Source organism: Isoptericola croceus, assembly GCF_029382255.1.
GTDB lineage: Bacteria > Actinomycetota > Actinomycetes > Actinomycetales > Cellulomonadaceae > Isoptericola > Isoptericola croceus.
Genome location: NZ_JARLLG010000011.1, coordinates 1 through 55,787, shown reverse-complemented (window position 1 = coordinate 55,787; position 55,787 = coordinate 1). Strand labels below are relative to the sequence as shown.

The following is a 55,787-nucleotide window of genomic DNA, read 5'->3' as shown; positions in this document are numbered from 1 at the left end:
TTCGGGGTGCTGGTCGACACGCTCGTGGTGCGCAGCCTGCTGGTCCCCGCGCTGGTCCACGACATCGGCGACCGGGTGTGGTGGCCGGCACGGCTGGCGCGGCACACGGCGCGCTGAGCGGCTGCGAGGCCCGGCGTCGGGCACGATGGACCCATGGTGGCTCACGAGGACACGACCGGACCGGCGGACGACGGCGCGACGGACGACGGGGCGGCGGTCCACCCACCGCTGCGCCTGGCGATCGTCGGGTACGGGGGAGCGGGGCGGGAGATCCACGCCCGGCTCGCCGCCGAGGCCGGTCACACCGTCACGGCCGTCCTGACCCGCGACTCCGGCCGGCGCAACCAGGCGGCCGGCGACTGGCCCGCCGCGCGACTCGTCGGTGACCTCGGGGAGCTCATCGAGCTGCGCGCGCGCTACGACGTCGTCGTCCTGGCCAGCCCCACGGCGCTGCACGCCGAGCAGGCGGCGGAGCTCGCCCGCGCGGGGGTCCCGTTCGTGCTCGACAAGCCGATCGGCGTCGACGCCCACGAGGCCCGCGCCGTCGTCGCCGAAGCGGCTGCGACGGGCACGCCGTTCACCGTCTTCCAGAACCGCCGCTGGGACCCGGAGCAGCGCACGCTCGCCGCGCTGCTGGAGCGGGGCGAGCTCGGCGACGTCCACACCTTCGAGCGGCACTGGGAGCGGTGGCGCCCCGTGCCCCGCAAGCGGTGGAAGGAGAACGACACCGCCGGTGGCGGGCTGCTGCTGGACCTCGGCCCGCACCTGGTGGACTCCGCCACGCAGCTCTTCGGACGCGTCACCAGCGTGTGGGCGCAGACCCGGGCCCTGACCACCCCGACCGAGGACGACGTGTTCTTGGTGCTGGCGCACGAGCCCGGCGGTGGCCGCGCCGCCAGCCCGCACGCCGTCGTCTCGCGCCTGTGGGCTGGTTCCGTGGTCGGAGCGCCCGGCCCGCGCACACGCGTGCTCGGCACCGGCGGCGCCTACCTCGTCACGACGTTCGAGCAGGACGCCTCCCCGCTCGAACGGTTCGACGACGACGCCCCGGCAGGCTCCCACGGCTGGCTCACCCGAGGGCGGGACCGCGAGCCGGTGCCCACCGGCCCCGGCACGCACGCCGACTTCTACCGGGCGCTCGCACCCTGGCTGGCAGGCGACGCCCCTGCGCCCGTCGACCCGGCCGACGCCGTGCGCACCGCGGAGGTGCTGGACGCTGCCCGTACCTCAGCGCGGGAGGGACGTCAGATCTCGCTCTGACCTGAACCCTGTGGACAACCGCAGCGGAGCAGCGGCCGTTCGGTGTTCGATGGGCTGGTGCAGACCGACGACGCCCTGACCGTCCCCGTCGACGCCACCGACCGGGCCGCACTCCTGGAGCGCCTGAGCCGCCTCGCCGAGATCGACCACCCCTGCCTCGAACCCGTCGGGCCCGCCGTGCCGAGCCCGGACGGCGCGCTGGTCGTGCCGCGCGGGACGGGCACGGCGACCGACCTGCCGACCGTGCTCGCCGTGCGGGGCCGGTGCGAGGCGTCGGAGGCTGCCGGCATCGCCGTGGCCGTCGCCCGGGGCCTGGCGGCGCTGCACAGCAGCGGCCTCGTGCACGGCCCGCTGGAGGCTGCCGACGTCGTCGTCGCCCTGGACGGCACGCCGCGCCTGCGCCCTCGGCTCGCGCTCCCCGTCGGGGAGGGGGTCCCCGCGGAGGCCGACGACGTCCACGGTCTCGCGCGGCTCGTCGACTCGCTGGTGGGGTCTCCCGACGCGGACGCGACCGTGGCCCTGCGAGCCGCCCTGGCCGCGGCGCTGGCCGCAGATCCGCGCGTGCGGCCCGAGGCAGGAACCCTGGCGGCGCGTGTCGACGAGGCCGTGACCCCCGAGCCCGTGCGGCTGCCGGAACCCGCCATGCTCGCCGCCGCCGCACTGGGTCACCGCCGCGCGCCCGACCGGCACGAGGAGCGCACCGAGGCAGTCCGGCACCGCAGGGCACGGCGGGCCGGGTCGGGCGGGGCCCCACAGACCTCCCGACGCGGCGGTCGCGCGCACCGGCGACGGGCGGCCGCTCGCCGGCCGGGCCCGTCCGCCCTCGTGCGTACCGGTCTCGGAGCCGCCGCAGTCCTGGCCGGTGTCGGCCTCGCCACGGCGGTCGTGCTGCAGGTCCCGGGGCCGGACCGGCAGGCACTGCTTGCCGTGGAGGCCTCGGCCACACCGGCGCCGGCCGAACCCGTCGTCGCGGCCTCCGCCGACCCCGTCGCCGAGCGTGACGACCCGGCGGGCGCGGCGGCCGAGCTCACGCGCCGTCGGGTGGAGCTCCTGGCCCAGCCGCAGGCGCAGGCGCTGGAGGAGGTCGTGCTCGCCGGGTCGCCCGCGCACGCGGCGGCGGCGGAGCGGCTCGAGCAGGCGGTGGCCTCGGGGACCCGGGTGCAGGGGGTGGAGGTGACGGTCCTCGAGACCCGGACCGAGCAGTCGAGCACCGGCACCGCCGAGGTGGCTGTCGAGTACGTCGTCGGGGCGCACGAGCAGACGGTGGACGGTCTGACCACACAGGTCCCGGCGAGCGGGCCGCAGACGGCGACCCTGCTGCTGGCCTGGACCGAGGACGGCTGGCGGGTCACCGACGTGGCGTGACGCACCGAGGGCGGGTGCCGCGCGACGAAGTCCTGGTGGACCTCGTCCCGCGGGCACCCGCCCTCGGTGGTGGTGCGGCTCGCGTCAGAGACCGACCTCGGACTCGAACGCGGCCTCTTCGATACGGTTCTTGATCGCCGTGAGGAAGCGGGCGGCGTCCGCGCCGTCGACCAGGCGGTGGTCGTACGAGAGGAAGATGTGCGCGAACTGACGGATCGCGATGCTCTCCTCACCGTCCGGCCCCGTCACGACGGCGGGCCGCTTGGTGATCGTGCCGGTGCCCAGGATCGCGACCTGGCCGACCGGGACGATCGGGGTGTCGATGAGCGCCCCGCCGGAACCGGTGTTCGTGATGGTGAACGTGGCACCGCTCAAGTCGTCCGGGCCTACCTTGTTGTCCCGCGTGCGGGCCGCGAGGTCGCCGATCTGGCGGGCGATGCCGGCCAGGTTCAGGTCACCCGCGTTCTTGATCACCGGCACGATGAGGCCGCGCTCGGTGTCGACGGCCAGGCCGACGTTCTCCGAGCTGTGGTACGTGATCTCGCCCTTGTCGGTGTCGATCGAGGCGTTGATCTTCGGGAACGCCTTGAGCGCCTCGACCGCGGCGAGCGTGTAGAAGGGCAGGAACGTCAGGTTCGCGCCTTCACGCGCCTTGAAGCCGGCCTTGGCCTTCGCACGGAGCGTGGCGACCCTGGTGACGTCGACCTCCACCACCGTGGTGAGCTGGGCCTGCGTCTGCGTGGCCTCGAGCATGCGCTCCGCGACGACCTTGCGCAGCCGCGACATCTTCTCGGTCGTGCCGCGCAGCGGGGAGACCTCAGGGACGGTCGGCTTCTTCGGGGCCGGTGCAGGGGAGCCCGATGCGGCCGGGGCGGGCGCAGGAGCCGCAGCCTTTTCGGCAGCGGCCAGCACGTCCTCCTTGCGGACACGACCGCCGACACCGGTGCCCTCGATCGACGAGACGTCCACGCCCTTCTCCGCGGCGAGCTTGCGCACCAGCGGCGTCAGGTACGAGCCCTTGCCGGCGGCAGGTGCTGCCGGGGACTCGGAGGACTTCGCCGGCGCGGGCGCCGGAGATGCGGCCGGGGCGGGCTCCGGCGTCGCGGCGGCCGGCGCAGGCGCCGGGGACGCGGCCGGAGCGGAGTCCGCGGCCTTCGCCGGGGCGGGCTCGGGGGCGCCGACCGGCTCGGGCGCCTTGGCGGGCTCCGGCTCGGACTTCTCGGCGGGGGCGGCGCCGGAGCCGACGAGCGCGAGCACCGCGCCGACCTCGACCGTCTCGTCCTCGTCCACGACGATCTTCTGGAGCGTCCCGGCCACGGGGGAGGGGATCTCGGTGTCGACCTTGTCGGTGGAGACCTCGAGCAGGGGCTCGTCGACCTCGACGGAGTCCCCGACCTCCTTGAGCCACCGCGTGACGGTGCCCTCGGTGACGGACTCGCCCAGCGCGGGGAGGGTCACCTCGGTGCCCTCGCCACCACCGGACTGCGGGGCGTCGTCGGCAGGCTTCTCGGGGGACGCCTCGGCGGCGGGCTCCGGCTCGGCGGGCTTCTCGGCCTCGGGCTCGGGCTCGGCGGGCTTCTCGGCCTCGGGCTCGGGAGCAGACTCGGCCGGCGCGGCGGAGCCGCCACTACCCGAGCCGTCGCCGATGACGGCGAGCGTGGCACCGACCTCGACCGTCTCGTCCTCCTCGGCGAGGATCTGCTCCAGGACCCCTGCGACGGGGGAGGGGATCTCGGTGTCGACCTTGTCGGTGGAGACCTCGAGCAAGGGCTCGTCGACCTCCACGGTGTCACCGACGGACTTCAGCCAGCGGGTGACGGTGCCTTCGGTGACGGACTCGCCGAGTGCCGGCAGCTGCACGTTCTCAGACATGACCTGTGGAGTCTCCTTCGATCAGTGGGTCAGGCGACGTGCCGAGGCCGGTCGACCGGTGTTCCGGTCGAAACCTCTCCGGTTGCCGCGTTCCTGGGTCACTGGGCCTCATCTTGTCACTACCTGGGGTTCGTCCCCAATCGGGGTCGCCCCGTGAGAACTGTGACGCTCGGTACATCTGGCACGGGACGGGAGGTTTTGTGTCGTTCGGCACCCTGGATGTCGCCTCGGTGGTGACCGTGCTCACCCTCAGCGAGCGGAGGTAGTCTCGCGACATGTCGTTGAGGTCTGCGATGAACCGCCTTCTCGGGCGTTCCGCACCGTCGTCCAGTGCAGCACCGTCCGGAGGAGGGCGTTCCGCTGCCGTGGGCCACCTCCAGGAGTTCGTCGGTTCCCGGGTGGGGGTGGAGGCCTACGTCGAGCCGCCCAACGCCCAGACCCCTGCCACGGTGCTTCTCGTGGCGACCACGGGGGAGTGGACCCGCCGCCGCGTGCCGGACGAGCGCACCGGCTTCGACGTCGCCCGGTCGCTCGGGGTACCCGTCTACAACGTGCGCTTCACGGGCTACCCGCAGCGGATGCGGGACTGGAACTCGGCGCAGCGCGCCCAGCGCAAGCGCGGCTGAACCTCGGTGGCCGGGCGCCGCCGTCCGGCACGGGAGACCCGTGCCGGACGGCGGAGCGGGATCAGGCAGCGCCCGCGCGGCCCTCCAGGAAACCGAGGAGCGTCCGCACACCGACTCCGGTACCGCCGACGGGCGTGTAGCCGAACGGAGCCTTCTCGTTGTACGAGGGGCCCGCGATGTCGAGGTGCGCCCACGGGGTGTCCCCGACGAACTCGGCCAGGAAGTGGCCGGCGAACAGCATGCCGCCGGCACGGTCCGAGGCGGCGTTGACCATGTCGGCGACGGGCGACTTCAGCCCGGCCTTCAGCTCGGCGGGCAGCGGCATCGGCCAGAACGGCTCGCCGGTCGCGTCGGCGGCAGCCTTGACCTCGTCGCGCACGTCGTCGGAACCCATCACGGCGGAGGTCCGGTTGCCGAGCGCCACCACCTGCGCTCCCGTCAGGGTGGCGATGTCCAGGACGGCGTCGTGCCCGTCCTCCACCGCGGACACGAGCCCGTCGGCCATGACGAGGCGGCCCTCGGCGTCCGTGTTCGTGATCTCGACCGTCTTGCCGCCACGCATCGTGACGACGTCCGACGGGCGCTGCGCGGTGGAGCTGGGCATGTTCTCGGCGAGGCACAGGTAGCCGGTCACCGCGACGGGCAGGCCCAGGCGGGCGGCCGCGACGACCGTGTGCAGCACGGCGGCGGCCCCGGCCATGTCCGACTTCATGGTCAGCATGCCGGCCGGAGGCTTGAGGGAGATGCCGCCGGTGTCGAAGGTGATCCCCTTGCCGACGATCGCGACCCTGCTGGTCGCCTTCGGCGGCGCATAGGTCAGCTTGACCAGGCGGGGTCCGCGCGACGAGCCCTGACCGACGCCGGCGATCCCGCCGTAGCCGCCGGCGACGAGCTGCTTGTCGTCGAGCACGGTCACCTTGACTCCCTTGGCGCCGAGCTCCTTGACGGCCGCCTTGGCGGCGTCGGCGAACGCCGCCGGGAACAGGTCGTTCGGCGGGGCGTTCACGAGGTCACGTGTGCCGTGCACCGCCGCGGCGAGCACCTTCGCGCGCTCGACGGCCGCCTTGGCGCGCGCCGAGCGCGAGAAGCTCGTCGCGACCTGCAGGTGGGCGACGGGCGTCAGCTTCGTGGCGGACTTCTCGTCGCGGTACGGGGTGTAGGCGTAGGCGCCGAGCAGTGCGCCCTCGACGACGGCACCGAGCTCGGCCTCGTCGACGACGGGCAGGGCCACCACCGCATCGGCGGAACCCGCCAGGGACCGCACCGCGGCGCCCGCGGCGGTCCGCAGGGTCTCGCGGTCGAACGTGCCGTCGGCCTCCCGCTCGCCGAGGCCTGTCAGGACGAGGACGTCGGCGGCGACGCCGTCGCCGGCCGGTACTGTGCGCACCTCCTGGAGCGCACCGGTGATGCCGAGCCGCGGAGCCAGCGACTCGATATGCTCGACGAGCTTGCCGGGGAGCTGGTCCGCCACGACGGCGACGCCGTCGGAGGTGGAACAGGTCCCGACGACGAGCGCGTCGGCAGTGATGGTGGACGGTTTCTTGCCGGTCAGGGTGAGGTCAGCCACGCGGACCAGGTTAACGCGGCGGCGCACGCGTGTGCCCCCGGTACGAGCCGGTAGTCTGCGGGCGTGGTTCTTCCCCTGTTCGTCCTCGCCGTCGCCCTGTGTGCGGCGCTCGCGGGGTGGGCGGCCTGGTTCGCGGCACGCGACCGGGCCGTGATCCTGCGACAGCTGTTCGCGGCGGGTGCGGTCGAGGCGGTGCTCGTCGTCCAGGCCGTCGTCGCCGGGGTGCTCCAGGCAGGCGGCCACGAGGTCGACGGCCCGCTCTTCTGGGGATACCTGCTCACTGCTGCGCTGCTGCTGCCGATCGCGGCCGCGTGGGCGTTCGCCGAGCGCACACGGTGGTCCTCGGTGGTGCTCTGCGTCGCCTCGCTGACGGTGGCCTTCCTGCAGTGGCGGCTCTGGATCGTCTGGGGAGGTAGTTGATGGCGACGGCACCCGGCGCCGGTACGACGGCGCACGGTTTCGGCCGCCTGCTCGTGGCGGTGTACGGCATCCTGGCGTTCGCGGCGATCGGCCGGTCGGCGTACCAGGTCGCGACCAAGCTCGACGAGGCACCGCTGGCGTACCTCTTGTCGCTGCTCGCGGCGGGCGTCTACGCCGTGGCGACGATCGCCCTCGCCCGTGGCGGGCGTGGTCGGTGGCGTGCGGTCGCCTGGTGCGCCGTGGCGGTGGAGGCGACGGGGGTGATCGTGGTCGGAACGCTCTCGGTCGTCGTCCCAGGGCTCTTCGACGAGGCCACGGTCTGGTCGGCGTTCGGGCAGGGCTACGGATACGTCCCGCTCGTGCTGCCCTTCGTCGGTCTGTGGTGGCTCTGGCACACTCGCCCAGGACAGCATGCACGCGTGACCTCGCCGGACGAATCGACGGAGGCCCGATGACCCCGTACTCCCTGCTCTTCCACGGCGTCTTTCGCCGCATGGACCCCGAGCGGGCGCACGAGCTCGCGTTCCGGGCGATCGAGGCCGCCGGCCGGGTGCCCGTGCTCCGCGACGTGGTGCAGGGCGCGCTGGCGCCGTACCTCGGGCGGGGCGCGGGCGGGCCGGGCAGCGTCGAGGTGCTCGGCCGGACGGTCCCGGCGCCCTTCGGGCTGGCCGGCGGCTTCGACAAGAACGCCCGCGCGGTGCGCGGGCTGACAATGCTCGGCTTCGGTTTCGTCGAGGTCGGCACCGTCACGCCGCGACCGCAGCCCGGCAACGAGGCGCCGCGTATGTGGCGCGAGCTCGACGTCCACGGCGTGCGCAACCGCATGGGCTTCAACAACGACGGCGCCCTCGAGATGGCCGAGCGGCTGCGGCGGCTGCGCGCGACCGCGGCCGGGCGTGCCGCCGTCGTCGGCGTCAACATCGGCAAGAACAAGACCACGCCGGCCGAGCAGGCGGCTCAGGACTACGCCACCTGTGCCCGGTTGCTCGCACCGCACGCCGACTACCTGGTGGTCAACGTCTCGTCGCCCAACACGCCGGGCCTGCGGGACCTGCAGACCACGGAGGAGCTGCGCCCGATCCTGGCGGCGGCGCGGGAGGCCGCGGACGAGGCGACCTCGGTGGCCGGGGTCCGCCGCACACCGCTGCTGGTGAAGATCGCCCCCGACCTGGCCGATGCGGACGTCGACGCGGTCGCCGACCTCGCCGGCGAGCTCGGGCTCGACGGCGTCGTGGCGGTCAACACGACGATCGGGCACGATCGCGGCCCCGGTGGCCTCTCCGGCCCGATGCTGCTGCCCCGAGGGCTGGAGGTCGTGGCCCGCCTGCGAGCGCGGCTGGGCCCCGACCCGGTCGTCATCGGTGTCGGCGGAGTGACCTGTGCGGACGACGTGCGGGCGTACCTGCGGGCGGGCGCCGACCTGGTGCAGGGCTACACGTCGCTCGTGTACGAGGGGCCGCTGTGGCCGTCCCGTCTCAACCGGGCCCTGACCCGGTCGGCGGGATCCGTGAGCGCGGGGCGTGTCGCATGATCCGGCCACGGTGGGAGTGGGCGCTCGAGGACGACACCGGCCGGCGCCTCGAGCCGTCGCTGAGCCCGGTGTTCACCGCTCAGTACGACGCCGAGCAGTGGCTCGGGGAGCACTGGCGCCAGCTCGCGGGGTCCGGGGCCGTCGTGGCGACTCTGCTGCACGACGGCGCTCAGGCGACACCGGCGATCGAGCTCCGGGTCCCCTGACATCCCCTGACGGGCTGCGGCGTCGTCAGCGGGTGACGCGCTGCCAGGCGTTCGCCAGCCGGTCGACGGCTGCGGTGAGCTTCTCCGGCGTGCCGGTGTAGATCAGACGGATCCGGTCGCGCGCCGAACCGTCCGGGGTGAACTGCGGCCCGGCGCCGATCCGCAGTCCTTCCGCGACGGCGGCGGCCGCCAGCGCCTGGGCTACGGGGCGTCCGATACCGGTCCAGAGGCAGAGCCCGCCGGGCGGTACCGGGACGTCCCACTCCGGGAAGCGGTCCCGGACGAGCCCGACGAGGAGGTCGCGGCGTTCCCGCAACCCGGCCACGCGAGCAGGCAGGATCTCGTCGCGGCGTGCCAGCAGCTCGACGACGGTGAGCTGCTCGAGCACGGGCGTGGCGATGTCGAGCGCCTGGCGTGTCCGGGCGAGGCGTTGCACGAGCTGGGGATCCGCGCGTACCCAGCCGATGCGGATCCCGCCCCAGAACGACTTGGAGGCCGAACCCACGGAGACCAGCCGGGCGTCGGTCCCGTCGCCGCAGAACGGGCCGGGCACGGTGCCGCCGTCGAGGTCGAGGTCGGTGAGCGTCTCGTCGCCCACGACCGTCACGCCGTAGCGCCCGGTCAGGTGCGCGACGGCGGCGCGTTCGTCCGCGCTGAGGGTACGGCCCGTGGGGTTGTGGAAGTCGGGGACGAGGTATGCCAGCCGCGCCCGGGTGCGGTGCACGGCGGAGGCCAGCGACTCGACGTCGCCCGTGGGGACCCCGATCACCCGGGCACCGGCACGCTGCAGCGCCTCGATGGCGTGGTAGTAGGTGGGGGACTCGACGACCACGGGCTCGGTGCGGCCCACGAGCGTGGTGGCGAGGAGCGCGATGGCCTGCTGCCCGCCGGTGGTCACGAGCACCTGGTCCGGTGTGGTGGGCACACCCCGGGCCGCGTACCGGTTCGCGATGGCCTCGCGCAGCACGTCGAGCCCGAGGTGGGCGTAGCCGCCGGTGCCGAGGTAGGCGGGCAGCATCTCGAGGGCGCGCTCGTAGGCGCCGTGCAGCGCATCGGGGGCGGACGGCGTGGCCTGCGACATCTCGATCGGCCCGGACGTGTCGGACAGGGGCGGCAGCGGGCCGTCGCCGGCCGGTGACTGCGGCCGGACGGGCAGGCCGGCCGAGCGGGGCAGGATCGCGACCGTGCCCGACCCGACCTGGCTGGTGGCGAACCCGAGCTCGCGCAGCCGGGCGTAGGCGGCCGACGTCGTCGTCCGGGACAGGCCGAGGGTCCGGGCCAGCTCGCGCTCGCTGGGCAGCCGGGTCAGCGGGGCCAGCGACCCGGACAGGACGGCGGAGCGCAGGGCGTCGGCCAGCGCGAGGTAGGCGGGGCCGGACGTGTGCCACGCGCCCAGCAGCCGCGACGCGGCCGGGGCGGACAGGCTCCGGACGGCCGTGGTGGTCGGGGTGGCCAGGCTCATACGGCCACTCTTCTCTCATTGGCTATGGAATGCAAGGCCATTGCGGGCGATGGTGGCGTCATGACCGACACCTCGACCGCCACCGCTCCGTCCGTCCCGATGGTGCCCTCGACGGCAGCACCGGCGCGTGCCCTGGGCCCGGCACGGCGAGGCGTGCAGCTCGTCCTCGGCCTGCTCGCCTTCACGTTCTCCATGGCGATGCTGCTGCACGCCGGGCAGGGCGGTATGCCGTGGGACGTGCTGCACCAGGGCGTCGTCCGCACCACGGGGTGGTCCTTCGGCATCGTCGTCGCCCTGACCTCGGTGCTCGTCCTGGCGGCGTGGGTTCCGCTGCGGCAGCGGCCCGGGGTCGGGACGGTCGCGAACATCGCCATCATCGCCGTCGCGATCGAGCCGAGCCTGTGGGTCCTCGAGACCCTGGTGCCCGAGCCGGGGACGGCCGGCAGGGTGCTGCTCGCCCTCGGTGGCATCGTCCTCAACGGGGTGGCCACCGCGGCCTACGTGGGGGTCCGCCTGGGCCCGGGCCCGCGTGACGGCCTGATGACCGGGCTGGTGGCCCGCACCGGCTGGTCCGTGCGCGCGATCAAGACCGGCATCGAGGTGTCGGTCGTGGCCGTCGGCTGGCTGCTCGGGGGCACGCTCGGCTGGGCGACGATCGCGTTCGCGCTCGGCGTCGGCGTCGTGGTGCAGGCCGCCGCACGCTGGCGGTGGCTCGTCCCGAGCGGGCTCGCCGCGCGCCCGGCGATCTCGGCGAAGCCCGGGGTGCCGCCGTTGGCCGGGGCGACGCCGTCGGAGACCGAGGAGCGCCTGCGCCGCCGTGCCCGCGAGATCGCCCGTGCGCTGGACTCGTTCGGCGAGCGCGGCCGGACCCTCTGAGACCCGGTAAACGCGGAGGAGCGTCTCTGTCCGTCAGGAATCAGGACCTGATTCCTGACGGACAGAGACGCTCGCGCAGCGGTGCCGGGTGTCAGGCGACGCGTGACTTCGGCATCCCCTCGAAGGTCTTGCCCGGGTCACGCTCGACGACGTCGCCCAGGACGTCGTCGATCTTCGCCATGAGCTCGGCCGGGATCTCCACCCCGGACGCCTTGACGTTCTCCGCCACCTGCTCCGGGCGGGAGGCGCCCACGAGGGCCGCGGCCACGTTGTCGTTCTGCAGCACCCAGGCGATGGCGAGCTGCGCCATCGACAGGTCGAGCTCCTCGGCCACGGGCTTCAGGCCCTGGACCCGCTCGAGCACGTCGTCACGCATGAAGCGCTCGATCATCCTGGCGCCGCCCTTGGTGTCGGTGGCGCGGGACCCGGCGGGGAGCTCCTGGCCCGGCACGTACTTGCCGGACAGCACGCCCTGGGCGATCGGCGACCAGACGATCTGGGAGATGCCGACCTCCTGGGAGGCGGGGACGACCTCGTTCTCGATGACCCGCCAGAGCATCGAGTACTGCGGCTGGGAGCTGATGAGCTGGAAGCCGAGCTCCTGGGCCAGCTTCGCACCGGCGCGGATCTGGTCGGCGGTCCACTCGCTGACGCCGATGTAGAGGGCCTTGCCCTGGCGGACGATGTCGGCGAACGCCTGCATCGTCTCCTCGAGCGGGGTCTCGACGTCGTAGCGGTGCGCCTGGTAGAGGTCGACGTAGTCCGTGCCGAGCCGCTGGAGCGAGCCGTTGATCGACTCCATGACGTGCTTGCGCGACAGCCCCGTGTCGTTCGGGCCGCCGGGGCCGGTGGGCCAGTAGACCTTGGTGAAGATCTCGAGCGACTCGCGCCGCTGGCCCTTCAGCGCCTCGCCGAGGACAGTCTCGGCCTTTGTGTTCGCGTAGACGTCCGCCGTGTCGAACGAGGTGATGCCGGCGTCGAGCGCGGCGTGCACGCACTGCGTGGCGACGTCGTTCTCGACCTGTGAGCCGTGGGTGAGCCAGTTGCCGTAGGTGATCTCGGTGATCTTGAGACCGCTGTTGCCGAGGTACCGGTAGTTGACCATGCGCCTCACCCTACGATGGCGTCACTCCGGCCAGACACCGTGCTTCTTGTGCATCGGCTTGGGCAGCCGGGAGCGCCGGAGCTGGAACGCGCGCATCACCGCGTACATCATCGTCCCGCGCGGCACCTCGTAGGTCTTGGTCCCGTCAGCGCCCACGGTGCCGAACTTGTCGCGGAGCCTGCGCTTGAGGCGCTGCCACATGATGACGGCGTCGAGCAGGGTGACGAGCACGACCGCGTACAGGCCGAGCAGTACGAGCACGCCGAGGGTCGGGCTCTGCATCACGAGCAGGTTGAGGAAGATGAAGAGGAACGCGACCGGGAGGAAGAACTCGCCGAGGTTCCAGCGCGCGTCGACGTGGTCGCGCACGTAGCGGCGCACCGGACCCTTGTCGCGGGCCGGCATGAACCGCTCGTCACCGGTCTGCATGGCCTTGTACTCGCGGTTGCGATCCTCGCGCATCTTCGCCTTGCTGGCCTGACGCGCCGCCTTGCGGTCGTTGGGGACCAGGGGTCGCTGGTTCTTCGCCGCGGCCTCACGCCGCTTGGGCGTCGGCCGGCCCTTGCCCGCGGGCGTGATCGCAGGGTCTGCGACGGACGGGCTGTCGGACGAACCGGTGCCAGCGGAGTCGGCGGTGTCAGGCTTGCGGAAGATCACGCCACCAGGGTAGTCGAGCGCGGGGCCGTGCCGTGACGCCCCGGTAGCGTGGAGGGGTGAACCACACCGAGACGGACGTGGCCGCCCTGCGCGCCCGCGTCGACGAGCTGTTCCCTGCCATCCAGGCGGACCTCGAGGCCCTGGTCCGGATCCCGAGCGTCTCCGCGGCGGCCTTCGACCAGGCACATGTCGCAGTCAGCGCCGAGGCCGTGGCCGACCTGCTGCGCGGCGTCGGGCTGCCGTACGTGCGCGTGCTGCGCTCGGCCCGCCCCGACGGCGAGCCCGGCGCTCCCGCCGTGGTCGCCCGCCGTCCGGCGCGCGAGGGCGAGCCGACCGTGCTGCTGTACGCCCACCACGACGTCCAGCCGCCCGGGGACGCCGCGACCTGGGAGACCGACCCGTTCGAGCCGACGCAGGTCGGTGAACGGCTGTTCGGCCGCGGCGCCGCCGACGACAAGGCCGGTCTCATGGCCCACGTGGGCGCGCTGCGCGCGCTGACCGCCCTGGGCGAGGAGCCGGGTGTCGGGGTGACCGTCTTCGTCGAGGGCGAGGAAGAAGCCGGTTCGCCGAGCTTCGCGCAGTTCCTCGCCGACCACCGCGACCTGCTCGCCGCCGACGTCATCGTGGTGGCGGACTCGACGAACTGGAAGGTCGGGGTGCCGGCGCTGACCACGTCGCTGCGCGGGCTGGTGGACGGCGTCGTGACGGTCGAGGTGCTGGACCACGCGGTGCACTCCGGCATGTTCGGCGGCCCGGTCCTGGATGCGAACGTGCTCCTCGCCCGTCTGGTCGCCACGCTGCACGACGACGCGGGGAACGTCGCGGTCGCCGGTCTGGCCAGCGCGGGCGAGCCGGAGGTCGACTACGCCGAGGCGGACTTCCGCGGCGACGCATCCGTGCTCGACGGTGTCGAGCTCGCCGGCACCGGGACGATCGCGGGACGGCTGTGGACCAAGCCCGCGATCGCGGTCATCGGCATCGACGCGACCTCGGTGGCGCACGCCTCGAACACGCTCGCCCCGCGTTGTGCGGCGAAGGTCTCGGTCCGCATCCCGCCCGGGACCGAGCCGCAGGCTGCCGAGGACGCGCTGCGGGCCCACCTCGAGGCGCACGCACCGTTCGGTGCGCGGGTCACCTGGACTCCCGGCGAGCAGGGCCGGGCGTTCGGGGCGCCGGCCGACTCCGCTGCCATGCGTGCGGCCCGCGCCGCCTTTTCGGCGGCGTGGGGCACGGCTCCGGTCGACATCGGCGTCGGCGGGTCGATCCCGTTCATCGCGGACCTGCTCGAGGCGTTCCCGCAGGCGGCCGTGCTGGTCACCGGGGTGGAGGACCCGGACTCGCGTGCGCACGGGCCGAACGAGTCGGTGCACCTGGGCGAGCTGCGCAAGGTCGTGCTCGCCGAGGCGCTGCTCCTGCGTGGTGTGGCGGGAGAGGCCTGAGCTCGCTCCGGTCGGTACGTCCGGCTGTGATCGGTGGCTCAAGCTGCCGACCGCGGCCGGAGGTGCCGACCGGAACCGCTGCTCAGGCCCGGTCGGCCTCGCGGTGCGCCACGTCGACCGATCGGGCCCAGGCGGCGACGTCGTCGGGCAGCGTCGGGCTCGCCACGGGCCGCCCGCCGCCGAGCAGGCCGACGACGTCGGCCGGCGCGACGCGCGAGCCGTCCTTGCCCAGGAACCGTCCGGCGACCCAACCTCGGGCCGAGAAGGTGCCGCGGCACGTGAAGACCTGCTCGATGTAGACCACTCGCGCGTCCCAGCCCAGGACGCGCGTGCTGATCTCGACGCGATCGAACAGCTGCAGCGACCGCTTGTACATCATGGTCGAGGCTGCGACGACGGGATACCAGCCCTTGTCCTTGAGCAGACGGAACCCGCCGAGGTCGGCGATGAGGTTGGATCGCGCGACGTCCATCATCTGCAGGTACGAGCCGTTGTTGACGTGGAAGTACATGTCCAGGTCGCCTGGATGTACGCGCAGCACGGTCGTGGACGCCTCGAGCAGGCCACGTCCGGGGACGGGCGTGCGGGGGAGCAGAGAGGCCTTGGCGAGCTGGATCATCCGCGTCATAGCGCCACGATATGTCAGCGACTCGCGGTATCAGGTATCGAGCGTCGGGCGGTGGCCGACGGCGTCACACCGTGCGCGGCGGGTCGTACTGCAGCGCTCGGCACACCGCGGCGGCGGCGGTGTCCGACTCGAGCCGGGCCACCAGGTGCAGGGCCATGTCGATACCTGCCGACACCCCGGCCGAGGTGACGACGTCTCCATCGTCGACGAACCGCGCCTCGGTGTCGACCAGGATGCTCGGATCGATCCGCGCCAGCTCGTCGTAGTGGTCGTGGTGAGTGGTCGCGGGTCTTCCTGCCAGCAGCCCGGCAGCCGCGAGGACGAGCGCCCCCGTGCAGACGCTGGCCACGACGGGCGTCTGCAGGCGCACAGCGCGCAACCACTCCCGGTGCGTCGCGTCGTCGAGCAGGGTGCGGGTGCCCCAACCGCCGGGGTGGACGAGCAGGTGGAGCGGGCCCACGTCGTCCGCGGAGCGGTGCGGGAGCATCCGTAGGCCGCCCGCGAGCCGCACACCGTCCCCGGTGCGCGAGAAGGTGCTCACGCGCGGCTTGATCTCCGAGTGCTCGGCCCAGGAGGTGAAGACCTCGAAGGGTCCGACCACGTCCAGCTCGTCGGCCTCGTCGAACACGAGGATCCCGACGTGCAGCCCACCGTCGGTGCTCATCGCACGGTCATCGCCCTTCGTTCCGGACCAGGGATCGACCTCAGATCCCGGGCAGCGCCAGCATCTGGTCGAGGGCCACCTGGGCCCAGTGCGCGTCGTCGGCGTCCACGACGATGCGGTTGACCACGCGGCCCTCGACGAGCGACTCCATCGCCCAGACGAGGTGCGGCAGGTCGATGCGGTTCATGGTCGAGCAGAAGCACACCGTCGAGTCGAGGTAGTGCACCTGCTTGTCCGGGTGCGCGGCAGCGACGCGGCGCACCAGGTTCAGCTCGGTGCCGATCGCCCAGGACGACCCCGGCTCGGCGTTCTCGAGCGCCTTGATGATGTACTCGGTCGACCCCACCATGTCGGCGGCGTTGACGACATCGTGCTTGCACTCCGGGTGCACCAGCACGTTGACGTCCGGCACCGCGGCCCGGATGTCGGAGACGTTGCGCTCGGAGAACCGGCCGTGGACCGAGCAGTGACCGCGCCACAGGATCATCCGGGCGTCGCGCAGCTCGGCGGCGGTGAGGCCGCCGTCCGGCTTGCGGGGGTCGAAGACGACGCAGTCGTCCAGGCTCATGCCGAGCTGGAGCACCGCCGTGTTGCGGCCGAGGTGCTGGTCCGGCATGAAGAGCACCTTGCCGGTCCCGTCGACGCCACCCACCTTGTCGAAGGCCCAGCGCAGCGCCACCTGGGCGTTCGAGGAGGTGCACACCGTGCCGCCGTGACGTCCGGTGAAGGCCTTGATGGCGGCGGTGGAGTTCATGTAGGTGACCGGGATCGTGTCGGCCGCGACGCCGGCGTCCTCGAGGACGGCCCAGGCCTCCTCGACCTGCGAGATCTCCGCCATGTCCGCCATCGAGCAGCCGGCGGCCATGTCGGGCAGCACCACCTGCTGGGAGTCGGCCGTCAGGATGTCCGCCGACTCCGCCATGAAGTGCACGCCGCAGAAGATGACGAACTCCGCCTCCGGCCGTGCCGCGGCGGACTGGGCGAGCTTGAACGAGTCGCCCGTGACGTCGGCGAAGTCGATGACCTCGTCGCGCTGGTAGTGGTGGCCGAGCACGAAGGCGCGGTCACCGAGGGCGGCGCGCGCGGCACGGGCCCGCTCGACCAGGTCGGGGTCCGACGGCGACGGGAGCGTGCCCGTGCACTCGACACCACGCTCGGAGGCGAGGTCGCGACCCTGCCCGAGCAGGAGCAGGGGGGACGATGCCGGCTCGACGAAGGGGGACGTCTCGTTCAGCAGAGTGCTCACGGGCCCTATCTTCCCACGAGGCCAGGATGTGCCACGATCGGTCCGTGCACGCGCTCATCGTCGCCGCGTCCGGCGGCCCGAACCCTGCCGACCCCGCCACGCGGGCCGCGGCGCTCGCGGCCGCCTGGTCGGCAGCCGCACCTCGTTGCGACGTCGAGCCCCTGGTCCTGCCGAGGACCCCTGGGTCCGTCGCGCCCGGGCCAGGGGTCGGGGTGCCGCGCCCGACGGGCGTGTTCGTGCCGACCACGTCTTTGGGCCTGTCCAGCGTGGGGTCGCCGCCCGCCGCCCCGGAGGTCACCCTGCTGGCCGAGCGCGCGGCCAGGGCCGACCTCGTCGTCGTCCACGTGGGTGTGCTGGACGGGGCCGCGCTGCACGAGGGCCCGGTGGCCGAGGCGGCGCGCGCCGCGGCGCCGCACGCGGTCCCGGTCGTGGTCCTCGCCGGGCGCTCGGAGGTCTCGCGCCGTGAGCAGGCCGCCGGCGGTGTCGCGGGGGTGCACGTGGTGGGGGAGCCCTGGGACGACGGTGCCGTCGGTCGTGCGGCGCGTACCTGGGCGCCCGCGTGGGGCGGGGTGTGACCCGGGTCATCGACCAGAGCCGATTCCGGCGTAGGATCGGGAACAGCCAAACGGGCCAACCTGTTGGAGGAAGCATGACCGACACCACCGAGATCGCCACGCACGGCGTCGAGCTCTCCGAGGTCGCCGCGAACAAGGTCCGCACCCTCCTCGAGCAGGAGGGACGCGACGACCTGCGTCTGCGCGTCGCCGTCCAGCCTGGCGGCTGCTCCGGCCTCATCTACCAGCTGTACTTCGACGAGCGTCTGCTCGACGGGGACGCGCTGCGCGACTACGACGGCGTCGAGGTCGTCGTGGACCGCATGAGCGTCCCGTACCTCGACGGCGCAAAGATCGACTTCGCCGACACCATCGAGAAGCAGGGCTTCACGATCGACAACCCGAACGCCGGCGAGTCCTGCGCCTGCGGCGGTTCCTTCGGCTGACGCCGTCCGAGCCAGTTCGACGCATCACTCCCCGAGGCGGACGGTCAGGGCCCACCAGGGTCCGCCGTCCGCCTCGTGCTTCTCCGCCCCGGTCGTCGCGTGCCCCCGCAGGCGCGCCCAGGCCGGCACGTCGTGCTGGGCGGCGGGGTCCGTGGCCAGCACCGTCACCTCGGTCCCGGCAGGTAGCTCCTTGGCGCGCGCGGCCAGCCGGATGACCGGCAACGGGCAGCGCAGCCCGCGGGCGTCCACGACGTGGTCGTCGAGCGGCTCGTCCGTGCTCACAGGCCCTGGACCCCCAGCATGTCCCGCACCGTCGCCACGGCCCCCGGCAGGACGTCGAGGAATCGCTCGACGTCGGCGGACGTCGTCGAGCGGTCCAGCGCGATCCGTACGTTGCCGTGCGTGAGGACACCCATGGCGGCGAGCACGTGCGACGGCTCGAGCGTGCTCGCCGTGCACGCCGACCCCGACCCGACGGCGAACCCGGCGCGGTCCAGCTCGGACACGAGCGCCTCGCCGTCGACGTAGAGGAACGAGAACGTCACGACGTGGGGGAGCCGGCCCGACGGGTCGCCCACGACCTCGACGTCGGGGATCTGCGCCACACGGGCGCGGACGTCCTCGACGAGGCTCCGGCGGCGGGCGTCCTCATGCGAGCGGTCCTCGTTGACCGCCTGCAACGCCACCGCCGCAGCGAACGCCGCCGGGACGCTCACGCCTCCGGGCGCCCACGGTTCGGGGTCCTCCGGCCCGGTGGGCACCGTACGGGTGCGATGCCTGACGGCGACGATCCCCACCCCTGCGGGCGCCCCCCAGTCGGCAGGATCGGCCGCCAGGACGTCCCATGCCGGTCCGACGACGGCGTGCCCCACGCTGGCGCCCGCATCCACCAGCAGCGGCACGCCGGCCGCGCGGGTCGCCTCGTGGACGGCGTCGACCGGCTGCGTCGTGCCGACCTCCCCGTTGGCGTGCTGCAGGGCGGCGAGCGCGACGTCGCCGGCGGACACGGCCGCGGCGAAGGCGTCGGCGTCGACCCGGCCGTGGTGGTCGACGGGGACCGTCACCCGCCGGCCGCCCGGGGGTGCCGAACGGTCGGCGGCGTGCAGGACCGCCGCTCGCTCGACGGCACCGACGACGACGTCGCTGCCGTGCCGCCGCCGCGCCTGGGTGACGTGCGCGACGGCCGCGTGCAACGAGGCGGTGTGCGACGGCGTGAACCGGACCTCCTCCGTGCGCGCACCGAGCACGCCCGCCACCGCCTCGCGGGCACCGTCGAGCAGGGCTGCTGCGCGACGACCCTCGGTGTGCAGACGGCGCGGGTCCGCCCAGCCGTCGTCGAGCGCCTGGAGGAACGCTGTCCGCGCGAGCGGGTGCCACGGTGCCCGGCCACCGTTGTCGAGGTGGGTCCGGCCGGCGGGGACGGTGGGGTGCGTCACACGGAGCCCTTCGTCAGGTGGCGGAAACAGCACGCGGCGCGCACGACCATGATGCCGTGATGGTCGTGGGAACGGCCAACGGCCTCGTGATCTGACACGGCCGATGGCCGTGTCGCGAACTGCTCGGATGGCGACGCCGGGGGGCGTTCGCGTCAGGTAGGAAGCGGGCGCTTCTGGCGTCGGAAGCGTGAAGGTCGCGCTAGGCTGCTCCCATCGAGGACGAAGGTCCTACCCGTGCGCCTAGAGCCAGGGCGCGGCGGTCGGACGAGACGTGAAAGGCCTCCCTTGCACTCGAAGAGCCCCACCCGCACCCGGCGGGCACTGGCGTTGCGTGCGACGGCTCTCGCCGTTGCGGTCGCGACGCTCGCCTCCGGCTGCGCCAGCGACGCCGTCCAGCGCGGATATCTCCCCGGATACACCGACGGGGAGGTGACCAACCAGACCGGGCGGATCACAGAACTGTGGGTCGGCTCCTGGGTCGCCGCGCTCGCCGTCGGTGTCATCACCTGGGGGCTGATGCTGTGGTGCGTCGCCGCCTATCGCAAGCGCCGCGACGACCACCGCCTGCCGGTGCAGACCCGTTACCACATGCCGCTCGAGATCATGTACACGATCGTGCCGACGCTCATGATCCTCGTGCTGTTCTTCTACACGAACCGCGACATGACGGCCATCCTCGACACCACGTCCGAAGAGGCCGACGTCAACATCCAGGTCATCGGCAAGCAGTGGAGCTGGGACTTCAACTACCTCGACGACGACGTCTACGAGACCGGCCAGCAGCTGCTGCAGCCCGGTTCGCAGACGGCCGAGGACGAGGTCGACGGCGCGCGAGGCACGTCCCACGCGCTGCCGACGCTGTACCTGCCGGTCGGCGAGCGTGTCGAGTTCACGGTGGAGTCGCGCGACGTCATCCACTCCTTCTGGATCCCGGCGTTCCTGTTCAAGATGGACATGATCCCGGGCAGATCGAACACCTTCCAGGTCGTCCCCGAGCGTGAGGGGACGTACGCCGGCAAGTGCGCCGAGCTGTGCGGCGAGTTCCACTCGGGGATGCTCTTCAACGTCAAGGTCGTCGACCGGGCCGAGTACGACGCGCAGATGGCCGAGCTCGCGGCCAAGGGGCAGACCGGGGAGCTCGGTCTGGACCTCAACCGTCAACAGCACGGTGAGTTCACCAGCGAAGAAACGACTCCGGAGGTCGAGGGCTGATGGCCACCACCGAGACCACGTACGGGTCCGAGGTCGTTCCCGGACTCCGTTCCGAGCGGCAGACCCTGGGCCGGACCGTCATCAAGTGGATCACCTCCACGGACCACAAGACGATCGGGTACATGTACCTGATCACGTCGTTCTTCTGGTTCGCCGTGGGAGGCATCCTCGCGCTGATCATCCGCGCGGAGCTCTTCCTGCCCGGCATCCAGGTCGTGCAGAGCAAGGAGCAGTACAACCAGCTCTTCACGATGCACGGCACGATCATGCTGCTGCTCTTCGCGACGCCGCTGTTCGCAGGGTTCGCGAACGTCATCATGCCGCTGCAGATCGGCGCGCCGGACGTGGCGTTCCCCCGCCTCAACATGCTCGCCTACTGGATGTTCCTGTTCGGTGGGCTCATCGCCGCCGCCGGGTTCTTCACCCCGCAGGGCGCGGCCTCCTTCGGGTGGTTCGCCTATGCGCCGCTGTCGAACACCACCTTCAGTCCAGGGCTCGGTGGAGACCTATGGGTGTTCGGGCTGGCGCTCGGCGGGTTCGGGACCATCCTCGGTGCCGTCAACTTCATCACCACGATCATCTGCATGCGCGCACCGGGCATGACGATGTTCCGGATGCCGATCTTCACCTGGAACACGCTCGTGACCAGCCTGCTGGTCATCATGGCGTTCCCGCCGCTGGCCTCGGCGCTCTTCGCACTGGGTGCCGACCGCCGCTTCAACGCGCAGGTCTTCAACCCGGACAACGGGGGAGCGGTGCTCTGGCAGCACCTGTTCTGGTTCTTCGGCCACCCCGAGGTGTACATCATCGCGCTGCCGTTCTTCGGCATCGTCTCCGAGATCTTCCCGGTCTTCAGCCGCAAGCCGATCTTCGGCTACAAGGGCCTCATCTACGCGACGATCGCGATCGCAGCCCTCTCGGTGACCGTCTGGGCGCACCACATGTACGTCACGAACGTGGTCCTGCTGCCGTTCTTCTCCTTCATGACGATGCTCATCGCGGTTCCCACCGGGGTGAAGTTCTTTAACTGGATCGGCACGTTGTGGCGAGGGAAGCTCACCTTCGAGACACCGATGCTGTGGTCGATCGGCTTCCTCGTCACCTTCCTCTTCGGCGGCCTGACGGGCATCATCCTGTCGAGCCCGGCACTGGACTTCCACCTGTCCGACTCCTACTTCGTGGTGGCGCACTTCCACTACGTGGTCTTCGGCACCGTGGTGTTCGCGATGTTCGCCGGCTTCTACTTCTGGTGGCCCAAGTTCACCGGCCGGATGCTCGACGAGCGCCTCGGCAAGATCCACTTCTGGATCCTGTTCGTCGGCTTCCACATGACGTTCCTGGTGCAGCACTGGCTCGGGGTCGACGGCATGCCCCGCCGGTACGCCGACTACATGCCTGACGAGGGCTTCACCTGGGGGAACCAGCTCTCCACGGTCGGGGCGTTCATCCTCGCGGCGTCCACGCTCCCGTTCCTCTGGAACGTCTACTCGACCTGGCGCAACGCGCCCAAGGTCCAGGTCGACGACCCTTGGGGCTACGGACGCTCGCTCGAGTGGGCGACCTCCTGCCCGCCGCCGCGGCACAACTTCACGTCGCTGCCGCGGATCCGCTCCGAGTCGCCGGCCTTCGACCTGCACCACCCGGAGGTCGCGGCGATGGAGGACCCGCACATGAACCAGGTCGGGCTCGAGCAGGTCTACGGCGGAGCCGACCGCAGGGGGCAGGCCGACCTGGTCGAGGAACGCCAGATCAAGGACTACCCGGAGAAGCACGAGTCGCCCACGGCCGTGGACGGCCCTGAGGACGAGGAGACGACCAAGTGAAGATCGAGATCCGGCTCTTCATCTGGCTGGCGCCGTTCTTCCTCATCGTCGGCGTGCTCTACGGCTTCTTCAGCGGATGGTCCGAGCCCGTCGGCTACCTGGGGATGCCGCTCGTCGGTGGACTCATGGCGATGATCGGTGCCTACCTGGCGCTCCAGGCGCGGCACATCGACCCACGGCCCGAGGACGACGAGCAGGGCGAGATCGACCAGGGAGCCGGCGACCAAGGTGTCTACGCACCGTGGTCGTGGTGGCCGCTGGTGCTCGGTGCCGCCGCTGCCGTGGCCTTCCTCGGCCTCGCCGTCGGCTGGTGGGTCTTCTACATCAGCATCATCATCGGGCTGGTCGGCCTCATCGGCTGGGTCTTCGAGTTCAGCCGAGGTCAGCACGCCCACTGATTCGGGCGACACATGACCAAGGGCCCGCATCCTCCGACGAGGATGCGGGCCCTTCGTGCTGGACGGGAGAGGCACGTGGTCCTGCGCCGGCCCGTCTCCGCCGGGTCCAGGGGCGTGAACGAGAAGGGAGCCTGACTCTCGCGCTTCACGCGCGAGAGTCAGGCTCCCTTCTTCTGGCCGTGTCCTCGTCAGAAGAGGCTCATGCCGTGACGATGAGGCCGTTCGTGGCCGTACGAGCACGCTCGAGGCGCGCAGCCACGTCCTGCCAGTTCGCGATCTGCCAGAACGCCTTCACGTAGTCGGCCTTGACGTTGAGGTAGTCGAGGTAGAACGCGTGCTCCCACATGTCGAGCATGAGCAGCGGCGTGATGCCGACCGGGACGTTGGCCTGCTGGTCGAACAGCTGGAAGATCGCCAGACGCTGTCCGATCGAGTCCCAGCCGAGCACGGACCAGCCGGAGCCCTGGATGCCGTTGGCGGTCGCGGCGAAGTGGGCCTGGAACGCTGCGAAGGAACCGAACTGGTCCTTGATCGCCTCAGCCAGCTCGCCCTCCGGCTCCCCGCCGCCCTCGGGGGACAGGTTGTGCCAGAACACCGTGTGGTTGGTGTGGCCGCCCAGGTGAAAGGCGAGGTTCTTCTCGTGCAGGTTCACCGCGCCGAGGTCGCCGGACTCGCGTGCCTCTGCCAGCTTGTCCAGGGCGGTGTTCGCCCCGGCGACGTAGGCGGCGTGGTGCTTGTCGTGATGCAGCTCCATGATCTTGCCGCTGATGTGCGGCTCGAGCGCGCTGTAGTCGTAGGGCAGGTCAGGCAGCGTGTAGACAGCCATGCTCATGTACCTTCCGTTGTGGTGTTCGCGTACCGCGGGAGTGCGCGATGTTGCGGCGTCGACCCGGTGGACGTGCCCGCCGGGGCAGGATAGACAGAGACCCGCGCATCTCGCTCGCCGCGTGGGGCGAGAGGATGCGCGGGTCTTCCATCTATCCGCTCAGGAGACTCAGTGCTCCCGCTCGACCTTCTCGGCCCCCGAGACCAGCTCGGGGGAGTGCTGGGCGGCCGCGATCTCGTCGTGCTCGCCGTGCGAGTGCGCGGCGGCGAACTCGGCGGGCGTCACGGGCTCGACGCGGTCCTCGTAGAAGAACCGCGACAGCTGCTGCCACCGCTTGTCCTTCTTGTACCCGGGCCGCTTGACGCCGCGGGCGTCCGTCGCGGGCTCGATCTCCAGGGGCCGGTGTGCGTCGTAGTTGACGCGCAGCCACCGCTCCTGCTCGTCCAGGGGGCGGTGCACCTCGATGTACTCACCGTTGGCGAACCGGACGATCCGACCGGTCTCGTGCCCGTGCAGGACGAGCTCGCGGTCCTTGCGCTGCAGACCCAGGCAGATGCGCTTCGTGATCCAGAAGGCGAACACGGGACCGGCGAAGAACAGGATGCGGAACACCCAGGTGATCTGGTTCAGCGACATCGCGAAGTGCGTGGCGATGAGGTCGTTGGCGCCGGCCAGTGCGAGGACGATGAACGCCGTCAGGAAGGCCACACCCAGCCCGGTGCGCACCGGCACGTTGCGCGGGCGGTCGAGGACGTGGTGCTCGCGCTTGTCCCCGGTCACCCGTGCCTCCAGGAACGGGTAGACGAACAGGAACGTGAACAGCAGGCCGGGGATGACGACCGCTGGGATCAGGACGTTGAGCGAGAGCGTGTACCCGAAGATCACCCATTCGGTGCCCCACCCCGGCATGAGCCGGAGCGACCCCTCGAGGAAGAGCATGTACCAGTCCGGCTGCGCGCCCGCTCCGACCGGCGAGGGGTCGTACGGGCCGTAGTTCCAGACGTTGTTGATGCTCATCGTGGCGCCCATCAGCGCCAGGATGCCGAAGATGATGAAGAAGTTGCCGCCCATCTTGGCGACGTACACCGGGAAGAGCGGGTATCCGACGACGTTCTTGTCGGTGCGGCCACCGCCCGGGTACTGGGTGTGCTTGTGCAGCACCATGAGGAACAGGTGCACGCCGATCAGGGCGACGATGAGCGCGGGAACCAGCAGGATGTGCACGGTGAAGAGGCGCGGGATGATGTGCTCGCCGGGGAACTCGCCGCCGAAGAGGAAGTACGAGGTGTAGGAGCCGATCACCGGGATCGACTTCACGACGCCGTCGGTGATGCGCAGACCGTTGCCGGAGAGCACGTCGTCGGGCAGCGAGTAGCCGGAGAAACCGGCCGCCAGACCGAGGATCATCAGCAGGGTGCCGACCAGCCAGTTGATCTCGCGGGGCTTGCGGAAAGCGCCGGTGAAGAACACGCGCATCATGTGGACCACGATGGCGGCCATGAAGACCAGGGCTGCCCAGTGGTGGATCTGCCGCATGAGCAGACCACCGCGGACCTCGAACGAGAGATCCAGCGTGGAGGCGAAGGCCACCGACATCAGCTGGCCCTGCATCGCCTCTGGCCCGTCGCCGTGGTACTCGATGAGAGCCATCGACGGGTCGAAGAACATGGTCAGGAAGACGCCGGTCAGCAGCAGCACGACGAACGAGAAGAGCGCCATCTCGCCGAGCATGAAGGACCAGTGGTCCGGGAAGACCTTGCGCGCGAACTCCTTGACCGCGACCCCGACAGAGGTGCGCTGGTCCAGGTAGTCGGCCGCCTTGCCGGCGGGCGTCGCCGGCGCGTCAGTGGTGGAGGAGGGGCTGGTGTCGGTGCTCACTTCAGGCGCTCCCAGTAGCTCGGGCCGACAGGCTCGGCGAAGTCGTCCTGCGCCACGAGGTAACCCTCGTCGTCGACCGCGATCGGCAGCTGTGGCAGCGGCCGGTTCGCGGGGCCGAAGACGACCTTGGCGCCGTCGGCCATGTCGAACGTCGACTGGTGGCACGGGCAGAGCAGGTGGTGCGTCTGCTGCTCGTACAGGGCCACCGGGCAACCCACGTGGGTGCAGATCTTCGAGTAGGCCACGATCCCGTCATATGACCAGGTCTCACCCTCGGGCGACTGGTCGGAACGAAGCTCCTCGGGGTTGAGTCGGACCAGAAGGACGACGGCCTTGGCCTTCTCCGTGATCCACTCGTGCGACCGCATCTCCTCCTCGGAGGCCTCCGGGATCACGTGGGCCGCGGAGCCCACCGTGAGGTCCGAAGCCTTGATGAGGCGGCCGGAAGGGTCGTAGGCGAGGCGCCTGTTCCGCTCCCAGATCGTGTGCCGGAACTTGGACACGTCCCAGTCGCCGCCGACGCTGGAGATGAGCGGGACGGCGAAGGTGAGCGGGAAGAGCGCGAGCGCCGAGACGGCAGCACCCTTGAGCACGCCACGGCGGGCGATGCCGGCGTCCTCGACGCCGTCGGTGAGGTGCTGGACGGCGACCGTACGCGCCTCGGGCGAGCTCGCGAGCCCGTGACGCTCGTCCACGTACTCGTGGTCGCTCATGAGCGACTTCGCCCAGTGGATGGCACCGATCCCGATGCCCAGCAGGGAGATCGCCATCGTCACGCCGAGCAGGGCGGTCGACAGGCGTGTGCCCTCCGTCGTCCCGTCGGGGCGGACGGCGAAGTAGGCGACGACGGTGGCGATGGCGCCGAGGCACGAGATCGCGAAGATGAGCGCGACGATGCGCTCGTTGCGCTTGGCCGCCTTCGGGTCGATGTCGGTCAGCCGCGACCGGTGCGCCGGGACGCCCGGGTCGTCGAAGCGCTCGGGGTGGGTCGGCGCGGCGCTCGACGTCGCGACGTCCTGACCGGGGTAGGGGTTCTGGTTCTCGCTCACGAGGACTTCGCTCCGATCCACACAGCAGCACCGATCATCAGCCCGAGTCCGACGACCCAGGCCCAGATGCCCTCGCTGACAGGGCCGAGGGAACCGAGAGAGATGCCACCGGCCGAGCCCTCGCGCTGCTCGACGAGGTAGGCGATCACGTCGCGCTTCTCCTCAGGGGTGATGTTGGCGTCGTTGAAGACCGGCATCGACTGCGGACCGGTCAGCATGGCCTGGTACAGGTTGCGCTCCGAGACGTCGTCCAGGGGCGGAGCCCACTTGCCCTCGGAGAGTGCCCCCCCGGCGCCGACGGCGTTGTGGCACATCGCGCAGTTGGTGCGGAACAGCAGGGCGCCGTTCGCGGAATCGCCGAGCTCGGCGTTCACCTGCTCCGCGGTGGGGATCGCCGGGCCGGCACCGAGGGAGGCCACGTACGCCGCGAGGTCCGCGGTCTGCTGAAGGTCCATCTGCGGCGGCTTCGCAGCGGCCTGCGGCCCGCTCATCTGCATGGGCATGCGGCCGGTCGAGACCTGGAAGTCGACCGCGGCGGCACCCACGCCGACGAGCGACGGGGCCTCCGAGGTGCCTTCGGCGTTGGGGCCGTGGCACGTGGCGCAGTTGGCCTGGAAGAGACGCTGTCCCTTCTCCACGTCGGTCTCGGTGCTGGCGGTCTCGGCCGTGGCCGGACTCGGCGCCAGGACGGCGTACAAGCCGCCCGTGACCAGCAGCGCCAGCAGCATCAGCACGACCGGGGCGGCCCGGTGGTGCCGGCGGGCGGCGAGTGCCTTCACGAAAATGTCCTCGTCTCACAGGTGGATGGTGCAGGGGCTGGGGCGGCGTCGGCGCCGACCGGGAAGGTCACCTCAGCAGGTAGATCACCGCGAACAGGGCGATCCACACGATGTCGACGAAGTGCCAGTAGTAGGACACCACGAGGCCGGTGGTCACCTCGTGGTGCGTGAACCGCTTGGCGCGGAAGGAGCGGCCGAGCAGGAAGAGGAACGCGATGAGTCCGCCGGCCACGTGCAGACCGTGGAACCCGGTCGCCAGGTAGAAGACGGAGCCGTAGGCGCTCGAGGAGATCGTGAGGCCGTGCTCGACGAGCTCGGCGTACTCGAAGATCTGCCCGGCGACGAAGAACGCCCCCATGAGGTACGTCAGCGTCATCCACTCGTTCATGCCCCAGCGGTTGACCTGGAGCAACGAGCCCGTGCGCACCGGCTGGAAGCGCTCCGCCGCGGTGACGCCGAGCTGGCAGGTGATCGACGACGTCACCAGCACGAGGGTGTTGATGAGCGGGAAGGTGAAGCTCACCTGTGCTGCCTCCGCAGCCCATTCCTCCTCCGGCATCACGGAGCGGACGGTGAAGTACATGGCGAACAGGCCAGCGAAGAACATGAGTTCGCTGGCGAGCCACACGATCGTCCCGACCGAGACGGTGTTCGGCCGGTTGACGGTCACGTGCTGATGGGCGTGGGGGGCAGCAGCCGTTGCAGTCGACACGTCGTCCATTATGGCTGACGTGAGGTGGGTTCGAGGACCGCAGGGGGGTGGTTGGTGGAGATCGAGTTCACAGAACCTGCAGAATCGTGCCGTCGACGGCGTTGTTGGTGACGGATTCGGCGAGACTGCCACGAAAAGACCACGCAGTGTCACTGACCGAGGTGACGGACCTGTGCCACGATGCCACCAAACATCTGCGAAGGGATGCTCGATGACGACCGGCCCCCGTGTCCTGCTGTACAGCGACGACGCCACCGTGCGCGAACAGGTGCGGCTCGCCGTCGGACCACGCCTGCGCGCAGGTGCTGCCGAGATCGCCTGGACGGAGGTCGCGACACCGCACGAGCTCCTCGCGAAGGCTGGGAGCAGGCGCTTCGACCTGCTGGTCCTCGACGGCGAGGCGGACAAGGCCGGCGGGATGGGCCTGTGCCGTCAGCTGAAGAACGAGGTGTACGACTGCCCGCCCGTCCTCGTGCTCACTGGGCGGGCGCAGGACGCCTGGCTGGCATCATGGTCCCTCGCGGACTCCGTGGTACCGCGGCCCCTCGATGCTCTCGAGGTGCAGCGGGCGGTGGCGGCGACGCTGTCGCAGGCCGCCTGAGACCTCCGTGCCGCCCTGCCCTTCTCGTCGAAAGTGACCGCCGTGCCCACGAACGCCTCGCCCGATCTCACCTGGCCCGGAGTGCTCACCGAGCTCATCGCCGGCGTCGATCTCACCGCCGAGCAGACGTCGTGGGCGATGGACCAGGTGATGTCGGGGGAGGTTCCCCCGACCCGGTTGGCGGGGTTCCTCGTCGGGCTGCGGGCCAAGGGGGAGACGGCAGCGGAGCTGTCCGGGCTGGCGGAGGCGATGCTGGCCCACGCGGTCCGTATCGAGGTCCCCGGGCCCACCCTCGACCTCGTCGGGACGGGAGGTGACCGCCACCACACGGTGAACATCTCCACGATGGCGGCCGTCGTGGTGGCGGGGACCGGGCTCCGTGTGGTCAAGCACGGCAACCGTGCTGCCTCCTCGTCCTCCGGCTCAGCGGACGTCCTGGAGGCCCTGGGGGTCCGGCTCGACCAGCCGGCCGAGCGGGTGGCCGAGATCGCCATGGAGGCGGGCATCACCTTCTGCTTCGCCGGGATGTTCCACCCCTCGATGCGGCACGCGGCGACGGCGCGTCGCGACCTGGGCATCGCCACCGCCTTCAACTTCCTCGGGCCGCTGACGAACCCCGCACAGCCGCGCGCGACCGCGGTCGGGTGCGCCGACGCCCGGATGGCACCCCTCATGGCGGGCGTGTTCGCCGCGCGCGGTACGAGGGCTCTCGTCTTCCGCGGCGACGACGGGCTCGACGAGCTGGCCGCCACCGGTGGGGCGACGGTGTGGGAGGTGCGCGACGGCGAGGTCGTCGAGCAGCGGTTCGACGCTGCGGCGGACGTCGGCCTGGACCCGATCGGGATCGCGGACCTGCGTGGCGCGGACGCGGTGCACAACGCTCAGGTGGCGCGCGAGGTCTTCACCGGCACCGACCAGGGCCCGGTGCGCCAGACGGTGCTGCTCAACGCGGCGGCGGCGCTGGTGGCGGACGGCACCCTGGCGGGCACCTCCGAGGGGTCGCTCGCCGACCGCCTCGGCGCAGGGTTGGAGCACGCCGGGCGCAGCATCGACGACGGCGGCACCGCGGACGTCATCGAGCGATGGGTGACCGCGACCCAGTCCTGACCGCCGCGCCGGGAACGGCTGGGTGAGACTCGGTCTCGTCGCAGAGCGGGTCAGTCGTCCAGCCCCAGGGCGAACGCCTGCTCGAGATCGACGTTCGAGTACGCCCGGAACGCGATGAGCGTCTCGGTGCGCAACACGCCCTCCACCTTGCTGATCCCGTCGGCGATGACCGCCGAGAGCGCGTCGTGCTCCTCGACACGCACCATCGCGACGAGGTCGGCCTTGCCGGTGACGGAGTAGACCTCGCTCACCCCGCGCAGGTTCGTGACCTGCGTGGCGACCTCGGGGATGCGGTCCGGCACGGTGTCGATGAGGACGATCGCGGTCAGCATGCCGCCATCGTATCCGCGCTGCGCAGCGCCAGCGCGACCGACGTCGACACGTCCTCGAGATCGGCGTGCGCGATGGCAGAGCGGACCGGGCACGTCCACGGGCCGGAGACGTGCACCAGCCGCACGCCCGGCTGGTCCAGCCACTCCAGGACCAGGGCAGCCTCCTCCGGGTGGCAGGCGGGCGCCGGCGGCGGGGGTGGCTCCACCACCTCTGCCGTGGCACGCAGCGCCTCCACCACGGGCAGCGGGTCCTCCTGAGGGCCGGTCACGGCGGTGCCCGCGAACCTCGCGTGACGTACGACGACGAGCTCCCAGCCGCCCGCCGCCGTCGGCCGCGCCGCGACGAGCTCGGCGCACCGGCTCAACGGGTCCAGCCGCTGGGCGCGCGCGGCGGCCCGGACGAAGGCACGGAGCCTGTCCGTCACCTGCCCGGCCTCCTCGAAGCGTTCCTGACCGGCCAGCCGGGCGACCCGCTCCGCGAGCGCCCGCACGACGGTGCCGGGGTCTCCCGTCAGCGCGACCCGTGCCTCCTCGACGACGGCGGGGTAGGCGGCATCGGGTGCGGTGGACGCGGTGCACGGGGCCGAGCAGCGTCCGAGGCCGGCCAGGGCGCAGGGGCTGCGGGGCGATCGGGTGACCACCGGCAGGCGCTGGGTGCACTGGCGCAGACCGATCGCGTCGTGCATCGCCTCGACGGCAGCGGTCGCCGCCCGACGCGAGGTGAAGGGACCGATGTGCGGGACGTCCCCGCGGACCTCGGGGACCACCGAGAGGCGAGGGTAGGGCTCGTCGGTGAGGCGGACCCACGTCTGGCGCTCGGGGTGCTTGGACCGCCGGTTGTACCGCGGCGAGTGCTCGGTGATGAGCCGCAGCTCGCGGACCTGGGCCTCGAGCGGCGTGGCACAGACCACCGGGGTCACGGCGTGGGCGATCCGGACCATCTCGGTGATCCGGCGGCGCTTCTCGGCGGCCGTGAAGTAGGACCGGACGCGCTTGCGGATGTTCGTGGAGGTCCCGACGTACAGCACCTCGTCGTCCGGGCCGCGGAAGAGGTAGACACCGGGTGCGGTGGGCAGGCCCTCCGCCAGGGTGGCCTTGCGGCGCACGTCGGCGGGGACCGGGTCCGCGGCGGTGGCGAGGTCCTCGAGATGGGTCACGCCGAGCGGGGCGAGCCGTTCGAGCAGGGCGTGCAGCACGTCGACCGTGGCGCGCGCGTCGGCGAGCGCCCGGTGGTCGGGGGAGGTCTGCGCGCGGAAGAGCCGTGCCAGCGTGGCGAGCTTGTGGTTGGGGGCCTCGTCCCGGGGCACGACGCGGCGTGCGAGCGGGAGCGTGTCGACGACGTCGAACCCAGGCCAGACGTAGTCCAGCTCGGCGCAGGCGGCGCGCAGGAAGCCGATGTCGAACGGTGCGTTGTGCGCCACGAGCACGCAGCCGTGGGCGAACTCGAGGAAGCCTGGCAGCACGAGTGCGACGTCCGGTGCGGTGGCGACCATCGCCGTGGTGATCCCGGTCAGCCGAGCCACGAAGGCCGGCACGGGCCGACCGGGATTGACCAACGACTGGAACTCGCCGAGGACCTCACCGCCGCGCACCTTGACGGCACCGATCTCCGTGATGCCGGCATCGCTCGCTCGGCTGCCGGTGGTCTCCAGGTCGACGACGACGAACGTGACGTCCCGCAGCGGTGTGCCGATGTCCGCGAACGAGGGCTGGACGGCCCTCGCTCCGGGCTGCGGGGCTGGTGCGATCGACATGGCGGGGACCGTAGCCCCCGCCACCGACAGCGCGTCAGTCCGGGGACTGCTCCCGGTTGTCGAGGTAGAGGGCTTCCACGTCGTCGGAGAAGTCGGCCAGGACGACCGAACGCTTGACCTTCATCGAGGGCGTCAGGTAGCCGTTCTCGACCGTGAGGTCCTCCGGCAGCAGGGAGAACTTGCGGATCGACTCGGCACGGGAGACAGCCTTGTTGGCACGTGTCACGGCGGCGTCGAGCGCCGCCAGCACGTCCTCGTCCGACTTGGCCTGCTCGACGGTCATCTCCGGCTTGTCGTGCATCTTGAGCCAGCCCGGCAGGCCCTCCGGGTCGATCGTGATGAGAGCGCCGATGAACGGGCGGTTGTCCCCGACCACGACGCACTGACTGACGAGAGCGTGCGCCCGGATCCGGTCCTCCAGGGCTGCCGGGGCGACGTTCTTGCCGCCGGCCGTCACGATGATCTCTTTCTTGCGCCCCGTGATCGACAGGAATCCGTCGTCGTCGAGCGCGCCGAGGTCGCCCGTGCGGAACCACTCGCCGTCGAACGACTCGGCGGTCGCCTCGGCGTTGCCGTGATAGCCACGGAAGATGTGCAGTCCCTTGAGCAGGATCTCGCCGTCGGCGGCGATCTTGACGCCGCAACCGGGCAGCTGGGTCCCGACCGACCCGATCCGGTTCGCCTCAGGACGGTTGACGCTGGTGGGCGCGGTGGTCTCGGTCAGGCCGTAGCCCTCGAGGATCGTCAGGCCGATGCCACGGAAGAAGTGGCCGAGCCGCTCTCCGAGGGGCCCGCCGCCCGAGACGGCGTACCGGGCCTGCCCGCCCAGGGCGTGCAGGAGCTTGCCGTAGACGAGCTTGCCGGCGACCTTGTGCTGGAGGTTGAGCCAGAAGGACGGGCCGCCGGCGTCCTGGGCGCGGGACCACTCGATGGCGGTGGCGGTGGCCCACTGGAAGATCTTCAGCTTGCCGCCGGCTGCGGCCTTCTGCTCGGCCGAGTTGTAGACCTTCTCGAAGACGCGCGGCACGGCGAGCACGAAGGTGGGCTTGAAGGTGCCCAGACCCGTGGTCACGGTCTTGACGTCCGCCCAGTGCCCCAGGACGCTGCCGCCCGCGACGGCGAGGATCTCGATGAACCGCGCGAAGACGTGCGCCAGCGGCAGGAAGAGCAAGGTGCGCCCCCCGGCGGCGAACACCTCCGGCACGGCGGCGACGGCGTTCGTGGCGAGCGAGGCGAAGTTCCCGTGGGTCAGCTCCGCACCCTTCGGGCGCCCGGTGGTGCCCGACGTGTAGATGATCGTGGCGATGTCGTCGAGGTTCGCCAGCGCGCGACGGCGGGTGATCTCGGCGTCGTCGACGTCGGCGCCCGCGGCGGTCAGCTCGGCGATCGCGCCGTCGTCGATCGAGAGCACCTCGCGCAGCGTCGGTGCGGAGTCGGCGATCGTGCGGACCGTGGCGACGAGCTCGGCGTCCTCGGCGACGAGGATCGTGACGCCGGCATCGGTGACGATCCACTCCACCTGTTCGGGAGACGACGTCTCATACACGGGGACCGGCACGGCACCTGCGGCCCACACCGCGAAGTCGAGGAGCGTCCACTCGTAGCGCGTCCGCGACATGATGCCGACCGGGTCGCCCGGCTGGACCCCCTTGGCGACGAGGCCCTTGGCCACCGCCACGACCTCGGCGTCGAAAGCGGCGCCGCTGAGGCTCTCCCAGCCGTCTCCCGAGGGGCGTTCCACGATCGTGGCGTCCGGGTCCTTGGTGACCCGGTCGGTGAGGAGGCCGTTGAGGTTCGACGTCGGGGGCAGCTCTACGAGCTGCGGGATGGTGATCTCGTCCATGCTGACTCCAGTGGCAGGGCTGGTCGGTGGCGGTCACGATACCGGGTCGCACGGGCTGCTCGGGTACCGGCGCACCACCTGGTGGACGGTGCGTGCGGGCGGTGCGCGGGTCGGTAGTCTTGTCCCCGGCGCGCTCGGGCGCGCCGACCCGTGTCGGTGCGGCGGACCTGTCCGCCCGACGTCCCCGAGCTCGAACGTGAGGACTGACGCATGCACGCCATCGGAGTCGACATCGGCGGAACGAAGATCGCCGTCGGCGTCGTGGACGAGGCCGGTCGCATCCTGGCCAAGATCCGACGGGACACCACCGCCGACGACGTCGCGAGCATCGACCGGGCGATCGCCGACGCGTGCACGGAGCTGATCAAGGAGCACGAGGTCGGGGCCATCGGCCTGGCGGCGGCCGGCTTCGTCAGCCCCGACCGGACCTCGGTGCTCTTCGCGCCGAACATCGCCTGGCGCGAGTACCCGCTCGCGCAGCGGGTCGCCGAGCTCATCCACCTCGACGTGCCGGTCGTCGTCGAGAACGACGCGAACGCCGCCGGCTGGGCCGAGTTCCGCTTCGGTGCCGCGCGGGCGGCGACGGACATGCTCCTGCTGACGGTCGGCACCGGGCTCGGTGGGGCCGTCGTCGTCGACCGAGAGCTCGTCCGAGGCAAGTGGGGCGTGGCCGCGGAGGTCGGGCACATGCGGATGGTGCCCGGAGGGCACTACTGCGGGTGCGGGCACGAGGGCTGCTGGGAGCAGTACGCCTCGGGCACGGCGCTCGTGCGCGACGCCCGTCAGGCGGCGACGGCGACCCCCGAGCGCGCTCGGCGGCTCGTCGAGCTGGCGGGGGGCGATCCTGCCGACATCACCGGGCCGCAGATCACCACCGCCGCGCAGGAGGGGGACCCGCTGGCGATCGAGCTGCTGGCCACGCTGGGCCGGTGGATCGGGGAGGGCTCGGCGTCGGTCGCCGCCCTGCTCGACCCGGAGCTGATCGTGCTCGGCGGTGGCGTCGGCGCGGCGGGCGACCTGCTGCTCGCCCCGGTGCGCCGGGCGTACGAGGCTCAGCTCTCCGCGCTCGGGCACCGGCCCGTCGCGCAGATCGAGCTCGCGCAGCAGGGCAACGAGGCCGGCATCATCGGCGCCGCCGACCTCGCGCGCCGCTGACGCGGGACCGTCCGGTGACAGGTCGCGAGCCTCAGACGACGGCGCCGGGATCGCGGTCGTCGGGATCGCGGCGGTGCGGCATCCGCCACACCAGGACGGCGATCGCGGCGAGGAACGCGCCACCGCCGGCGGGCCCGAGCCAGCTCGGCACCGGCAGCTCGGGGATGAGGGCCGTCACCACGACGCCGATAACGGTCAGCACGGGCACCGCCACCGCGACGGTCCAGGAGAGCGTGAGCAGCGGGTCGCGGTGGGCGACGGGCTCGGGGTCGGGCGGGACGAAGTGCTCCTCGGCCTCCTCGAGCGCCTCGACCTCCGGCGTCGTCGGCCAGTCCCGCGGTCCGCTGGGCTGTCGAGGAGCCACTGGGAGCTCGGTGGGGAGCGACGGCGTATCAGCCTGGTCGTCGGCGCGCTCGGCGTCTTCGACGGTGAGCCCTGACTGCTCCACGTCGTCGAGACGTGCGACGATGTCGGACCAACGGGCGTCGACGTCGGCGTCCGGCAGGTCGTCCGGTTCCGCGTCCCGGTTCGGTGAGGCCATGGGACCACTCTATTGTCGTCGGTGACGCCGCGAGGAGGACCGTTGTTCTACTGGATCATGAAGCAGGTGCTGGTCGGGCCGTGGCTGCGGCTCGCCTTCCGCCCGTGGACCAGGGGCGTGGAGCACGTACCGGACACCGGTGGCGCGATCCTCGCGAGCAACCACCTGGCCGTCATCGACTCGTTCGTGCTGCCGATCGTCCTCGAGCGTCAGGTCAAGTTCCTCGGCAAGTCGGACTACTTCACCGGTCGGGGCCTCAAGGGCCGGCTCGTGGCGGGGTTCATGCGGGGGGTCGGCACGATCCCGGTGGACCGGTCCGGAGGCAAGGCCAGCGAGGCCGCGCTGCGCACGGGGCTGCGGGTCCTGGACGAGGGGGACCTGTTCGGCATCTACCCCGAGGGGACGCGCAGCCCGGACGGACGGCTCTACCGCGGCAAGACCGGCGTGGCGAGGCTCGCGCTGGAGTCCGGCTCCCCGGTGGTACCGGTGGCCATGGTGGGGACGGACGTCGCGCAGCCGCTCGGGCGCGTGGTGCCGAAGCCACGGCAGATCGGCGTGGTGTTCGGCGAGCCGCTGGACTTCAGCAGGTATCGGGGGATGGAATCCGACCGGTTCGTGCTGCGGGCCGTCGCCGACGAGATCATGTACGCGATCCTGCGGCTCAGCGAGCAGGAGTACGTCGACGTCTACGCCGCGACGGCGAAGGTCCGGCTCGCCCAGGGGCTGCCGGTGGACGCCACACCGGGGGCGTCGCGTCCCGCCGTCGAGCCGGAGACCTTCGCGGCGGGCGAGGAGCCCGGGGCGACGGGCCCGCAGACGTCTCGCACCAGGCCGCAGGACCCCACCGGCTGAGACGCCGTCACGGGCCCGCGTGCGGGCTCATAGGATGGGGAGCGTTCTTCGTCCCCCATCGAGAGGTACCCCCCTCATGTCGGTCCGTCGTGTGGCCCTCCTGACCGCCGGTGGTTTCGCACCGTGCCTGTCCTCCGCGGTCGGTGGCCTCATCGAGCGCTACAACGAGCTCGACCCGTCGATCGAGATCATCGCCTACCAGTACGGCTACCACGGCCTGCTGACCGGCACGAAGATCGAGATCGGACCCGAGGCCCGTGAGCAGGCGGGCATCCTGCACCGCTTCGGTGGTTCGCCGATCGGCAACTCGCGCGTCAAGCTCACCAACGCGGCCGACTGCGTCAAGCGGGGCCTTGTGGCAGAGGGTCAGGACCCGCTGCACGTCGCCGCGGAGCAGCTCCAAGCCGATGGTGTGGACGTGCTGCACACCATCGGTGGCGACGACACCAACACCACGGCAGCCGACCTGGCCGCGTACCTCGCCGAGAACTCCTACGACCTCACCGTCGTGGGCCTGCCCAAGACCATCGACAACGACGTGGTGCCGATCCGTCAGTCGCTCGGTGCGTGGACCGCTGCCGAGGAGGCCGCCGGTTTCGCCGCGAACGTCATCGGCGAGCACCGCTCGGGACCGCGCATGCTCATCGTGCACGAGGTCATGGGCCGCCACTGCGGCTGGCTCACCGCCGCCGCGGCCGCGGAGTACCGCAAGTGGCTCGACGCCCAGGAGTTCGCCCCGGCCCTCGGGCTGACCCGCGAGCGCTGGGACGTGCACGCCGTGTTCCTGCCCGAGCTCGCGCTCGACATCGATGGTGAGGCCGAGCGTCTCAAGGCGATCATGGACTCCCAGGGCAACGTGAACATCTTCCTGTCGGAGGGTGCGGGCATGCACGAGATCGTCGCGCAGCTCGAGGCGGCCGGCGAGGAGGTCCAGCGCGACCCGTTCGGTCACGTCAAGCTCGACACGATCAACCCGGGCCAGTGGTTCGCGAAGCAGTTCGCGGAGAAGCTGGGCGCCGAGAAGGTCATGGTCCAGAAGTCCGGCTACTTCTCGCGGGCCGCGGCAGCGAACGCCGAGGACCTGCGTCTGATCAAGTCGATGACCGACCTGGCCGTCGAGTGCGCCCTGCGGGGCGAGGCCGGCGTCATCGGTCACGACGAGGAGGACGGCGACCGACTCAAGGCGATCGCGTTCCCGCGGATCGCCGGCGGCAAGGCCTTCGACGTGCACACCGAGTGGTTCGGCGAGCTGCTGGCCGGCATCGGTCAGTCGCTGGTCCCGGCTCAGCCGGCCGAGCACTGAGGCGGCCGGGCACCATGAGCACCGCCGTCGACTCCGTCGCGCCGGGGACCGACCCGGAGGGCCTGGACCGGTTCCGCAGCCTCCAGGCGCTCCAGCAACCGGTCTGGCCTGACGCCGAGGCGCTCGCGGCCGTCACCGCGCGGTTGTCGGTCGCGGCTCCGCTCGTGGTGCCCGCCGAGGCGGACACCCTGACCGAACGCCTCGCCGCCGCTGGTCGCGGCGAGGCGTTCCTCCTGCAGGGCGGTGACTGCGCGGAGACGTTCGCGGACGCGAACGCCTCACGCATCCGCAACAAGGTCCGGACCATCCTGCAGATGGCCGTCATCCTCACGCACGGCGCCAGCACGCCCGTGGTGAAGATGGGGCGGCTCGCCGGGCAGTACGCCAAGCCTCGCTCCTCGGACACCGAGACCCGCGACGGCGTCACCCTGCCCTGCTACCGGGGCGACATGATCAACGGCCACGCCTTCACCCCCGGCTCGCGGATCCCCGACCCGGTGCGTCTGGAGCAGGCGTACCGGATCTCCGCGGCGACGGCGAACGTGGTGCGTGGGTTCACCCAGGGCGGCTACGCGGACCTGCGTCGCGTGCACGAGTGGAACCGCGGGTTCATGCAGAACCCGGCCTACGCCCGCTACGAGCGCACGGCCACGGAGATCGACCGGGCGATCCGCTTCATGGACGCCTGCGGCGCCGACTTCGACGCGCTGCGCACCGTCGAGTTCTTCCTGAGCCACGAGGCGCTCGTCCTGGACTACGAGCGGGCGCTGACGCGCATCGACGCCCGGACGGGGCGTCCCTACGGGTCGAGCGCTCACTTCCTGTGGATCGGTGAACGCACCCGGCAGCTCGACGGAGCCCATGTCGAGTTCCTCTCCCACGTGGCGAACCCGATCGGCGTGAAGCTCGGCCCGACGACGAGCCCCGCCGACGCGATCGCTCTCGCCCGGCGGCTGAACCCCGAGAACCGCGAGGGACGCCTCACGTTCATCACCCGCATGGGGGCGAGCCGGGTCCGCGACGTGCTGCCTGACGTCGTGGAGAAGGTGACCGCCGCCGGGGTCGCGACCACGTGGGTCACCGACCCGATGCACGGCAACACCATCACCTCGGAGTCGGGATACAAGACCCGGCGGTTCGCCGACGTCCTGGACGAGGTCACCGGCTTCTTCGAGGTCCACCGCGCACTGGGGACGGTGCCGGGCGGACTGCACATGGAGCTCACCGGTGACGACGTCACCGAGGTGCTCGGGGGCAGCGAGGAGATCTCCGACGCCGGGCTGGCCGAGCGCTACGAGACGCTCGTCGACCCGCGGCTCAACCACCAGCAGTCGCTGGAGACGGCCTTCCAGGTGGCGGAGATGCTCACCAGACGGTGAGCGTCACCGTCGTCCCGACGGGGGCGGTGCCGTCGACGTCCTGGAACCGGACCGTGTCGAGCAGCCCGCCCAGGTAGCGGTTGACGTCGACGTCGAACCCCGCGTCCTCCAGCTCCGCGGTGGCCTCGTCGCTCGACATGCCGACGACGTCGGGCACCTCGGCGTCGGGTGGCCCGGCGGAGAGCGTCAACGTCACGGTGTCGGTGCGCCGCACCGTCGTCCCCTGCTCCGGGTCCTGGTTCAGGACCCGCCCCTCCTCGACGTCGACGGACGGCTCCGGGTCGGTGTACTCGACCTCCAGCCCGGCGGCGCTCAGGTCGGACTCCGCGCCGTCCTGGCTGCGGCCCATCACCTGCGGCACGCGGACCGGCGCCGGGCCGTCCGAGACGGTGATCCGGACGACGGTGTGGTGCGGCTGCTCGGACCCCTCCGGGACCGAGACGTCGAGGACCTCGCCCTCCGGCGCGCTGTCGTCGTGGACCGCGAGGTCAGTGCCGACGTCGAAGCCGGCCTCGCGCAGCGCCGCGACGGCCTCCGTCCGCTGGGAGCCCACCAGCTCCTCGGGCACCTGCACCATGAGCACACCCAGCGAGACGGTCAGCCCGACGGTCCCGTCCTTGCGGACCGGCTCACCGGGGGCCGGGTCCGTGGCCACCACCTCCCCGGCCGGGGCTTCGTCGTCGTGCGCCGACGTCGTGCTGGCGTCCAGACCGGCGGCGGCGAGCAGCTCCAGCGCCTCCTCCTCGGTCGCGCCGACCAGGTGGGTGGACACGGTGGTCCAGGCGCCGGGCCCCTCCGTGTGCCACCACCAGGTGCCGAGCGCCCCGCCGCCGACCAGCAGCACGAGAGCCGTCATCCAGGTGAGCACCGCACGACGACGGCGGTGCGGCCGGGCCGGCGCCTCGGCACGCTTCTCGCCCGGGTCCAGCGTCCTGGTTGGTGCCGACACCAGGTGCTCGGTGTCGTTGCTGCGGACCGAGACCTCGGTGAAGAAGCCGGCCGGGATCTCGTCGACGGCGTCGTCGGGCGACCCGTCACCGGTGAGCTCGAGCTCCTCGGAGCCGGTCTGCGGTTCCTGCCGGGGGGTCGCGTCGGGCGGTTCGGCGGCACGCCCGAGGATCTCGTCGTCGAGCACGCCCCGCAGCCCGACGACGGCAGCGAGCGCCGCGCCGGCGTGGGTCGGACGGCGGCTCGCGTCCCGTGCGGTGAACGCCGCGACGAGCTCGTCGATCTCGGGCGGGAGCCACTCGACCCGGTCCGACGGCGGCGGGAAGTCCTCGTGGACGTGGTGGAAGGCCACCTGGATCGGCGGCTCGCCCGGGTAGGGGAGCGCTCCGGTGAGCATCTCGTGCAGCAGCACGCCGACGGCGTACACGTCCGTCGACGGGGTGCAGCCGCCGGACGTGATGACCTCGGGGGCCAGGTAGGCGACCGTCCCCAGGATGGTGCCGGTGGCCGTCGAGGTGACCTCGGTGACGGCGCGGGCGAGGCCGAAGTCGGCCACCTTGACCACACCGTCGTCGCTGACGAGGACGTTCTCGGGCTTGACGTCGCGGTGCACGAGACCGACGCGGTGCGCGGCGGACAGGGCGTCCAGGACCTGCTCGACCAGGTCGAGCGCCCGGCCGACCGTGAGCGGGCCGGCCTGCATCTCGCCGCGCAGGTTGCTGCCCGGCACGTACTCCATGGTCAGGTAGCTGGTGTCGCCGTCGACGCCCTGGTCGAACACGGCCACGACGCCGGGGTGCGACAGGCGGGCGGAGGCACGGGCCTCGCGCCGGAAGCGGGAGACGAAGCTCGCGCCGTCCACCCCTTCGGCGAGGTGGACGTGCATCACCTTGACCGCGACCTCGCGTCCGAGCCGGCGGTCCTGAGCGCGGTAGACGGTCGCCATCCCGCCGCGCGCGACGCGCGCGACGATCTCGTACCGCCCGTCGACCAGGCGGCCGAGGAGCGGATCGGTCGACGTGATGGCCACGGGAGCGAGTGTATTTCGGCGGACGCCGCGAGGCTCGCAGGCGCGGCGGGCTACGCTGACGCCGTGAACGACGCACCGCACGACCTGCCCCTGGACGACCTCGTCGGCGACTGGCTGACGCTGCCCGCCCTCGCCGACGCGCTCGGCGTCGCACCGAGCCGCGCGCGGGGCCTCGTCGCGTCGCGGCACGTGATCGGGGTCAAGCGCGGTGAGCGCAAGACGTTCCAGGTCCCGGCGGCGTTCGTCGTGACCGGCCCGCACGGTGAGCCCGAGATCCTCGAGACCCTGCGGGGGACCGTCATCCTGCTGTCCGACGTCGGGTTCTCCGACGCCGATGCGCTGCGGTGGTTGTTCACCGAGGAGGAGACGCTGGACGCGTCGCCGATCGAGGCGCTGCGCTCCGGACGTCGGGCCCAGGTCCGGCGCGTCGCGCAGGCACTGGCCTGACACGCCCCCGCGGGTGACGGGGTCAGGCGGCGCGGTCGACGGCGGCGCGCGCCAGGCCGGTGAGCACCTCGCGACCGTCCGCCTCGAGGTCGGCGGCGGCGAGCGCCGACAGGCCCGCCGTCGCCAGCTCCTCGATGAGCGCCTCGACGCCGGTCACCGCTCCGGAGGCGGTGATCGCGGCCCGCAGCGCCGCGACGTCGCTGTCGGTCAGCCGCGGGTCGCCCAGGTGCTTGGTGACGAGCAGACGTGTCTCGTCGTCGGCGGCGGCCAGCGTGCGGGCCACCAGCACGGTGCGCTTGCCCTCGCGCAGGTCGTCACCGGCGGGCTTGCCCGTGACCTCGGGGTCACCGAACACCCCGAGGAGGTCGTCGCGCAGCTGGAACGCCTCGCCGAGCGGGAGACCGGCCGCGCTGATCGCCGTCACCGCCTCCGGTGCGGCGCCGGCCAGGACCGCTCCGAGAGCGAGCGGCCGCTCGACCGAGTAGCGGGCGGACTTGGCCCGCAGCACGAGCCGGGCGCGCTCCTCGTCGGCCACCGGATCGAGCCCCCACGCCTCGGCCTGCACGAGCACGTCGAGGTACTGGCCGACCACGACCTCGCTCATCATCGCGTCGAGCAGGTCCCGCGCGGTCCGGGCCACGGGCGCAGGCAGTGCGTCCAGCGCCGCGCCGGCCTCGCGGTGGCACGCGACCAGGCACAGGTCGCCGAGCAGGATCGCGGCAGCGGTGCCGAACCGTTCGGCGTCGCCCGTCCACCGGTGCTCGGCGTGCCGGGCCTCGAACACGCGGTGCGCCGTCGGGCGCCCGCGCCGTGTGTCAGAGGCGTCCATGACGTCGTCGTGCAGCAGCGCAGCGGCCTGGAACAGCTCGAGAGCGGCACCGACACGGACCACGGCGTCGCGAGCGAGGCCCTCCGCGGCCCCGCCGTGGGCCCGGAACGACCAGTAGCAGAAGGCTGCCCGCAGCCGCTTGCCGCCGTCCAGCAGGGTGGTGACCTGCTCGGTGAGCGCGGCCGTCCCGGGGCCGGTCGCGGCGACCTCGTCGCCCAGGCGTGCCAGGTGGCGGCTCAGCGCCCCGTCGACGTCGTGGCGCAGGTTCTCGATCTCGACCAGGGCGGAGGCGGAAGGCATGAGGACAGCCTAGGCGCAGGGGGGGGGGCGCGACGACGCCGCTCAGGCCTCGTCGGCGACGACGCTGCCGGACAGCGAGACGAGACGTCGCTCGGCGTCGTCGAGGACCCCGATGAGGACCGTCTCGACGCGCGGCTTCCGCTTGCCCTTGGTGCGCGTGTAGGCGGTCTGGACCGTCAGCGCGGACGCGTCGAGCGTCTCGGACTCCTCGAACCCGGCCTCGCCGAGCCGCTCGGCGTAGCGATCGACGATCTCCTGGGTGCTGAGCTCGGTCGACAGGTTCAGCGAGACCTCCACGAGGTCTCCCGCGGTGGGTGTGGCGGAGCTGGCGAGCACGGTCGAGCTCTCCGGCGCGGCGAGCAGGTCCGTCGGGAAGCCGGGCGCGTAGCCGCCGACGGCCGTGGCGGGGTCGAACGACGGCAGCGGCGTGGCCTCGCCGGCCGGTGCGCCCGCAGGCTGCTCGGCCTCGGCCTGGACCGGCGTCCCGGCGCCCGGACCCGGGGTGCAGCCTCCGGTCGCCGTGACGCCGAGCGCGAGCAGGACGCACAGCGCGCCGTACGCGGCACGGGGGCGACAGGTCATGGGCACGGGATCACGGTAGCGGGTACCCACCCCCAGCACGGGCACTCCCCAGCCGCGCTGCCGGAGCGGGCGAGGGCGGGCGGCCGTGCGTTCTCATCGAGGCATGACCACGAGCCTCGACCTTCCCGAACCGTCGACCGTCCCGCTGCGTTCGCCGCACGACGTGCTCGCCGCCATCCCGTACCGCCTCGGGTTCCGCCCCGCCGAGAGCATCGTGCTCGCCTGCACGGCGGAGCGCGACAGGCCCGGCCTCGTCGCCCGCGTCGGGATCGACGACCTGCGCGGCGACGGCGCGGTCGAGGGCCTGGCTGCGCTCGCCCGCGCCGTCGCCGAGACCCGGCCGACCTACTGCGCCCTCGTCCTCTACACCGCCCGCGGCGTCGCCGCGGCGGCCGACGTCCTGGACGAGGTCCACCGTGCCCTCGAGCCCGTCGTGGACGTCGACGGCTGGCTCGTCACCCCTGACGGTTACCGAGGGCTCGGGTGCGAGGACCCCACGTGCTGCCCCGAGCCAGGCCACCCGCTCGCCGCGCTGGACAGCGGAGAGATCGCAGCGGCCTACGTCCTGGCCGGGCACGTCGTCGCGGACTCCGCCGACGCTGCGTACCGGATCCCACGGGCCCCCGAGCAGGCCCGCAACCTCGTCGGCCGTGCTGCCCGGCGCAGCGAGACGGCACGCGAGCGTTCGCAGGAGGGCACCGAGCTGGGTCGTTGGCGCGACGACGCGCTCGCCGCCTGGCGCGAGGCGTTGCGCCGCGTCGACGTCGCTCCGGCCGCACCCGGGGACGACCGGGCCACGACGTCGCTGCGTCCCGCACTGATCGGTCGGGTCGCGGCGGCGCTCGCGGACCGCACCGTGCGCGACGCCGCGCTGCTCACCCTGGTGCCGGGCGGCGAGGAAGCGGTCCGCGCGACGACACAGGCCACCGACCGGGCGGTCGTCGACGACGCGACGTCACGCGTGCTGGGACGCGTGGTCGATCCCACGGACGCCGTGGCTCCCGACCCTGACGTCCTTGCGCGGGCTCGCGGGGTGCTGGAGCAGGTCGATGCACACGTACCGCGGCGGCTGCGGGCACCGGCCCTGACGTTCCTGGCGTTCCTCGCCTGGTGGGCGGGGGACGGTCCGCGGGCGTCCTACCGGGTGGCGGAGGCGCTCGACGCCGACGAGACGTACCGTCTGGCGCGGCTGGTGCACTGTGTCGTCGCCTCGGCCCTGCCGCCCGGCTGGATCCGCGCCGCGTCCGCCACGACGACGGGGGCCGGGGAGTGCGGGGCGGGCGGCGTCCGGTAGCGTGCCACCATGGCGATCGTCGTGGGACATCTGGGAACGCCCGAGGGCAAGGAAGCGCTCGTCGCCGCGGTCTCGGAGGCTCGGCGACGTGAGATCGGTCTCCTCGTGGTGACCTCCGGGTCGGCGGTGTCGGCCGAGGAGCTCGAGGCGCTCGAGGCGCGACTGACGGACGCGGGCGTCGAGCACCGGGTGGTGCCCGGCACCGGCGACCTCGCCGAGGACCTGGTCCGCACCGCTGCCGAGGAGAACGGCGAGCTGCTCGTCATCGGCCTGCGCCGACGCAGCCCGGTGGGCAAGCTCATCCTCGGTTCCGGTGCGCAGCGCATCCTCCTGGAGGCGCCGTGCCCGGTCCTCGCCGTCAAGCCCTGACGGCGGGCAGTGGCTGGCGCCGCCCGAGGGAATACGCGGCCGGACACCTGGTGTTCATCTGACATCAACCGCCGTCAGAACTCGCGACCGTGGCCCAGGACACGACGCGGAAGCCGAGCTCTCCGCGAGCCCTTGGGTGTCGCCCGGTACAATATAGGTATCCGCTCGAGCCGAGAGGCCCCGTCCCCGGCTGACAACGGGCGGTTCACCGTCCCCTCGAATGCCGAAAGGTCGGTTTGTGGCGTCCACTGCGCAGAACCCCCCGCTGCCCCGAGAGTTTGAAAACTCTGCCCTCCAGGAGCTGCTCGCTCACGGGACCGCGAACGGTCGCGTCGATGCGGAGAGCTTCCGCACCGCCTGCGAGACCGCCGCTGTGGGTGACCCCAAGCGGCTGAAGGCGGTGCTGCGCGCCTTTGCCACGGCAGGCGTCGAGATCGGTGTGCCGGTCGCCACCAAGGTTGCCGCGGCGTCGACCCGCAGTGCCGCGACGAAGACCGAGGCGCGCGCCAAGGCTCCCACGGCGAAGAGCAAGAGCTCGGCGACGCGGGCCACCTCGGCCCCGGCCGAGGAGGCGTCCTCGGCGTCGGAGGCGGACGCTCCGGAGGAGTCGTCTCCTGCGAAGAAGGCCGCTCCCGCCAAGAAGGCCGCTGCCGCCAAGACCGCTGCCAAGAAGGCTCCTGCGGTGAAGACCACCCGCAAGGCCGCGGCCAAGGCGCACAAGCCGGCGCCCGAGCCGGACGGCGTGCCCGTGGAGGACGACGACGAGCCGGAGCAGGCTCCTGAGCGCATCACGGCCCTGCCTCGCAACGGCCGGAAGAAGGAGGACGAGCGCGGCGGCTTCGTCGTCTCCGACACCGACGACGACGACCAGCCGGCTCAGCAGGTCGTCACCGCCGGGGCCACGGCTGACCCCGTCAAGGACTACCTCAAGCAGATCGGCAAGGTCGCGCTGCTCAACGCCGAGCAGGAGGTCGACCTCGCCAAGCGGATCGAGGCCGGTCTGTTCGCCGAGGAACGTCTGAGCAACGACTACGCCGACTTCGACCGCGCGAAGGCCTCCGCCGACGAGCGTCGCATGTGGCGCGACCTGAAGTGGATCGCGCACGACGGCCGTCGTGCCAAGAACCACCTGCTCGAGGCGAACCTGCGACTCGTCGTCTCCTTGGCCAAGCGCTACACGGGTCGCGGCATGCTGTTCCTGGACCTCATCCAGGAGGGCAACCTCGGTCTGATCCGCGCTGTCGAGAAGTTCGACTACACCAAGGGCTACAAGTTCTCGACGTACGCCACGTGGTGGATCCGTCAGGCGATCACCCGCGCCATGGCCGACCAGGCCCGCACCATCCGTATCCCGGTGCACATGGTCGAGGTCATCAACAAGTTGGCCCGCGTGCAGCGTCAGATGCTCCAGGACCTGGGCCGCGAGCCCCTGCCGGAGGAGCTGGCCAAGGAGCTCGACATGACCCCTGAGAAGGTCGTGGAGGTCCAGAAGTACGGACGCGAGCCCATCTCGCTGCACACCCCCCTCGGCGAGGACGGCGACAGCGAGTTCGGTGACCTCATCGAGGACTCCGAGGCCGTGGTCCCCTCCGACGCGGTGTCGTTCACGCTCCTGCAGGAGCAGCTGCACCAGGTGCTCGACACGCTCTCCGAGCGCGAGGCCGGCGTGGTGTCCATGCGGTTCGGCCTGCAGGACGGTCAGCCGAAGACGCTCGACGAGATCGGCAAGGTCTACGGCGTCACGCGCGAGCGCATCCGCCAGATCGAGTCCAAGACCATGTCGAAGCTGCGGCACCCGTCGCGTTCGCAGGTCCTGCGCGACTACCTCGACTGATCCTCACCCACCCACGCTGGTGGTACGACGAAGGCCCCGCACCGGGACGGTGCGGGGCCTTCGTGCTGTGCTCGGGACGTTCCTCGCGTCGTGCCGACGCGGGAACGCGAGGGGTCAGCCTGCGCCGTGCTCGGCGTGCAGGCGGTCGGTCTCGTCCTGGACGTGCTCGGCGACGGACTGGTAGGCGTCGGCGTGCGCGCGCGCGTGGTGTCCGCAGAAGAGGAGCTCTCCGACGGGCAGCACGACTCGCACGTAAGCCTGGGCCCCACAGCGGTCGCAGCGGTCGGCAGCGGTCAGCGGCTGGGTCGTCTGTTCGGTCGTTGTGCTCACGACACCATCAAACCATCCGGGGCCCCGGTTGTTCCCGCCTGGGGGCCCTGGTTCGCTGCGGGCGATCACGGCCTGGGTCACATCCGGCGCCGACGGCGGAGTGCCTGCACGGCCCTGTCGGTGCGCTGGACTACGCTCGGGCCCGTGACAGCCACCTCCGAGTCCGGATACACCGCACGCCACCTGTCCGTCCTCGAGGGCCTCGAGGCGGTTCGCAAGCGGCCCGGCATGTACATCGGGTCGACGGACTCCCGCGGCCTCATGCACTGCCTGTGGGAGATCATCGACAACTCCGTGGACGAGGCGCTCGGCGGCCACGCCACGAAGATCCGCATCGTGCTGCACGCCGACACCTCGGTGACCGTCGAGGACGACGGTCGCGGCATCCCGGTGGACCGCGAGAGCAAGACCGGGTTGTCCGGCGTCGAGGTGGTCTTCACCAAGCTGCACGCCGGCGGAAAGTTCGGCGGCGGGTCCTACACGGCCTCCGGCGGCCTGCACGGCGTCGGTGCCTCGGTCGTCAACGCCCTGTCGGCCCGGCTCGACGTCGAGGTGGACCGGTCCGGCAAGACGTACCGCATGACATTCCACCGCGGTGAGCCGGGCACGTTCGACGACCCGGCCACGGGTCCGACGCCGGACGCACCGTTCGCGCCCTTCGTCGACCACAGCGAGCTCGCCGTCGTGGGCAAGGCTCCGCGCAAGGTCACGGGCACGCGGGTGCGGTACTGGGCGGACCGGCAGATCTTCCCGAAGTCCGCCGTCTTCGCCTACGACGAGCTCGTCACCCGTGCGCGTCAGACGACCTTCCTCGTCCCGGGCCTGGAGATCCTCGTCCGCGACGAGCGCGGCCTGCCCGGGACGCCGGGGGAGAACGGCCCGCACGAGGAGGTCTTCCAGCACTCCGGAGGTGCTGTGGACTTCGTGGAGTTCCTCGCCCCGGACACCCCGGTCACCTCGACGTGGCAGCTGAAGGGGTCCGGCTCGTTCACCGAGACCGTGCCGGTGCTCGACGCCAAGGGGCACATGTCGCCGCAGGAGGTGCAGCGCGACTGCGAGGTCGACATCGCCCTGCGGTGGGGGTCGGGCTACGAGACCGAGCTGCGGACCTTCGTGAACATCATCGCCACACCGAAGGGTGGTTCGCACCGCACGGGCTTCGAGCAGGGACTGCTCAAGACGGTGCGCAAGCAGATCGAGACCAACGCGCGCCGGCTGAAGGTGTCCACGCGGGACGGCTCGGAGCGCATCGAGAAGGACGACGTCCTCGCCGGGCTGACCGCCGTGGTGACCGTGCGGCTCGCCGAGCCCCAGTTCGAGGGGCAGACCAAGGAGGTCCTCGGCACGGCGCCGGTGCGTCAGATCGTCTCGCGGGTCGTGGAGTCGGAGCTCAAGGCGCTCATGACCTCCACCAAGCGGGACGAGAAGGCGCAGTCGTCGCTGCTGATGGAGAAGGTCGTCGCCGAGATGCGCGCGCGGGTCACGGCCCGCAAGCAGAAGGAGATCTCGCGGCGCAAGAACGCCCTCGAGTCCTCCTCGCTGCCCGCCAAGCTGGCCGACTGCCGCAGCGACGACGTCGAGCGTTCCGAGCTGTTCATCGTCGAGGGCGACAGCGCGCTCGGCACGGCGAAGCTGGCGCGATCGAGCGACTTCCAGGCGTTGCTGCCCATCCGGGGCAAGATCCTCAACGTCCAGAAGGCGTCGATCAGCGACATGCTGCGCAACGTCGAGTGCGCCGCGATCATCCAGGTGATCGGCGCAGGGTCGGGCCGGTCCTTCGACCTGGACGCCGCGCGCTACGGCAAGATCGTGCTCATGACGGACGCGGACGTCGACGGCGCCCACATCCGCACGCTGCTGCTGACCCTGTTCTACCGGTACATGCGGCCGCTGCTGGCGCAGGGCCGCGTGTTCGCCGCTGTCCCACCGCTGCACCGCATCGAGGTGCTGGGTGCGGGACGCCGCAAGAACGAGTACCTGTACACGTACTCCGAGGCCGAGCTCAACGCCACCCTCAAGAAGCTGGACCGTGCCGGTCGCCGGTACAAGGACGACATCCAGCGGTACAAGGGCCTGGGGGAGATGGACGCCGACCAGCTCGCCGAGACCACGATGGACCCCCGACACCGGACGCTGCGCCGGGTCACGGTGGAGCACGCCGAGGCGGCCGAGCGCGTGTTCGAGCTGCTGATGGGTTCGGACGTCGCGCCGCGCAAGGAGTTCATTGTCGCCGGGGCGAACGCGCTGGACCGCTCACAGATCGACGCCTGAGCGACCGCCGCCCGGCGAGGCGCACCCGGGCGGCGCAGGCCGTCCGCATCTCGGCACGAGTGCGCAGGTGCCCGGCCGCGCCGGATAGGCTCAGGGTGTGAAGACCCTGATGCGCAAGACGTCGACCCGCCTGTTCGCCGCGACCGCTGCCGGCGTGCTCTCCGTGGGCCTGCTGGCCGGCTGCTCCGGTGCCGAGGAGTCGGCCCCCGAGGCGAGCCCCGCGGCCTCGGCCGAGGTCGAGGCCGACGGTGCCGACGAGACCACAACGGACGAGACCACCGAGTTCTCGTACGAGGGACAGGACGGCGAGACGGCCCTGGACCTGCTGCTCGTACAGGACCCGCAGGCCGAGGTGAGCGGCGAGGGCGAGATGGCTTTCGTCACCGGCATCCAGGGCCGGTCGGCGGAGGACGGCCAGGAGTTCTGGGCGCTGTACGTCGACGGTGAGATGGCCCAGGTCGGTGCCGGTGCGCTCGAGACCGAGGACGGTCAGCAGATCGAGTGGAAGCTCGAGGAGATCGAGTGAGCCACGCACCGACGTCGGACCTGAGCCCGCGCGACCTCGCCGAGCGCTGGTGGCGCCCCGCCGTCGCCGTGCTGCTCGTCGTGGCGGCCGTCGTGTGGCGGCTCGTCAAGGACGACCTCGGTGCACCGCCGAACCTCGAGCTCTCCACGTTCGCGGCGTTCGCCGCAGCGGGGCTCCTGCGCCACCGGCTCGCGATGCTCGCCCCCCTGGTGGTCGTCGCGGTGAGCGACGTTTTCCTGACGAACTCGGCGATCCTGCTGTTCACCTGGTCGGCATGGGCCGCCATCGGCGTGGCCGCCTGGTGGACGCGCCGGTCCACGGGCGGCCGCCGGTTCCTCGCCGCTGTGCTGTTCGGGGCCGGGAGCTCGATCGGTTTCTATCTCTGGACGAACTTCGGTGTGTGGCTGCAGGGCCGCGGGACGTTCTACCCGGCCGGGATCGACGGCCTGTTGGCCAGCTATGTGGCGGGCCTGCCGTTCCTGCGTCCGATGCTCCTGGGCAACCTGGTGCTGCTACCCGTAGCTGCTGGTGTCGTGGCGCTCGTGGAGCGCCTGGAGCACCTTCCCGCCGTCGGACCGGCCGCCCACCCCGCGGGGTAGCGCTGAAGCGCCGCGCTGCATCCGCGGCGGGCATGGGTCGCAGAAACCGTCAGGCCTCCTGAAGATTACAATCGGAGCGCACGTCGCTGCACGACGGTGATCACCCGAGCGAAGGACGTTCATGCCGACCCACGACGAGGCGACTCTCATGTATCTCATCAAGCAGGTCGAGCTCGCCGCCCGCTCGCACCTCGACGAGGCGGTTCGCGGTCATGGGCTGACGGCGTTGCAGTACACGGCCCTGACGGTGCTCGAGAGGCACCCGGGAATGACCTCGTCCGCGCTTGCTCGCAACTCCTTCGTGCGGCCGCAGACGATGGCTCAGATGATCACCTACCTCTTGGAGCGAGGCTTCGTCCGCCGGGCGCCGGACGCGCGCTCGCGGCGTCAGCTGCTGATCTACCTCGCGGACGAGGGACAGGCCGCGCTGGACACCTTGCGTGAGCCCGTGCGCGCCATCGAGAAGACGATGGTCGCCGGCCTGACCGAGGAGGATGTCCAGCACCTCGGTGCGTCCCTTCAGGCCTGCCGGGTGGCACTCGGCGGCGGCGCGGCGCACTGAGGCGCCGCGCCCGGTGGTGCAACAGGCGCCATCGGGTCCGGAGCGCTTCCAGTGCGCGCTCCGGACCCGACGTCGACCTGGTGTGGATCAGTGGATGATGACCGGCTTGACCGTGGTGCCGTGGTGCATGTCGGCGAACGCGTCGTCGAGCTCGGACAGCTTGTACTGCCCGACGAGCCGGTCGAGGGGTAGCCGGCCGCCGACGACGAGGTCGACGAGCTGCGGGATGAGCACCTTCGGGTCGGCGTCGCCCATCGTCACGCCGCTGACCGACTTCCCGGGCAGGATGCCCTGGAAGTCCACGGGGATCTCCGTGCCGGGCGGCGGCGCGCCGCAGGTCACCAGGTGGCCGCGTGCGCCGAGGGCGTCGATCGCGGACCGGGCCACGGCCGACACTCCCGTGGTGTCGAGGGCGTGCGTCAGGCCTGCGCCGCCGGTGATCTCGGCGATGCGGGCGACGACGTCCTCCTCCTGGCCGTTGATCACGTGCGTGGCTCCGAGCTCGGTCGCGAGCTCGAGCCGCTCGGGCACGATGTCGACGGCGATGAGCAGGTCCGGGTCGCGCAGCGCGGCGGCCACGATGCCCGACAGGCCGACCGCCCCGGCCCCGAACACTGCGACCCGGGCGTTCGGCTGCACGTCCAGCGCGTTCCACACCGAGCCGAAGCCCGTCATGACCCCGCACCCGAGCGGGGCGAGGTGTGTGAGGTCGGCGTCGGCATCCACGACGACGACGTTGCGCTCCTCGGCGACGGCGTGCTGAGCGAACGACGACTGGGCGAAGAAGTGCCCGCCGATCGGTGCCCCGTCGATCGAGAGCGTCGCCGTCCCGTCCTCGCGTGCCCCGGCGAAGAGGTTCCTCGGCAACCAGGTGGTGCAGTAGGCCGGGTGGCCGTCCAGGCACGCCGGGCACTCTCCGCAGGACGTGTAGCTCAGCACCACCTTGTCGCCTGGGGCGATGGTGGTGACCGCCGAGCCCACCTGTTCCACCACTCCGGCGCCCTCGTGACCGATGACCCCGGGCAGCGGGAACGGGATGCCGCCGGCCCACACGCCCAGGTCGGTGTGACATACGCCGGTGGCGACCATCCGCACGAGGACCTCGTGCTCGTGCAGGTCGGCGAGCTCGACGTCCTGCACGGCGAACGATGTCTGGGGCGCGGTCAGGACGGCGGCCCTGGTCGTGGTGCTCATGCCGGGTCCTCGCCGAGGTCGATGACGATCGACTTGGTTCGCTGGTAGGAGGCCAGCGCCTCGGGGCCGTACTCCCTGCCCCACCCGGACGCCTTGACCCCGCCGAACGGCACGGCCGGGTCGAGCACGGCCCAGCCGTTGACCCAGCAGATCCCGGCGTCGAGCCGCTTGGCCACGCGGTGGATGCGGGCGATGTCGGAGCTCTGGATGCCTGAGGCGAGGCCGTACGCCGTGCCGTTGGCCATCGCGATGGCCTCCTCCTCGGTGTCGAAGGGCTGGACCGTCAGGACCGGCCCGAACACCTCCTCGCGGACGCACTCCGCGTCCGACGACAGGCCGGCCAGGACCGTGGGCCGGTAGTAGAACCCGCCGCCCAGGTCCGCCTGCTCGCCGCCGCACACCACCTGCGCGCCGTTCTTGCGTGCGGACTCGACGAGGGCCGTGACCTTGTCGAGCTGCTTCTGGCTGGCGACCGGCCCGACCACGGTCGTCTCGTCGGTGATGTCACCGAACGGCACTCCGGGGACCGCCTCGCTAAGGATGCCCAGCACCGTCTCGTAGATCGGCCGCTCCACGAGCAGGCGAGGTCCGGCCATGCAGAACTGGCCGGCGTTGAAGACGAAGGCCCCGATGATCGTGCCGATCGCCTTGTCCAGGTCGGCGTCGGCGAACAGGATGTTGGCGGCGTTGCCGCCGAGCTCCGCGGTGAACGGCTTGAGGGTGCGCGAGGCGAGCGCCGCGGCGTGCGCGCCCACCTCCGTCGAGCCGGTGAACGCGACCTTGTCGACCTGCGGGTGGCCGACCAGGTGGTCGCCCAGGCTCGCACCGGAACCCGTGACGACGTTGAAGACACCGTCCGGGACGCCGGCGTCCTTGAGCACCTGGGCCATGAAGAGCGCACTCAGGGGCGTGTCCCCGGCCGGCTTGTGCACGACCGAGTTCCCGGCGACGAGGGCCGGGGCGATCTTGGTCGAGGACAGGATCAGCGGGAAGTTGAACGGCGTGATCGCCGCGACGACGCCGATCGGCTCCTTGCGGATGTACGCGTGGGCGTTGGCGGGGATCTCTCGCACCGAGCCGTCCAGGTGCTGGCCGAGGCTCGCCGCGTACTCGAACTGCAGGATCGAGTGCTCGACGTCGACGATCCGCGCGAAGGTGATCGGCTTGCCGACGTCGTGGCTCTCGAGCTGCGCGAGCTCCTCGCGGCGCTCGCGCAGGATGTCGACGGCCTTCAGCAGGATCCGCGACCGCTCGCGGCCGCTGAGCCGCGACCAGACGCCGGAGTCGAACGACTCGCGTGCGGCGGCGACGGCAACGTCGACGTCGGCCGTCGACGCCCAGGCCACCGAGGCGATCACGCGGCCGGTCGCCGGGCTGATGACGTCGCGTCGTTCGCCGTCGGCCGCCTCGCGCCACTCGCCACCGATGAACAGCTGCCCGGGGGAAAATTGGACGCTGCTCGTGGCTTCTGCGGCGTTGTCAGTGATGGTCATGACCCGTCCTCTCATCGTTGAGATACGCCCAGGCGTCGACCGGACAGCGGCTGCGGGAGACCGGCGACCTTCAGGCTTACTGATAATTGCACATCCGTGCCACCTCGACAACACCCGGTTGACGTCGAGCCCGCTCGGCACCGAGCCGCTGCCTCAGGTGCGGAAGAGATCGAAGGTCTTGTCCCGCTTGCGGGGCGACCACGCGAGGACGTACGGGGAATCCTCGCCGGGCTCTCGCGCGGCGACGACGTGGTAAGGCGTGACGCCGAACTGCCGGGCGAAGCCGCGCACTGCTCTGACCCCGAGGGCCGTGTCGACGACCCTGCAGAACAGGTTCAGGACCGTTCCGTCGAGTTCGTGCTCGGCCGGCGGTGTGCCGCCGAGGTCGTTGCCGTCGTAGTGGCCGACGCCGCGCCATCCGAGGTGGTCGTCCAGCGCGTCCTGTCCCTCCTCGAACAGTCGATGGTCCTCCGGGTGCGTGAGATCGGGGGAGTACGTCCAGCACTGCAGGACGACCCACCCGTGCTCGTCGTCGGGGACGGGGAGATAGCCGTCGCGCTCCGCCCGCGCGGCAAACATGCGCAGGTACTCGGTGGCGGTGGGATTGTCGGGCCAGGTGCGGCTCCGGGTCGGGTGGGTGCTGCTCCGGCCCTTCGCGCCGACCTTGCCCTCGTGCGTGCGGACGAGGCCTCTCTCGTTCCACGCCTCGCGATAGTGGAGCGTGCCGTCGCCGTCGCGGCGGTAGGTCTTGATCGTGGCCATGGCGCCCAGTATCGCGGTCTCCGGTGTGGGGCGAGCTGTCCGCCGCGGCAGACGCGACCCCGACGCGTCGTGGACCTGTCGCCGGAGACCTGCCGGTCAGTCGTCGCGCGACGGCCGGGACGAGCGCAACCGCTTCGTCGTCGAGCGCTGCTTCTTGGTGGTCAGGCGTCGCTCCTGGGACCCGCGGGTGCGCCGGGTGGCGCGACGCGCCGGGCCGGGTGGGGCGATGGCGTCGGCGACGAGTGCCGACAGGCGGTGCGCGGCCGCCTGCCGGTTCCGCCGTTGTTCGCGGTGCTCAGAGGCCGCCACCGTGAGGACGCCGTCCACCAGACGATCACCCGTCCGGGCGACGAGGCGCTCGCGCTGGACGTCGCTCAGCACCGCCGAGCGCCCGATGTCCCAGGACAGCTCCACCCGGGAGTCGGTGGTGTTCACTCCCTGCCCGCCCGGGCCGGAGGACCGCGAGAACCGCTCGGTCAGCTCGGCTCGGGGGATCGTCAGGGCAGGGCTGACGACGAGTCCGGAGCGGGTCGGCGCGGGCATGCCTTCATCGTGGCGCGGTTGATGCCCGTCGCGCACGTCCTTACTCCTGGATCGTCGAACCGAGCTCGTGCAGCACGGCCGCCCGGGCGTCGCGCCCTCGGTCGCCGCGCCGGGTGAAGAGCGCCGCGACGAGCGCCTCGGTCACCAGCATCAACGCGGCGCGGGACGTGTGGATCAGCTCGTCGCGGAACGACTCGGTGACCGGCGGGACGACGAGCACGGTGTCGGCGAGCTGGGCGACGGGGGACTTGCGCGAACGAGGTGATCGCCAGCACCGGTGTGCCGCCGTCGTGCGCGGTGCGCATCACCGCGAGCGTCGCGTCGTTCGTGCCGGACCCCGAGACGACGAGGCAGACGGCGTCGGGCCCGATCTGACGGGCGGCGATCCGTTGCGCGAGCGCGGCCTCGACGATGGAGGTCAGCTCGGCCGGCTTGCCGACGTCGTAGTGCAAGTCGGTGAAGCGGTCGCGGACACCCCACCCCGCGAGCAGGCGTTCGTGGCGAGAGTGACGTTGGCGTTGCGGGGGAGTGCGCCCAGGAGGCGGCTGAGTCCGGGTGCCACGTCGACGGGTGCCTCGGGTGCCATGACCCGCTCCGAGGTACCCGGGCCCGGTGGGCGTGGCCCGAGCGGCTTCCGGGCGGCGCCTGCGCCGACGTGAGCTGAGGTGTCCGGCGGTAGACTCCAGGTTCTCCAGCGATCAGGCAGGGCCACGACCGTGCCCCATGGCGATTCACGGAGACACCCGGCAGCGTGTCACTATCGACGTGAGCACGTGAGCACGTGGCCGCGGGCGGCGCAGGCGGGACGCCGCGCGGTGAGCCGGCGGCCGATCGGAGCGCCACGGCCCGGGCTGCCTGCCACACGGGCCGGTCGTCCGACTCTCGACCGGCCCCGGGCACGCGGGCGTGGGGGGGGGCCCCCCCCCCCCCCCGCCCCCCGGGCGGGCCGCAGGGGGGGCGTAGGGACCCC

57 protein-coding genes (1 of these 57 running past the window's edge) are annotated in these 55,787 nt (G+C 71.7%); 29 read left to right on the top strand and 28 right to left on the bottom strand.

Annotated features, from left to right (window positions below; genetic code table 11):
* The 3 genes in view from PZC42_RS18310 to PZC42_RS18300 are tightly spaced (at most 57 nt apart) and all read left to right on the top strand, a layout consistent with a single transcriptional unit that may run on beyond the window.
* Positions 1–117: the end of an MMPL family transporter gene (locus PZC42_RS18310; protein WP_277213134.1), read on the top strand. Its footprint begins 2,163 nt before the window's first position; the window shows 117 of its 2,280 coding nt (coding positions 2,164–2,280); the start codon falls outside the window, past its left edge; it ends in the stop codon at positions 115–117.
* Between the two features lie 36 nt (positions 118–153).
* A complete protein-coding gene (locus PZC42_RS18305) occupies positions 154–1,260 on the top strand; it encodes a Gfo/Idh/MocA family protein (protein WP_277213132.1) in 1,107 nt (368 codons plus the stop codon).
* Between the two features lie 57 nt (positions 1,261–1,317).
* On the top strand, positions 1,318–2,625 hold the full coding sequence (locus PZC42_RS18300) for a serine/threonine-protein kinase (protein ID WP_277213130.1): 1,308 nt from the start codon (positions 1,318–1,320) through the stop codon (positions 2,623–2,625).
* A gap of 84 nt (positions 2,626–2,709) precedes the next feature.
* Here PZC42_RS18300 and sucB read toward each other — a convergent pair whose 3' ends face one another.
* Entirely contained in the window at positions 2,710–4,497 is a 1,788-nt protein-coding gene (gene sucB, locus PZC42_RS18295; protein WP_277213128.1) for a 2-oxoglutarate dehydrogenase, E2 component, dihydrolipoamide succinyltransferase, read from the bottom strand.
* Positions 4,498–4,862: 365 nt separating this feature from the next.
* Between sucB and PZC42_RS18290 the strand changes: the two genes are divergently transcribed.
* Complete coding sequence (locus tag PZC42_RS18290; protein ID WP_306575644.1) at positions 4,863–5,123, top strand: hypothetical protein; 261 nt, start codon at positions 4,863–4,865, stop codon at positions 5,121–5,123.
* 61 nt (positions 5,124–5,184) lie between these two features.
* Here the strand turns inward: PZC42_RS18290 and PZC42_RS18285 are convergent, their stop codons facing one another.
* Positions 5,185–6,690: a leucyl aminopeptidase gene (locus PZC42_RS18285; RefSeq protein ID WP_277213126.1), complete on the bottom strand. Its 1,506-nt coding sequence runs from the start codon at positions 6,688–6,690 to the stop codon at positions 5,185–5,187.
* A 63-nt stretch (positions 6,691–6,753) separates the two neighbouring features.
* On the opposite strand from PZC42_RS18285, the gene PZC42_RS18280 reads away from it, so the two are divergent.
* Genes PZC42_RS18280 through PZC42_RS18265 form a run of 4 tightly spaced genes read left to right on the top strand, consistent with a single transcriptional unit; the run spans position 6,754 to position 8,847 of the window.
* The gene (locus tag PZC42_RS18280; protein ID WP_277213124.1) at positions 6,754–7,110 is read left to right on the top strand and encodes a hypothetical protein; all 357 of its coding nucleotides are present in this window, start codon (positions 6,754–6,756) and stop codon (positions 7,108–7,110) included.
* Positions 7,110–7,565 carry a hypothetical protein gene (locus tag PZC42_RS18275; RefSeq protein WP_277213123.1) on the top strand — a complete coding sequence of 152 codons (456 nt, stop codon included), beginning with the start codon at positions 7,110–7,112 and terminating at the stop codon, positions 7,563–7,565. Before PZC42_RS18280 ends, PZC42_RS18275 begins: the two co-directional genes overlap by 1 nt.
* Entirely contained in the window at positions 7,562–8,641 is a 1,080-nt protein-coding gene (locus tag PZC42_RS18270) for a quinone-dependent dihydroorotate dehydrogenase (protein ID WP_277213122.1), read from the top strand. Before PZC42_RS18275 ends, PZC42_RS18270 begins: the two co-directional genes overlap by 4 nt.
* A complete protein-coding gene (locus PZC42_RS18265) occupies positions 8,638–8,847 on the top strand; it encodes a hypothetical protein (protein ID WP_277213120.1) in 210 nt (69 codons plus the stop codon). Before PZC42_RS18270 ends, PZC42_RS18265 begins: the two co-directional genes overlap by 4 nt.
* A 25-nt stretch (positions 8,848–8,872) precedes the next feature.
* Here PZC42_RS18265 and yczR read toward each other — a convergent pair whose 3' ends face one another.
* Positions 8,873–10,309 carry a MocR-like transcription factor YczR gene (gene yczR / locus PZC42_RS18260; protein ID WP_277213118.1) on the bottom strand — a complete coding sequence of 479 codons (1,437 nt, stop codon included), beginning with the start codon at positions 10,307–10,309 and terminating at the stop codon, positions 8,873–8,875.
* A 60-nt stretch (positions 10,310–10,369) separates the two neighbouring features.
* Here yczR and yczE point away from each other — a divergent pair, with 60 nt between their 5' ends.
* Entirely contained in the window at positions 10,370–11,185 is an 816-nt protein-coding gene (gene yczE / locus PZC42_RS18255; protein ID WP_306575641.1) for a membrane protein YczE, read from the top strand.
* A 91-nt stretch (positions 11,186–11,276) separates the two neighbouring features.
* On the opposite strand, the gene PZC42_RS18250 is transcribed toward yczE, so the two are convergent.
* Positions 11,277–12,290 carry an aldo/keto reductase family protein gene (locus PZC42_RS18250; protein WP_277213116.1) on the bottom strand — a complete coding sequence of 338 codons (1,014 nt, stop codon included), beginning with the start codon at positions 12,288–12,290 and terminating at the stop codon, positions 11,277–11,279.
* A gap of 21 nt (positions 12,291–12,311) precedes the next feature.
* Complete coding sequence (locus tag PZC42_RS18245) at positions 12,312–12,947, bottom strand: DUF3043 domain-containing protein (RefSeq protein ID WP_438802974.1); 636 nt, start codon at positions 12,945–12,947, stop codon at positions 12,312–12,314.
* Between the two features lie 56 nt (positions 12,948–13,003).
* Between PZC42_RS18245 and PZC42_RS18240 the strand changes: the two genes are divergently transcribed.
* Positions 13,004–14,386, top strand: a complete 1,383-nt coding sequence (locus tag PZC42_RS18240; protein ID WP_277213114.1) for a dipeptidase — start codon at positions 13,004–13,006, stop codon at positions 14,384–14,386.
* Between the two features lie 82 nt (positions 14,387–14,468).
* Here the strand turns inward: PZC42_RS18240 and PZC42_RS18235 are convergent, their stop codons facing one another.
* From PZC42_RS18235 to nadA, 3 genes are all read right to left on the bottom strand, one after another.
* The gene (locus tag PZC42_RS18235; protein WP_277213112.1) at positions 14,469–15,014 is read right to left on the bottom strand and encodes an acyl-CoA thioesterase; all 546 of its coding nucleotides are present in this window, start codon (positions 15,012–15,014) and stop codon (positions 14,469–14,471) included.
* 64 nt (positions 15,015–15,078) lie between these two features.
* Complete coding sequence (locus PZC42_RS18230) at positions 15,079–15,678, bottom strand: DJ-1/PfpI family protein (RefSeq protein ID WP_277213110.1); 600 nt, start codon at positions 15,676–15,678, stop codon at positions 15,079–15,081.
* 40 nt (positions 15,679–15,718) lie between these two features.
* A complete protein-coding gene (nadA, locus tag PZC42_RS18225) occupies positions 15,719–16,924 on the bottom strand; it encodes a quinolinate synthase NadA (RefSeq protein ID WP_277213108.1) in 1,206 nt (401 codons plus the stop codon).
* Between the two features lie 44 nt (positions 16,925–16,968).
* Between nadA and PZC42_RS18220 the strand changes: the two genes are divergently transcribed.
* Both PZC42_RS18220 and PZC42_RS18215 read left to right on the top strand, forming a co-directional pair.
* Positions 16,969–17,499, top strand: a complete 531-nt coding sequence (locus tag PZC42_RS18220) for a glycerate kinase (RefSeq protein ID WP_277213106.1) — start codon at positions 16,969–16,971, stop codon at positions 17,497–17,499.
* 74 nt (positions 17,500–17,573) lie between these two features.
* Complete coding sequence (locus PZC42_RS18215; protein ID WP_106269538.1) at positions 17,574–17,924, top strand: HesB/IscA family protein; 351 nt, start codon at positions 17,574–17,576, stop codon at positions 17,922–17,924.
* A gap of 24 nt (positions 17,925–17,948) precedes the next feature.
* On the opposite strand, the gene PZC42_RS18210 is transcribed toward PZC42_RS18215, so the two are convergent.
* Together PZC42_RS18210 and PZC42_RS18205 are read right to left on the bottom strand one after the other, a co-directional pair.
* Complete coding sequence (locus PZC42_RS18210; RefSeq protein WP_277213103.1) at positions 17,949–18,206, bottom strand: sulfurtransferase TusA family protein; 258 nt, start codon at positions 18,204–18,206, stop codon at positions 17,949–17,951.
* Entirely contained in the window at positions 18,203–19,360 is a 1,158-nt protein-coding gene (locus tag PZC42_RS18205; RefSeq protein WP_277213102.1) for a cysteine desulfurase family protein, read from the bottom strand. The genes PZC42_RS18210 and PZC42_RS18205 overlap by 4 nt, the downstream gene beginning before the upstream one ends.
* Positions 19,361–19,645: 285 nt before the next feature.
* On the opposite strand from PZC42_RS18205, the gene ctaC reads away from it, so the two are divergent.
* Genes ctaC through PZC42_RS18190 form a run of 3 tightly spaced genes read left to right on the top strand, consistent with a single transcriptional unit; the run spans position 19,646 to position 22,793 of the window.
* Entirely contained in the window at positions 19,646–20,572 is a 927-nt protein-coding gene (gene ctaC, locus PZC42_RS18200; protein ID WP_277213100.1) for an aa3-type cytochrome oxidase subunit II, read from the top strand.
* The gene (gene ctaD / locus PZC42_RS18195; protein WP_277213098.1) at positions 20,572–22,395 is read left to right on the top strand and encodes an aa3-type cytochrome oxidase subunit I; all 1,824 of its coding nucleotides are present in this window, start codon (positions 20,572–20,574) and stop codon (positions 22,393–22,395) included. The genes ctaC and ctaD overlap by 1 nt, the downstream gene beginning before the upstream one ends.
* Positions 22,392–22,793, top strand: a complete 402-nt coding sequence (locus PZC42_RS18190; protein WP_277213096.1) for a cytochrome c oxidase subunit 4 — start codon at positions 22,392–22,394, stop codon at positions 22,791–22,793. The genes ctaD and PZC42_RS18190 overlap by 4 nt, the downstream gene beginning before the upstream one ends.
* A 199-nt stretch (positions 22,794–22,992) precedes the next feature.
* Here the strand turns inward: PZC42_RS18190 and PZC42_RS18185 are convergent, their stop codons facing one another.
* The 5 genes from PZC42_RS18185 to ctaE all read right to left on the bottom strand — a co-directional run bounded on the left by PZC42_RS18185 (position 22,993) and on the right by ctaE (position 28,046).
* Positions 22,993–23,619 carry a superoxide dismutase gene (locus tag PZC42_RS18185; protein WP_277213095.1) on the bottom strand — a complete coding sequence of 209 codons (627 nt, stop codon included), beginning with the start codon at positions 23,617–23,619 and terminating at the stop codon, positions 22,993–22,995.
* Between the two features lie 168 nt (positions 23,620–23,787).
* Positions 23,788–25,497: a cytochrome bc1 complex cytochrome b subunit gene (gene qcrB, locus PZC42_RS18180; RefSeq protein WP_277213093.1), complete on the bottom strand. Its 1,710-nt coding sequence runs from the start codon at positions 25,495–25,497 to the stop codon at positions 23,788–23,790.
* Positions 25,494–26,546 (bottom strand): cytochrome bc1 complex Rieske iron-sulfur subunit, encoded by a 1,053-nt coding sequence (gene qcrA / locus PZC42_RS18175; RefSeq protein WP_277213091.1) that lies wholly within the window; start codon positions 26,544–26,546, stop codon positions 25,494–25,496. Before qcrA ends, qcrB begins: the two co-directional genes overlap by 4 nt.
* Positions 26,543–27,325: a cytochrome bc1 complex diheme cytochrome c subunit gene (gene qcrC, locus PZC42_RS18170; protein WP_277213089.1), complete on the bottom strand. Its 783-nt coding sequence runs from the start codon at positions 27,323–27,325 to the stop codon at positions 26,543–26,545. Before qcrC ends, qcrA begins: the two co-directional genes overlap by 4 nt.
* A 67-nt stretch (positions 27,326–27,392) precedes the next feature.
* A complete protein-coding gene (gene ctaE, locus PZC42_RS18165) occupies positions 27,393–28,046 on the bottom strand; it encodes an aa3-type cytochrome oxidase subunit III (RefSeq protein ID WP_277213087.1) in 654 nt (217 codons plus the stop codon).
* 202 nt (positions 28,047–28,248) lie between these two features.
* Here ctaE and PZC42_RS18160 point away from each other — a divergent pair, with 202 nt between their 5' ends.
* The gene (locus tag PZC42_RS18160) at positions 28,249–28,638 is read left to right on the top strand and encodes a response regulator (RefSeq protein ID WP_277213085.1); all 390 of its coding nucleotides are present in this window, start codon (positions 28,249–28,251) and stop codon (positions 28,636–28,638) included.
* 33 nt (positions 28,639–28,671) lie between these two features.
* Complete coding sequence (gene trpD, locus PZC42_RS18155) at positions 28,672–29,745, top strand: anthranilate phosphoribosyltransferase (protein ID WP_438802973.1); 1,074 nt, start codon at positions 28,672–28,674, stop codon at positions 29,743–29,745.
* Between the two features lie 50 nt (positions 29,746–29,795).
* On the opposite strand, the gene PZC42_RS18150 is transcribed toward trpD, so the two are convergent.
* The 3 genes from PZC42_RS18150 to PZC42_RS18140 are packed head-to-tail and all read right to left on the bottom strand — an operon-like array spanning position 29,796 to position 33,674.
* Positions 29,796–30,077, bottom strand: coding sequence for an Lrp/AsnC family transcriptional regulator (locus PZC42_RS18150; RefSeq protein ID WP_277213081.1), 282 nt, complete (start codon positions 30,075–30,077; stop codon positions 29,796–29,798).
* Positions 30,071–31,831 (bottom strand): DEDD exonuclease domain-containing protein, encoded by a 1,761-nt coding sequence (locus PZC42_RS18145; RefSeq protein WP_277213078.1) that lies wholly within the window; start codon positions 31,829–31,831, stop codon positions 30,071–30,073. The genes PZC42_RS18150 and PZC42_RS18145 overlap by 7 nt, the downstream gene beginning before the upstream one ends.
* 34 nt (positions 31,832–31,865) lie before the next feature.
* On the bottom strand, positions 31,866–33,674 hold the full coding sequence (locus tag PZC42_RS18140; RefSeq protein ID WP_277213076.1) for an AMP-dependent synthetase/ligase: 1,809 nt from the start codon (positions 33,672–33,674) through the stop codon (positions 31,866–31,868).
* A gap of 210 nt (positions 33,675–33,884) precedes the next feature.
* Here PZC42_RS18140 and PZC42_RS18135 point away from each other — a divergent pair, with 210 nt between their 5' ends.
* Entirely contained in the window at positions 33,885–34,829 is a 945-nt protein-coding gene (locus tag PZC42_RS18135) for an ROK family glucokinase (RefSeq protein ID WP_277213074.1), read from the top strand.
* A gap of 31 nt (positions 34,830–34,860) precedes the next feature.
* On the opposite strand, the gene PZC42_RS18130 is transcribed toward PZC42_RS18135, so the two are convergent.
* Positions 34,861–35,370: a hypothetical protein gene (locus PZC42_RS18130; protein ID WP_277213072.1), complete on the bottom strand. Its 510-nt coding sequence runs from the start codon at positions 35,368–35,370 to the stop codon at positions 34,861–34,863.
* A gap of 42 nt (positions 35,371–35,412) precedes the next feature.
* Between PZC42_RS18130 and PZC42_RS18125 the strand changes: the two genes are divergently transcribed.
* From PZC42_RS18125 to PZC42_RS18115, 3 genes are all read left to right on the top strand, one after another.
* The gene (locus tag PZC42_RS18125; RefSeq protein ID WP_277213070.1) at positions 35,413–36,222 is read left to right on the top strand and encodes a lysophospholipid acyltransferase family protein; all 810 of its coding nucleotides are present in this window, start codon (positions 35,413–35,415) and stop codon (positions 36,220–36,222) included.
* A 76-nt stretch (positions 36,223–36,298) separates the two neighbouring features.
* Positions 36,299–37,525, top strand: a complete 1,227-nt coding sequence (locus tag PZC42_RS18120; RefSeq protein WP_277213068.1) for a pyrophosphate--fructose-6-phosphate 1-phosphotransferase — start codon at positions 36,299–36,301, stop codon at positions 37,523–37,525.
* A 14-nt stretch (positions 37,526–37,539) separates the two neighbouring features.
* A complete protein-coding gene (locus tag PZC42_RS18115; protein WP_277213066.1) occupies positions 37,540–38,904 on the top strand; it encodes a class II 3-deoxy-7-phosphoheptulonate synthase in 1,365 nt (454 codons plus the stop codon).
* On the opposite strand, the gene pknB is transcribed toward PZC42_RS18115, so the two are convergent.
* A complete protein-coding gene (pknB, locus tag PZC42_RS18110; protein WP_277213064.1) occupies positions 38,891–40,882 on the bottom strand; it encodes a Stk1 family PASTA domain-containing Ser/Thr kinase in 1,992 nt (663 codons plus the stop codon). The two genes, PZC42_RS18115 and pknB, sit on opposite strands and share 14 nt — an antisense overlap.
* A 63-nt stretch (positions 40,883–40,945) precedes the next feature.
* Here pknB and PZC42_RS18105 point away from each other — a divergent pair, with 63 nt between their 5' ends.
* Positions 40,946–41,329, top strand: coding sequence for an Rv2175c family DNA-binding protein (locus PZC42_RS18105; protein ID WP_277213062.1), 384 nt, complete (start codon positions 40,946–40,948; stop codon positions 41,327–41,329).
* 22 nt (positions 41,330–41,351) lie between these two features.
* On the opposite strand, the gene PZC42_RS18100 is transcribed toward PZC42_RS18105, so the two are convergent.
* Complete coding sequence (locus PZC42_RS18100) at positions 41,352–42,458, bottom strand: polyprenyl synthetase family protein (protein ID WP_277213059.1); 1,107 nt, start codon at positions 42,456–42,458, stop codon at positions 41,352–41,354.
* A gap of 42 nt (positions 42,459–42,500) precedes the next feature.
* Positions 42,501–43,046, bottom strand: a complete 546-nt coding sequence (locus PZC42_RS18095; protein ID WP_277213057.1) for a hypothetical protein — start codon at positions 43,044–43,046, stop codon at positions 42,501–42,503.
* A 97-nt stretch (positions 43,047–43,143) separates the two neighbouring features.
* Between PZC42_RS18095 and PZC42_RS18090 the strand changes: the two genes are divergently transcribed.
* From PZC42_RS18090 to PZC42_RS18080, 3 genes are all read left to right on the top strand, one after another.
* The gene (locus tag PZC42_RS18090; protein ID WP_277213055.1) at positions 43,144–44,334 is read left to right on the top strand and encodes a DUF4192 domain-containing protein; all 1,191 of its coding nucleotides are present in this window, start codon (positions 43,144–43,146) and stop codon (positions 44,332–44,334) included.
* Between the two features lie 9 nt (positions 44,335–44,343).
* Entirely contained in the window at positions 44,344–44,703 is a 360-nt protein-coding gene (locus PZC42_RS18085; RefSeq protein ID WP_277213053.1) for a universal stress protein, read from the top strand.
* Between the two features lie 238 nt (positions 44,704–44,941).
* Positions 44,942–46,537, top strand: a complete 1,596-nt coding sequence (locus PZC42_RS18080) for an RNA polymerase sigma factor (protein ID WP_277213051.1) — start codon at positions 44,942–44,944, stop codon at positions 46,535–46,537.
* Positions 46,538–46,651: 114 nt separating this feature from the next.
* Here the strand turns inward: PZC42_RS18080 and PZC42_RS18075 are convergent, their stop codons facing one another.
* Entirely contained in the window at positions 46,652–46,867 is a 216-nt protein-coding gene (locus tag PZC42_RS18075; RefSeq protein ID WP_277213049.1) for a DUF7455 domain-containing protein, read from the bottom strand.
* 144 nt (positions 46,868–47,011) lie between these two features.
* Between PZC42_RS18075 and PZC42_RS18070 the strand changes: the two genes are divergently transcribed.
* From PZC42_RS18070 to PZC42_RS18055, 4 genes are all read left to right on the top strand, one after another.
* On the top strand, positions 47,012–49,138 hold the full coding sequence (locus PZC42_RS18070) for a DNA gyrase/topoisomerase IV subunit B (RefSeq protein WP_277213047.1): 2,127 nt from the start codon (positions 47,012–47,014) through the stop codon (positions 49,136–49,138).
* Positions 49,139–49,235: 97 nt separating this feature from the next.
* Complete coding sequence (locus PZC42_RS18065; protein WP_277213045.1) at positions 49,236–49,664, top strand: DUF4430 domain-containing protein; 429 nt, start codon at positions 49,236–49,238, stop codon at positions 49,662–49,664.
* The gene (locus tag PZC42_RS18060; RefSeq protein WP_277213043.1) at positions 49,661–50,263 is read left to right on the top strand and encodes a DUF6580 family putative transport protein; all 603 of its coding nucleotides are present in this window, start codon (positions 49,661–49,663) and stop codon (positions 50,261–50,263) included. The genes PZC42_RS18065 and PZC42_RS18060 overlap by 4 nt, the downstream gene beginning before the upstream one ends.
* Positions 50,264–50,384: 121 nt before the next feature.
* Positions 50,385–50,825, top strand: coding sequence for a MarR family winged helix-turn-helix transcriptional regulator (locus PZC42_RS18055; protein ID WP_277213041.1), 441 nt, complete (start codon positions 50,385–50,387; stop codon positions 50,823–50,825).
* Positions 50,826–50,912: 87 nt separating this feature from the next.
* Here the strand turns inward: PZC42_RS18055 and PZC42_RS18050 are convergent, their stop codons facing one another.
* The 5 genes from PZC42_RS18050 to PZC42_RS18030 form a co-directional block, all read right to left on the bottom strand.
* A complete protein-coding gene (locus tag PZC42_RS18050; RefSeq protein WP_277213039.1) occupies positions 50,913–52,019 on the bottom strand; it encodes an NAD(P)-dependent alcohol dehydrogenase in 1,107 nt (368 codons plus the stop codon).
* Positions 52,016–53,512, bottom strand: coding sequence for an aldehyde dehydrogenase family protein (locus tag PZC42_RS18045; RefSeq protein WP_277213037.1), 1,497 nt, complete (start codon positions 53,510–53,512; stop codon positions 52,016–52,018). Before PZC42_RS18045 ends, PZC42_RS18050 begins: the two co-directional genes overlap by 4 nt.
* 153 nt (positions 53,513–53,665) lie before the next feature.
* Entirely contained in the window at positions 53,666–54,274 is a 609-nt protein-coding gene (locus PZC42_RS18040) for a hypothetical protein (protein WP_277213035.1), read from the bottom strand.
* 96 nt (positions 54,275–54,370) lie between these two features.
* Positions 54,371–54,817 carry an alternative ribosome rescue aminoacyl-tRNA hydrolase ArfB gene (gene arfB, locus PZC42_RS18035; protein ID WP_277213033.1) on the bottom strand — a complete coding sequence of 149 codons (447 nt, stop codon included), beginning with the start codon at positions 54,815–54,817 and terminating at the stop codon, positions 54,371–54,373.
* A gap of 40 nt (positions 54,818–54,857) precedes the next feature.
* A complete protein-coding gene (locus tag PZC42_RS18030; protein ID WP_277213031.1) occupies positions 54,858–55,037 on the bottom strand; it encodes a hypothetical protein in 180 nt (59 codons plus the stop codon).
* Positions 55,038–55,787 lie beyond the last annotated feature (750 nt).

What these genes read in the sequence shown, in the direction of transcription:
- PZC42_RS18305 (WP_277213132.1), top strand. Translation starts at nt 154, where the DNA reads ATGGTGGCTCACGAGGACACGACCGGACCGGCGGACGACGGCGCGACG.
- sucB (WP_277213128.1), bottom strand. Translation starts at nt 4,497, where the DNA reads ATGTCTGAGAACGTGCAGCTGCCGGCACTCGGCGAGTCCGTCACCGAA.
- PZC42_RS18275 (WP_277213123.1), top strand. Translation starts at nt 7,110, where the DNA reads ATGGCGACGGCACCCGGCGCCGGTACGACGGCGCACGGTTTCGGCCGC.
- PZC42_RS18270 (WP_277213122.1), top strand. Translation starts at nt 7,562, where the DNA reads ATGACCCCGTACTCCCTGCTCTTCCACGGCGTCTTTCGCCGCATGGAC.
- PZC42_RS18265 (WP_277213120.1), top strand. Translation starts at nt 8,638, where the DNA reads ATGATCCGGCCACGGTGGGAGTGGGCGCTCGAGGACGACACCGGCCGG.
- yczR (WP_277213118.1), bottom strand. Translation starts at nt 10,309, where the DNA reads ATGAGCCTGGCCACCCCGACCACCACGGCCGTCCGGAGCCTGTCCGCC.
- yczE (WP_306575641.1), top strand. Translation starts at nt 10,370, where the DNA reads ATGACCGACACCTCGACCGCCACCGCTCCGTCCGTCCCGATGGTGCCC.
- PZC42_RS18250 (WP_277213116.1), bottom strand. Translation starts at nt 12,290, where the DNA reads ATGGTCAACTACCGGTACCTCGGCAACAGCGGTCTCAAGATCACCGAG.
- PZC42_RS18235 (WP_277213112.1), bottom strand. Translation starts at nt 15,014, where the DNA reads ATGACGCGGATGATCCAGCTCGCCAAGGCCTCTCTGCTCCCCCGCACG.
- PZC42_RS18230 (WP_277213110.1), bottom strand. Translation starts at nt 15,678, where the DNA reads ATGAGCACCGACGGTGGGCTGCACGTCGGGATCCTCGTGTTCGACGAG.
- PZC42_RS18215 (WP_106269538.1), top strand. Translation starts at nt 17,574, where the DNA reads ATGACCGACACCACCGAGATCGCCACGCACGGCGTCGAGCTCTCCGAG.
- ctaD (WP_277213098.1), top strand. Translation starts at nt 20,572, where the DNA reads ATGGCCACCACCGAGACCACGTACGGGTCCGAGGTCGTTCCCGGACTC.
- PZC42_RS18185 (WP_277213095.1), bottom strand. Translation starts at nt 23,619, where the DNA reads ATGGCTGTCTACACGCTGCCTGACCTGCCCTACGACTACAGCGCGCTC.
- ctaE (WP_277213087.1), bottom strand. Translation starts at nt 28,046, where the DNA reads ATGGACGACGTGTCGACTGCAACGGCTGCTGCCCCCCACGCCCATCAG.
- PZC42_RS18160 (WP_277213085.1), top strand. Translation starts at nt 28,249, where the DNA reads ATGACGACCGGCCCCCGTGTCCTGCTGTACAGCGACGACGCCACCGTG.
- PZC42_RS18150 (WP_277213081.1), bottom strand. Translation starts at nt 30,077, where the DNA reads ATGCTGACCGCGATCGTCCTCATCGACACCGTGCCGGACCGCATCCCC.
- PZC42_RS18145 (WP_277213078.1), bottom strand. Translation starts at nt 31,831, where the DNA reads ATGTCGATCGCACCAGCCCCGCAGCCCGGAGCGAGGGCCGTCCAGCCC.
- PZC42_RS18140 (WP_277213076.1), bottom strand. Translation starts at nt 33,674, where the DNA reads ATGGACGAGATCACCATCCCGCAGCTCGTAGAGCTGCCCCCGACGTCG.
- PZC42_RS18135 (WP_277213074.1), top strand. Translation starts at nt 33,885, where the DNA reads ATGCACGCCATCGGAGTCGACATCGGCGGAACGAAGATCGCCGTCGGC.
- PZC42_RS18130 (WP_277213072.1), bottom strand. Translation starts at nt 35,370, where the DNA reads ATGGCCTCACCGAACCGGGACGCGGAACCGGACGACCTGCCGGACGCC.
- PZC42_RS18120 (WP_277213068.1), top strand. Translation starts at nt 36,299, where the DNA reads ATGTCGGTCCGTCGTGTGGCCCTCCTGACCGCCGGTGGTTTCGCACCG.
- PZC42_RS18115 (WP_277213066.1), top strand. Translation starts at nt 37,540, where the DNA reads ATGAGCACCGCCGTCGACTCCGTCGCGCCGGGGACCGACCCGGAGGGC.
- PZC42_RS18100 (WP_277213059.1), bottom strand. Translation starts at nt 42,458, where the DNA reads ATGCCTTCCGCCTCCGCCCTGGTCGAGATCGAGAACCTGCGCCACGAC.
- PZC42_RS18090 (WP_277213055.1), top strand. Translation starts at nt 43,144, where the DNA reads ATGACCACGAGCCTCGACCTTCCCGAACCGTCGACCGTCCCGCTGCGT.
- PZC42_RS18085 (WP_277213053.1), top strand. Translation starts at nt 44,344, where the DNA reads ATGGCGATCGTCGTGGGACATCTGGGAACGCCCGAGGGCAAGGAAGCG.
- PZC42_RS18055 (WP_277213041.1), top strand. Translation starts at nt 50,385, where the DNA reads ATGCCGACCCACGACGAGGCGACTCTCATGTATCTCATCAAGCAGGTC.
- PZC42_RS18050 (WP_277213039.1), bottom strand. Translation starts at nt 52,019, where the DNA reads ATGAGCACCACGACCAGGGCCGCCGTCCTGACCGCGCCCCAGACATCG.
- PZC42_RS18045 (WP_277213037.1), bottom strand. Translation starts at nt 53,512, where the DNA reads ATGACCATCACTGACAACGCCGCAGAAGCCACGAGCAGCGTCCAATTT.
- PZC42_RS18040 (WP_277213035.1), bottom strand. Translation starts at nt 54,274, where the DNA reads ATGGCCACGATCAAGACCTACCGCCGCGACGGCGACGGCACGCTCCAC.
- arfB (WP_277213033.1), bottom strand. Translation starts at nt 54,817, where the DNA reads ATGCCCGCGCCGACCCGCTCCGGACTCGTCGTCAGCCCTGCCCTGACG.